At 61.6% G+C, this 57,671-nt stretch carries 47 protein-coding genes and 1 pseudogene (1 of these 48 running past the window's edge); 9 read left to right on the forward strand and 39 right to left on the reverse strand.

Translation table 11 applies throughout. The annotated features are described in order from the left end of the window. Positions 1-92 precede the first annotated feature (92 nt). Entirely contained in the window at positions 93-1,706 is a 1,614-nt protein-coding gene (locus RCH09_RS15595; protein WP_326942051.1) for an NAD+ synthase, read from the reverse strand. A 91-nt stretch (positions 1,707-1,797) separates the two neighbouring features. Here RCH09_RS15595 and RCH09_RS15600 point away from each other — a divergent pair, with 91 nt between their 5' ends. Next, complete coding sequence (locus RCH09_RS15600; RefSeq protein ID WP_326942052.1) at positions 1,798-2,976, forward strand: GNAT family N-acetyltransferase; 1,179 nt, start codon at positions 1,798-1,800, stop codon at positions 2,974-2,976. Positions 2,977-3,086: 110 nt separating this feature from the next. Continuing rightward, a complete protein-coding gene (locus RCH09_RS15605; protein WP_326942053.1) occupies positions 3,087-4,091 on the forward strand; it encodes a serine/threonine protein kinase in 1,005 nt (334 codons plus the stop codon). Between the two features lie 50 nt (positions 4,092-4,141). On the opposite strand, the gene RCH09_RS15610 is transcribed toward RCH09_RS15605, so the two are convergent. Then, entirely contained in the window at positions 4,142-5,707 is a 1,566-nt protein-coding gene (locus RCH09_RS15610; RefSeq protein WP_326942054.1) for an HDOD domain-containing protein, read from the reverse strand. A gap of 204 nt (positions 5,708-5,911) precedes the next feature. Here RCH09_RS15610 and RCH09_RS15615 point away from each other — a divergent pair, with 204 nt between their 5' ends. Both RCH09_RS15615 and RCH09_RS15620 read left to right on the forward strand, forming a co-directional pair. Beyond that, a complete protein-coding gene (locus tag RCH09_RS15615; RefSeq protein ID WP_326942055.1) occupies positions 5,912-6,805 on the forward strand; it encodes an EamA family transporter in 894 nt (297 codons plus the stop codon). A 375-nt stretch (positions 6,806-7,180) separates the two neighbouring features. After that, positions 7,181-9,460 (forward strand): hypothetical protein, encoded by a 2,280-nt coding sequence (locus RCH09_RS15620; protein WP_326942056.1) that lies wholly within the window; start codon positions 7,181-7,183, stop codon positions 9,458-9,460. 30 nt (positions 9,461-9,490) lie between these two features. Here RCH09_RS15620 and RCH09_RS15625 read toward each other — a convergent pair whose 3' ends face one another. The 26 genes and pseudogenes from RCH09_RS15625 to RCH09_RS19735 form a co-directional block, all read right to left on the reverse strand. After that, positions 9,491-10,879, reverse strand: coding sequence for an efflux transporter outer membrane subunit (locus tag RCH09_RS15625; protein ID WP_326942057.1), 1,389 nt, complete (start codon positions 10,877-10,879; stop codon positions 9,491-9,493). Beyond that, the gene (locus RCH09_RS15630) at positions 10,876-14,085 is read right to left on the reverse strand and encodes an efflux RND transporter permease subunit (protein WP_326942058.1); all 3,210 of its coding nucleotides are present in this window, start codon (positions 14,083-14,085) and stop codon (positions 10,876-10,878) included. The genes RCH09_RS15625 and RCH09_RS15630 overlap by 4 nt, the downstream gene beginning before the upstream one ends. Beyond that, positions 14,082-17,171: an efflux RND transporter permease subunit gene (locus RCH09_RS15635; RefSeq protein WP_326942059.1), complete on the reverse strand. Its 3,090-nt coding sequence runs from the start codon at positions 17,169-17,171 to the stop codon at positions 14,082-14,084. Before RCH09_RS15635 ends, RCH09_RS15630 begins: the two co-directional genes overlap by 4 nt. A 10-nt stretch (positions 17,172-17,181) precedes the next feature. Further along, positions 17,182-18,492: an efflux RND transporter periplasmic adaptor subunit gene (locus tag RCH09_RS15640; protein ID WP_326942060.1), complete on the reverse strand. Its 1,311-nt coding sequence runs from the start codon at positions 18,490-18,492 to the stop codon at positions 17,182-17,184. Between the two features lie 318 nt (positions 18,493-18,810). After that, complete coding sequence (locus tag RCH09_RS15645; protein WP_326942061.1) at positions 18,811-20,025, reverse strand: EAL and HDOD domain-containing protein; 1,215 nt, start codon at positions 20,023-20,025, stop codon at positions 18,811-18,813. Positions 20,026-20,122: 97 nt separating this feature from the next. Further along, entirely contained in the window at positions 20,123-20,836 is a 714-nt protein-coding gene (gene cheZ / locus RCH09_RS15650; protein ID WP_442785047.1) for a protein phosphatase CheZ, read from the reverse strand. Beyond that, entirely contained in the window at positions 20,787-21,185 is a 399-nt protein-coding gene (gene cheY, locus RCH09_RS15655) for a chemotaxis response regulator CheY (RefSeq protein WP_326942063.1), read from the reverse strand. Before cheY ends, cheZ begins: the two co-directional genes overlap by 50 nt. A 105-nt stretch (positions 21,186-21,290) precedes the next feature. Continuing rightward, on the reverse strand, positions 21,291-22,367 hold the full coding sequence (locus RCH09_RS15660; protein ID WP_326942064.1) for a protein-glutamate methylesterase/protein-glutamine glutaminase: 1,077 nt from the start codon (positions 22,365-22,367) through the stop codon (positions 21,291-21,293). 54 nt (positions 22,368-22,421) lie between these two features. Then, positions 22,422-23,030, reverse strand: coding sequence for a chemoreceptor glutamine deamidase CheD (cheD, locus tag RCH09_RS15665; RefSeq protein ID WP_326942065.1), 609 nt, complete (start codon positions 23,028-23,030; stop codon positions 22,422-22,424). 10 nt (positions 23,031-23,040) lie between these two features. Next, positions 23,041-23,922 carry a CheR family methyltransferase gene (locus RCH09_RS15670; protein ID WP_326942066.1) on the reverse strand — a complete coding sequence of 294 codons (882 nt, stop codon included), beginning with the start codon at positions 23,920-23,922 and terminating at the stop codon, positions 23,041-23,043. A 26-nt stretch (positions 23,923-23,948) separates the two neighbouring features. Beyond that, on the reverse strand, positions 23,949-25,514 hold the full coding sequence (locus RCH09_RS15675; protein ID WP_326942067.1) for a methyl-accepting chemotaxis protein: 1,566 nt from the start codon (positions 25,512-25,514) through the stop codon (positions 23,949-23,951). Further along, positions 25,511-27,286: a methyl-accepting chemotaxis protein gene (locus RCH09_RS15680; protein ID WP_326942068.1), complete on the reverse strand. Its 1,776-nt coding sequence runs from the start codon at positions 27,284-27,286 to the stop codon at positions 25,511-25,513. Before RCH09_RS15680 ends, RCH09_RS15675 begins: the two co-directional genes overlap by 4 nt. Before the next feature lie 83 nt (positions 27,287-27,369). Next, entirely contained in the window at positions 27,370-29,013 is a 1,644-nt protein-coding gene (locus RCH09_RS15685) for a methyl-accepting chemotaxis protein (protein WP_326942069.1), read from the reverse strand. A gap of 68 nt (positions 29,014-29,081) precedes the next feature. Then, positions 29,082-30,746: a methyl-accepting chemotaxis protein gene (locus tag RCH09_RS15690; protein WP_326942070.1), complete on the reverse strand. Its 1,665-nt coding sequence runs from the start codon at positions 30,744-30,746 to the stop codon at positions 29,082-29,084. Between the two features lie 54 nt (positions 30,747-30,800). Continuing rightward, entirely contained in the window at positions 30,801-32,492 is a 1,692-nt protein-coding gene (locus tag RCH09_RS15695) for a methyl-accepting chemotaxis protein (protein ID WP_326942071.1), read from the reverse strand. Between the two features lie 96 nt (positions 32,493-32,588). Next, a complete protein-coding gene (locus tag RCH09_RS15700; RefSeq protein WP_326942072.1) occupies positions 32,589-33,101 on the reverse strand; it encodes a chemotaxis protein CheW in 513 nt (170 codons plus the stop codon). Between the two features lie 10 nt (positions 33,102-33,111). Then, the gene (gene cheA, locus RCH09_RS15705; protein WP_326942074.1) at positions 33,112-35,292 is read right to left on the reverse strand and encodes a chemotaxis protein CheA; all 2,181 of its coding nucleotides are present in this window, start codon (positions 35,290-35,292) and stop codon (positions 33,112-33,114) included. Between the two features lie 85 nt (positions 35,293-35,377). Then, entirely contained in the window at positions 35,378-35,743 is a 366-nt protein-coding gene (locus RCH09_RS15710) for a response regulator (protein ID WP_326942075.1), read from the reverse strand. A gap of 76 nt (positions 35,744-35,819) precedes the next feature. Next, positions 35,820-36,368, reverse strand: a complete 549-nt coding sequence (locus RCH09_RS15715) for a chemotaxis protein (protein WP_326942076.1) — start codon at positions 36,366-36,368, stop codon at positions 35,820-35,822. Positions 36,369-36,411: 43 nt separating this feature from the next. Next, positions 36,412-37,389: a flagellar motor protein MotB gene (motB, locus tag RCH09_RS15720; RefSeq protein ID WP_326942077.1), complete on the reverse strand. Its 978-nt coding sequence runs from the start codon at positions 37,387-37,389 to the stop codon at positions 36,412-36,414. A gap of 37 nt (positions 37,390-37,426) precedes the next feature. Next, positions 37,427-38,287 carry a flagellar motor stator protein MotA gene (motA, locus tag RCH09_RS15725; RefSeq protein ID WP_326942078.1) on the reverse strand — a complete coding sequence of 287 codons (861 nt, stop codon included), beginning with the start codon at positions 38,285-38,287 and terminating at the stop codon, positions 37,427-37,429. Between the two features lie 253 nt (positions 38,288-38,540). Beyond that, on the reverse strand, positions 38,541-39,344 hold the full coding sequence (locus RCH09_RS15730) for a class I SAM-dependent methyltransferase (protein ID WP_326942079.1): 804 nt from the start codon (positions 39,342-39,344) through the stop codon (positions 38,541-38,543). A 100-nt stretch (positions 39,345-39,444) separates the two neighbouring features. Next, a complete protein-coding gene (gene flhC, locus RCH09_RS15735; RefSeq protein WP_326942080.1) occupies positions 39,445-39,999 on the reverse strand; it encodes a flagellar transcriptional regulator FlhC in 555 nt (184 codons plus the stop codon). 50 nt (positions 40,000-40,049) lie between these two features. After that, entirely contained in the window at positions 40,050-40,367 is a 318-nt protein-coding gene (flhD, locus tag RCH09_RS15740) for a flagellar transcriptional regulator FlhD (RefSeq protein WP_326942081.1), read from the reverse strand. A 606-nt stretch (positions 40,368-40,973) separates the two neighbouring features. Further along, positions 40,974-41,687, reverse strand: a complete 714-nt coding sequence (locus RCH09_RS15745) for a hypothetical protein (RefSeq protein WP_326942082.1) — start codon at positions 41,685-41,687, stop codon at positions 40,974-40,976. A gap of 60 nt (positions 41,688-41,747) precedes the next feature. Next, a pseudogene (locus tag RCH09_RS19735) lies at positions 41,748-41,816 on the reverse strand (zinc-ribbon domain-containing protein); the annotation flags it as partial. A gap of 177 nt (positions 41,817-41,993) precedes the next feature. Between RCH09_RS19735 and RCH09_RS15750 the strand changes: the two are divergent. Beyond that, on the forward strand, positions 41,994-42,224 hold the full coding sequence (locus tag RCH09_RS15750; RefSeq protein ID WP_326942083.1) for a hypothetical protein: 231 nt from the start codon (positions 41,994-41,996) through the stop codon (positions 42,222-42,224). Positions 42,225-42,226: 2 nt separating this feature from the next. Here RCH09_RS15750 and hemW read toward each other — a convergent pair whose 3' ends face one another. Genes hemW through RCH09_RS15775 form a run of 5 tightly spaced genes read right to left on the reverse strand, consistent with a single transcriptional unit; the run spans position 42,227 to position 46,790 of the window. Then, the gene (gene hemW / locus RCH09_RS15755; protein ID WP_326942084.1) at positions 42,227-43,468 is read right to left on the reverse strand and encodes a radical SAM family heme chaperone HemW; all 1,242 of its coding nucleotides are present in this window, start codon (positions 43,466-43,468) and stop codon (positions 42,227-42,229) included. Next, positions 43,465-44,058 (reverse strand): RdgB/HAM1 family non-canonical purine NTP pyrophosphatase, encoded by a 594-nt coding sequence (rdgB, locus tag RCH09_RS15760; protein WP_326942085.1) that lies wholly within the window; start codon positions 44,056-44,058, stop codon positions 43,465-43,467. Before rdgB ends, hemW begins: the two co-directional genes overlap by 4 nt. 2 nt (positions 44,059-44,060) lie before the next feature. Continuing rightward, the gene (gene rph / locus RCH09_RS15765) at positions 44,061-44,789 is read right to left on the reverse strand and encodes a ribonuclease PH (protein ID WP_326942086.1); all 729 of its coding nucleotides are present in this window, start codon (positions 44,787-44,789) and stop codon (positions 44,061-44,063) included. A 5-nt stretch (positions 44,790-44,794) separates the two neighbouring features. After that, positions 44,795-45,724 carry a PP2C family protein-serine/threonine phosphatase gene (locus RCH09_RS15770; RefSeq protein ID WP_326942087.1) on the reverse strand — a complete coding sequence of 310 codons (930 nt, stop codon included), beginning with the start codon at positions 45,722-45,724 and terminating at the stop codon, positions 44,795-44,797. A 58-nt stretch (positions 45,725-45,782) separates the two neighbouring features. Beyond that, complete coding sequence (locus tag RCH09_RS15775; protein ID WP_326942088.1) at positions 45,783-46,790, reverse strand: serine/threonine protein kinase; 1,008 nt, start codon at positions 46,788-46,790, stop codon at positions 45,783-45,785. Between the two features lie 164 nt (positions 46,791-46,954). Between RCH09_RS15775 and RCH09_RS15780 the strand changes: the two genes are divergently transcribed. Then, entirely contained in the window at positions 46,955-47,854 is a 900-nt protein-coding gene (locus RCH09_RS15780) for a YicC/YloC family endoribonuclease (protein WP_326942099.1), read from the forward strand. A 26-nt stretch (positions 47,855-47,880) separates the two neighbouring features. Here RCH09_RS15780 and RCH09_RS15785 read toward each other — a convergent pair whose 3' ends face one another. Then, positions 47,881-48,639: a COG4705 family protein gene (locus RCH09_RS15785; protein ID WP_326942089.1), complete on the reverse strand. Its 759-nt coding sequence runs from the start codon at positions 48,637-48,639 to the stop codon at positions 47,881-47,883. 194 nt (positions 48,640-48,833) lie between these two features. Here RCH09_RS15785 and msrA point away from each other — a divergent pair, with 194 nt between their 5' ends. Continuing rightward, positions 48,834-49,562 (forward strand): peptide-methionine (S)-S-oxide reductase MsrA, encoded by a 729-nt coding sequence (gene msrA, locus RCH09_RS15790; protein WP_326942090.1) that lies wholly within the window; start codon positions 48,834-48,836, stop codon positions 49,560-49,562. A gap of 243 nt (positions 49,563-49,805) precedes the next feature. Then, complete coding sequence (locus RCH09_RS15795; protein ID WP_326942091.1) at positions 49,806-50,408, forward strand: LysE/ArgO family amino acid transporter; 603 nt, start codon at positions 49,806-49,808, stop codon at positions 50,406-50,408. 33 nt (positions 50,409-50,441) lie between these two features. On the opposite strand, the gene RCH09_RS15800 is transcribed toward RCH09_RS15795, so the two are convergent. The 4 genes from RCH09_RS15800 to RCH09_RS15815 all read right to left on the reverse strand — a co-directional run bounded on the left by RCH09_RS15800 (position 50,442) and on the right by RCH09_RS15815 (position 55,178). After that, complete coding sequence (locus RCH09_RS15800; RefSeq protein WP_326942092.1) at positions 50,442-50,783, reverse strand: chaperone modulator CbpM; 342 nt, start codon at positions 50,781-50,783, stop codon at positions 50,442-50,444. Beyond that, a complete protein-coding gene (locus RCH09_RS15805) occupies positions 50,780-51,721 on the reverse strand; it encodes a DnaJ C-terminal domain-containing protein (RefSeq protein WP_326942093.1) in 942 nt (313 codons plus the stop codon). The genes RCH09_RS15800 and RCH09_RS15805 overlap by 4 nt, the downstream gene beginning before the upstream one ends. 125 nt (positions 51,722-51,846) lie before the next feature. Beyond that, entirely contained in the window at positions 51,847-53,943 is a 2,097-nt protein-coding gene (locus RCH09_RS15810) for a catalase (RefSeq protein WP_326942094.1), read from the reverse strand. 290 nt (positions 53,944-54,233) lie between these two features. Continuing rightward, positions 54,234-55,178 (reverse strand): hypothetical protein, encoded by a 945-nt coding sequence (locus RCH09_RS15815; protein WP_326942095.1) that lies wholly within the window; start codon positions 55,176-55,178, stop codon positions 54,234-54,236. Positions 55,179-55,450: 272 nt separating this feature from the next. Between RCH09_RS15815 and RCH09_RS15820 the strand changes: the two genes are divergently transcribed. Beyond that, on the forward strand, positions 55,451-55,885 hold the full coding sequence (locus RCH09_RS15820; RefSeq protein ID WP_326942100.1) for a hemerythrin domain-containing protein: 435 nt from the start codon (positions 55,451-55,453) through the stop codon (positions 55,883-55,885). Positions 55,886-55,905: 20 nt separating this feature from the next. On the opposite strand, the gene pbpC is transcribed toward RCH09_RS15820, so the two are convergent. Continuing rightward, positions 55,906-57,671, reverse strand: partial view of a penicillin-binding protein 1C gene (pbpC, locus tag RCH09_RS15825; protein WP_326942096.1) — the 3' portion only. 517 nt of this gene lie beyond the right edge of the window; 1,766 of the gene's 2,283 nt are visible here — the last part of the coding sequence; its start codon lies off the right edge, out of view; it ends in the stop codon at positions 55,906-55,908.

Raw genomic sequence — 57,671 nt, forward strand, 5'->3', positions numbered from 1 at the left:
CACAGGAAAAATCGCAAACGTTCGACGTAACGCGAACAAAAATCCCGCGCTACGCCGTCAAACAAGCGGAATTCGATTTGTTCCGCGTTTCCCTAGCTTCTGAACTTCGACGTAATCGGATAGCGCCAGTCGCGGCCGAAGGCACGGTGCGTTACCCGTATCCCGACCGGCGACTGGCGGCGCTTGTACTCGTTGATCTTGATCAGGTGCGTAATGCGGGTGACATCCTCGACCCGGAATCCGGCCGCCAGAATTTCATCGACACTGCGATTTTCTTCCATGAACAACTGCATGATGGCGTCGAGAATCTCGTACGGCGGCAGCGAATCCTGGTCGGTCTGGTCGGGGCGCAGTTCGGCCGACGGGGCGCGCGTCAGGATCCGTTGCGGGATCACTTCCGAGATCCCATTGCGATATGCGCAGAGGCGATACACCAGCGTCTTGGCGATGTCCTTGAGGACTGCGAAACCGCCCGCCATGTCGCCATACAGCGTGCAGTAGCCGACCGCCATCTCGCTCTTGTTACCGGTCGTTAGCACGATCGAACCGTGCTTGTTCGACAGCGCCATCAGGATGGTGCCGCGGATGCGCGCCTGGATGTTTTCTTCCGTGGTGTCCTCGGGCAGACCCTTGAACTCATCGGCCAGCGTGTGGCGAAATGCGGCGAAGCAGTCGGCGATCGGAATCTCGTCGTAACGCACCCCGGTGCGCTGCGCCATGTCGCGCGAATCGATCCAGGAAATCTCGGCGGTGTACGGCGATGGCATCATCACGGTGCGGACCTTGTCGGCGCCCAGCGCGTCGACCGCAACCGCCAGCGTCAGGGCAGAATCGACGCCGCCCGACAGCCCGATCAGCGCGCCCGGAAAACCATTCTTGCCGATGTAATCGCGCACGCCCAGCACCATCGCCTGATACACCTGCGCCTCGACCGACAGTTCGGCCGGCAGCGTAGCGGGGATCGGCGTGGCGCCGTCGAATTCAATGACCTGCAGGTCTTCTTCAAAGTGCTTGAGCTGGGCGGCGATGACACCGGCGGCGTCCATCACGAACGAATTGCCATCGAAGATCAACTCGTCCTGGCCGCCAACCAGATTGGCATACACCAGCGCCAGGCCCTGCGCGCTGACGTGCGCACGCATGACGTCGAAGCGCAGGTGCTGCTTGTTCATGTGGTACGGCGAGCCGTTCGGCACCAGCAACACCTGCGCCCCGGCGGCCCTGGCGCGCGCGGGGGGCTGGTTGAACCAGGTGTCTTCGCAGATATTGATGCCGAAACGCACGCCCTTGACCTCGAACACGCAGGCCTCGCTGCCTTCGGCAAAATAGCGCTTCTCGTCGAATACCGTGTCATTGGGCAATGCCGATTTGCGGTAGCTGGCAATCACCTTGCCATCGGCCAGCACCAGCGCGGCGTTGAAGCGCCGTCCGTTCTCCTGCAACGGCACGCCGACCACCACATGCAGTCCGGCAAACGCGGCCAGCTCGTCGGCCAGGTGCGAAACCGCCAACGCCGATTGTGCGTAGAATGATTCTCGCAACAACAAGTCTTCCGGTGGATAACCGACCAGTGACAATTCCGGCGTCAGCACGATATCGGTGCCCTGTGCCGCGGCACGCTGCGCGAACGCGACGATGCGCGCACTGTTGCCGGCCAGGTCGCCGACGGTCGGGTTGATTTGCGCGATGGCGACTTTCACTGTCATGGCAAATACTCTTTGATCTGTTACCGGGTGAATCAACTGACGCAACCAGCTGCGCGCCGGACATCACGATCAGTTGACAAAATGTAAATTAATGAAAATTTATTGTGAAACTATCTTGAATTATCGCACGCAAATCATCTCTTCTTTGACTGAGGTCGGGCAAGCCGCATGGGATGGCCTGCTGGCCTTGCAATCCGATGCCAATCCGTTCCTGTCCTATGCCTTTCTGCATGCCCTGCACGAGACAGGCTGTGCCTCGATCGAGTCAGGCTGGCAGCCCCAATTCCTGACGCTGTGGGACGGTGAGGAACTGGCGGCGGCCATGCCGTTGTACGCCAAGATGCACTCTTACGGCGAATATGTCTTCGACTGGGCCTGGGCCGATGCCTACCAGCGCCATGGGCTGGAGTATTACCCCAAGCTGCTGTCGTCGATTCCGTTCACGCCGGTCACCGGCACACGCCTGCTGGCACGCGATGACAGCGCGCGCGTCGCCTTGATCGAGACCCTCTGCGCGGTGCAGGTCAACAGCAAGGTATCGTCCACCCACGTGCTGTATCCACCCGAGCAACAGGCCAGCCAACTGAAGGAAGCCGGCTTCATGCTGCGCGCCGGTGTGCAGTTCCATTGGATCAATCCGGGTTACGCCAGTTTCGATGAATTCCTCGATACGCTGGAACGCAAGAAGCGCAAGAACATTCGCGCCGAACGACGCAAGGTGGCCGAACAAGGGATTGTCTTTCGCCAGGTCCAGGGCGCCGACGCCAGTGCAAACGACTGGCAGTTCTTCAATCGCTGCTACGCCCACACCTACGCCGCGCATCACTCGACGCCGTATTTGAACCTGGCTTTTTTCAAGCGCATCGGCGCAACCATGCCGCAGCACATACTGTTGATCATTGCCGAAAAGAATGGCGCGCCAATTGCGGCCTCGCTGGTCGTTCACGATAACAACACGTTGTATGGACGCTACTGGGGCGCGATCGAGGATGTGCCGTGCCTGCACTTTGAAACCGCCTACTACCAGCCACTCGAATTCTGCATCGCCCACCGGATCGGCTGCTTCGAGGGCGGCGCGCAGGGCGAACACAAGATGGCGCGCGGCTTCCTGCCGCAAAAAACCTGGTCCGCGCACTGGCTGGCGCACCCGTCGTTTGCCGATGCGATCGAGCGGTTTCTGGAGCGCGAGAGCGGTGGCATCGCCTCGTATATCGACGAACTCAACGACCGCAATCCGTTTCGCACGGCAACCGGTACTGTGAACAATTGAAAATTGGTGTTGACGCATACACCATGGCGCTTGTAGCGTGAGGCCTGTTCTTCACACACCTGCGCACAATGACCATCGGCCTTCGTCCAAATCCCACGGCTGCAGCTCCCATGCTGAGCCGGATCGGCCGCTTTCACATCACCGGTGAACTCGGCCGTGGCACGGTCGGCGCCGTCTACATCGGCCATGATCCGGTCATCGACCGCGATGTCGCCATCAAGATTTTCAATCCGAAGCTCACGCCACAGGAACGCCGCGCGCACGAACAGCAGCTGATCAATGAAGCGCGCGCCGCCGGCCGCCTGTCGCATCCGCACATCGTCACCATCTTCGAAGCCTCTAGCGAAGGACCGGAAACCTACATCGCCATGGAATTCCTGCGCGGTCGCGAACTGAGCAAGCTGCTCGACGAGGGCCACAAGTTCGAGCTCGACGACGTCGCCTCGATCATCTGGAAACTGTCCGATGCACTGCATTACGCGCACCAGCAGAACGTGGTGCATCGCGATATCAAACCGGCCAACATCTTTCTGGTGGCCGATCATCAGCCCAAGCTGGTGGATTTCGGGATTGCCCGCGCACCCAACCGGATCGCCGAAAATCTGGCCGGTGCCGAAGAGCCCTTCACGCTGTTTCGCAACAACCTGCTCGGCACCCCCAATTACATGTCGCCGGAACAGGCGACCGGCCGTGAAGTCGACTCCCGCACCGATATCTATTCGCTCGGTGCGGTGATGTTCGAGATGCTGACCGGACGCAAGCCGTTCGTCTCGCGCGACACCGACAAGCTGCTGCATCTGATCGCCTACAAGGCGCCCGACAAGCCGCACGAAGTCGATGCGTCGATTCCCATTGCCCTGTCAAAAATCGTCATGAAGGCGATGAGCAAGCAGCCCGAACGGCGCTACCAGAGCGCCGATGAAATGACCAACGAGATCAAGCGCTATCTGATCGACGGCAAACGCGCGCGGCGGCGCCTGAAGATGTCGATGCCGGTCGATGAGGTCGAGGACGGCGCCGATCAGCCGATCTATGCACGCCCGTCCTTCCTGATCGGGTGCATCGCGCTGGCCGGTGCGGTGGCGATGGTGGCGTGGCAGGTCTGGCATTTCTGAGCCACGCGCTGGCGGCGTTTCTTGCCAGCGCGGCAGCATGCCGGTTTGGTTTATCGCGGCGTCAGTGCCGCAATCACCTGCCCCTTCAACATCTTGATCAGCGCGGTCTCATCGGCCGGCACGCCTTCCGGCGCAGTGTTAATCCGGTCGCCATAAAACAGCCCGAACGGTTTGCCCTGAATTACCAGCGGCAGCACGATGAAGCTGCGCGCATCCGGCAGCAGCGCCCGATGCCAGGCCGGGATCAACGCGGCGATATTGGCCGCACTGGCGTCGGAGATCAGCAGGTCGGCGTCGTTTTTCAGGGCCAGCGAAAACAGGTCGCGCTCGACGCCGGCGGCGAACACGAACTCGGCCTGGCGCGCGTCATTTTTTTCACCCAGGGCGATGCGGGCGCGAAACTGGCCGGTGCGGGCGTCGCGCACGCAGATCGTGGCAAAGCGAAAGCCCATGCTGCGATATAGCGTCTCCAGCGCCAGCAGCACCAGATCATTCATCTTGCAGCGACCCGAGGCCATCATCTCGGTCACATCCTGCACACCCGCGAGCAGCAGCTCGCGCGCATTCAGCGGTTTGCCGCTGGGGTAACAGGTTTCGGCCGACATGCTGAGCTCGGGCTCAGCCGCCATCAAAATATCCAGCGGCAAGGCATCGGCAGCAAGCGTTGTGTCAGCCGTTTCCTGCTGCGCATCCGGCTCAGGCTCCATCGGCATCAGCTTGCTGGTGGTGGTCAGCACACGCGCCTGTTCGGCAACCGTGCGCAACAGCGCCACCATGGCGTCGTGATCAAGCTGAAACGCCGTACCGAAACGGGTCAGCAAGGCACGCGTGGCAAGGTCATCGGCCGGGTCCTTCATGTGCGGAATCAGCGCTGCGGCGGTGGTGCTGAAGGCGGCCACCTGCTGCATCCATTCCTGGCGGGTACGCGCCGGCTTGACCACGCCGGAGGGAATCGCCGCCAGCGCGTGGATGATGCTGTCGGGAATTTCCCATTCGCGCAGCACCGATTCGGCCAGCGATTCAAAGCTGCAGCCAATCACCCGCATCGCGGCGCGCTGCGGCGGCAGGCTTTCGGTTTCGATCAGGGCATCGATCTCCCGGTAGTACAGGTGACCATGCGCCGCCACCAGCAGCCGGCCCATGTTCTTGAACAGGGCAGCGACGGCGGCTTCTTCGGAATCCTTGAAATGACTGCGCCGCGCCAGTTCGCGTCCGACGATGCTGGCGCACAGCGCATGCGACAGCTCGGCGCGCACGTAATGCGCATGCTTGCCGGACATGCCATCGACCAGCAGCATCGCCAGTGCACTGGTTTTGACGGCGTCGAACCCCAGCACGAAAATGGCACGGGAGATGGTAGTGACCGCCGTGCCGGAGCTGGTGCGGTAGGCCACGGTATTGGCCAGCCGCAGGATTTTTTGCGTCAGCCCGGCATCCGACAGCACGAAGTGCGCCAGATTGCGCACCGCTTCGTCACTCGACGACGCCAGCTGCACCACCTGCGCAATCGAGCTGCCCAACGCCGGCAGGCTCGAATCATTGGCGATCTTGTGCAGCAGCTCGTTGCGCACCTGGGCGGGTTCATCGTCGTGCGCGGAAGAAAATACAGCAGTCATGGGCGCTCTTTGGTGAAACCTGGGTCGGAGGGATCGACGGCCGTATGGCGCCGTCGCCGAAGCGTTCGATGATGCCGCAAGCCTGCCGAATTGTCGATGTTGCGCTGCACTGCGCGCAGCCGCCCAGACATTTGCATCAAGCATCCCTACCTGATCGCCACGAACTCCGTACAATCGGGCCCTGACCATTTTCCCGCCGCTGCCATGCAAGCCACCGATATTCTGATCGCCCTCGCCGTTGTCATGATCTGGGGCTTTAATTTCGTCGTCATCAAACTCGGCCTGCAAGGCTTGCCGCCGATCCTGTTCACGGCGCTGCGTTTTCTGTTCGCCGCCCTGCCGCTGGCGTTTTTCATCAAGCGTCCGTCCATTGCCTTTCGCTACCTGGCCGGCTATGGCCTGTTCCAGTTTGCGTTTCAATTCACGCTGCTGTTTTCAGGCATGCATCTCGGCTTTCCGCCCGGGCTGGCGTCGCTGGTGATCCAGTTGCAGGCGTTTTTCACGATCGGTCTGGCGGTGCTGCTGCTGGGCGAGCGTCCGGTCGTCACGCAACTGATCGGTGCCTTGATCGCACTCGGCGGCATGGTGCTGGTGGCCTCGCAGATCACTGCCAAGCCGACCCTGATCGGTTTTGCGATGGTCATCGCCGGCGGCGTGTGCTGGGCGGTGGCGAACATCTTCACCAAGAAGATGGGCAAGGTCAATCCGGTCGAACTGGTGGTCTGGGGTTCGCTGCTGGCGACCCCGCCGCTGCTGCTGGCATCGCTGGCGTTCGAGGGCTTCGATGCCTGGACGACTGCCGCCGCCAACCTGAGCTGGCTGTCGGTCGGCGCCGTGTTCTTCCAGTCCTACCCGAACACCATCCTCGGCTTCGGCATCTGGTCGGTCCTGATGCGCAAGTATCCCACCGCGACCATCGCGCCCTTCACGCTGCTGGTACCGGTGACCGGCATGTTGAGTGCAGCGATCGTACTCGGCGAACCACTGCAATGGTGGAAGATCCTGGCCGGCGTGATGGTGCTCGGCGGGCTGGCGGTGAATGTGTTCGGCGGCCGCATCCTGCTGGCGCTGCGCACCCGCAGCGCACGCGCGAGCTGAGTCGGGCGAAAAAAACAGGCTGACGCAGGAACCGGATCGCACCACGCAACATTCAAGGGAGGTCGGCACGTGCCGATCCCAATTGAAACGGAGCGCCAGTGGGCCAGTGCATTCAACGGCAAGGCATGCCTTTGCCGCCGCAACGTCGTCCTCGACCAGTCCTTGTTGCACCCCCTCCTCTGCTGCCCCCGAAACAATTGATCGGGCGCCGCGCGCCGAGACTCGTCACGCCCGGCTGAACGGGCGCGACACGCTGCGGTGCGGCAAGCCAGTCATTTCACCTCCTATAGATCACGCGAGATAGTCATCATGCAATCCGTTTCTTCACGTCCGTCAAGTCCGCTTCCTCCGCCTCAGGCCGGCGCCGACATTCCCATGAAAGTCCTCAAACAGTGGGTGAAGCTCTGCAAGGAAACGCCCTTGTCCACCGTGCGAAACGACATTCCGGGCGCCGAGGCCAATGCAACCGGTATCGGCTGCGTGACTGCCTACCCGATCGTGGTTCAGCACGGACCGCCCGACAACAGGGACGTGCGCAGGCTGCACGCCAACGCGATTGAAATGGAAACCGGCCGGACGTATGCGGCAGGACAGTCGCCGATGGATTTTCCGAAGAGCAAGAATTTTTTGCAGCAGGGTATTGAAACGCGACAGGGCGTGGTCCAGTTTGTTTCAAGAACGGCGCACCGCACCTGGGCGTCGAAGGAGTATCCGATTCTCGACCAACTGAAGGACAAATTTGGCAGAAACCCCTGGGGCGTCGACATGGAACTGGGCGAGCGGTATGAGATCCGCGACGTGGTTGCCGTAGACGGCGCAGCCGCCGCTGCCGACCGATCGGATCACCGCCATGTTGAGCTGACAGTACATGACCGCGAAACCAAGGAAACGTTTACGGTGCCGGTGACGCAGATCGCGCTGGCGTTCAACGGCGGCAAGATGCTGAAGGAAGACGCCATCCTGCGTGCCAATCACATTGTAGATGCGCATCGTGCACTGGCGCGTGACAGCGACGGGTCGTCGCAACAAACCGACCCGCTGATGGTCAGCCAGGGTGGCATCGGTCGCAATGCCGCCCTGATTGTCTATCGCGAAATTTGCCGACAACTTGCGGACGGCGCGATCCAGACGGAAGCTGATCTTGATGGCGCACTGGAGGCGGCGGTTCTTCGAGGCCGGGAGCAGCGCGGGCCGAACTTCATCCACACGATTGAACAGTTTGATGCGCTGCGTACGACCTTGCTGGGTGAGCTGCGCAGCCCTCGCGCCATGCCGGCGCTGGGCACGCCAGCGTCGCCCAGTGACTCGGCGGGTCGGGCGCGAATCGAGCAGCAGCTCAAGGGCGCTGGCGACGATGAAGCGAAACGGAGTCAAGTGGACGAGCCCAGAATGCCGCCCGCCCCTCGTCGAGCGCCATCACCAACCTATCCAGCTCAGCCCATGTCGTCACTCCTGGAAGAAACTGGCGGAGCGAGATCTCCAGAACGTATATTGAAAGACGCTGGCGTTGGTGAAGAGAAAAACACACCACCGGACGCCTCCATCACGTCGCCCACGCCTGGTCCAACGACAACACCTGCCGCAAACGCAGCGCCACCCGCCGAACCTAAGTCCAAGTCGGCACGCGGTGAAACAATTGTCGGATCAATGTCTCCAAAAACCGGGACACCGAGCCCCGCGAAACGCAGGTTCAGCTTTTTCGGCAGGGAGAAAACACCGGACAGCCCTGTCACCGACAAAACAGGACGAAACCGGCCGCATCAAAAAGTTTCTGGCGATGAGGGAGCCCAGGCAGCGGAAAAGAGGTCAGCAAGCAAGCTCGTGGGCATGTTCAAAAAACGCGGGGGTCGGTCGCCATCTCCTCCAGCTTCACCCGGCGAGCCTGCCAGTCCACGAACACAGCGGGTAATCGATAAGCTCAGCAAACCGCATGCAGCCACAAGAAGCGACGCGCGAATTCCTTTCGACCGGCTTGCTTTCGAGCTGAAAGACTATGGCGGCGGCGGCGACTGCCTTTGGCATAGCCTGCGGCAGCAAAAGTTACCCGAGGCGGAGGTTGACAAGATACGAAAGCAGGTAGCGGACGTCCGCCGCGGTTCGCTTACAGGGGAAGATGTCAAACACAACTACCATCAAGTTGACAATGCGCTCGTACATGGTCAAGGCGGTCGTGGATTTAACCTTACTGAGTTGGAACGCGAAAAAGGTGAGGTCACCAACGAGCGCTACGCCGACTTCCAGGCCCTGCGCGGCAGCTTTGGTGGCGACGACGAAATCGAGCAATGGCTCAAGGTTTCTGATAACAGATGTAATTGCGTGGTGGTGGTCGACGGAGACGTGGGACACGAAAACACCAAGATTTTCAGTCGTGCCGCGGATGGGTCTGTCAGGGTGGAAACTACCCGGGCAACCGACAACCGGGCTGAAAATGCGGTTCACCTCAATCACGTAATCACGCAGGCGAGGACTAATCGCTCTGCCGTCGCCCTGTACCGCTCGTCAACGCATTTCCAGCGCATTCTCAACATACGAAAGGACGACGAAATCGATCAGGCCATGCAAGCCAACGCAGCCCGTCTTAATCTCGCGCGAGAGCGTGCAATGGCACGCCAATTTGACAAACTGGAAAAAAACGTCAAAAGCGGAGTTCGGTGAAACGACGTATTCGGAATCCATGCCTGCCTGTTACTGTTGCCAACCCCCGCCCAACGCCTGAATCAGCGCCACCGCCGTCACCTGCCGGCTGGCCGCCAGTTGCACCAGCGCGCGCCGCGCACTGAGTGCGCTGGCCTGGGCGGTGACGACTTCGGTATAACTGATCTGCCCGGCGCGGTAGCGGTTCAACGCCTGCGCTTCGGTGTCATCGGCGGCGCGCGAGGCCTGTTCGCGCAGGCTCTGCTGCTGCGCCAGCACGGTGGTGGCGTTGAGCTGGTCTTCGACACTGGCGAAGGCCTCCAGCACGGTCTGGCGATAGCGCGCCGCCGCCTGTTCCTGGCTGGCGCGGGCGGCATTGACCCGTTCGCGCGTGGCGCCGGCATCGAACAGCACCTGCGCGCTCGACAGGCCCAATGACCAGATGCTGGTCGAGGCGGCGAACAGGTCGGCCACCCGGCTGGCGCTGCTGCCACCGCTGGCGCTCAGATTCAGACTTGGGTAATACGCCGATTGCGCGATGCCGATTTGTGCGTTGGCGGATGCCACGCGGCGTTCGGCGGCAGCGATATCGGGACGGCGCTGCAACAGCGTCGACGGCACGCCAACCGGAATCTGCGGCAGCGTCGCACGCCACGGCGCCACGGCCAGCGCGAAATCGGCCGGCGCCTTGCCGGTCAGTACCGCCATCGCATGTTCGAACTGGGCGCGGGTGCGGGTCAGGCCGATCAGTTCGGCCTGGGCATTGGCCAGTTGGGTTTGCGCCTGCAGCAGGTCGGTCTTGGGCGCGATGCCGGCGTCATAGCGGTTCTGCGTAATCGTCAGCGCGCGCTGATAGCCAACAATGGTGGCTTGCAGCAGCGCGCTTTCGGCGTCGGCCTGGCGTACTGAAAAATAATCGCTCGCCAGTTCACCCTGGGCCGACAGCAAGGCTCCGGCCAGATCCGCGGCACTGGCTTGCGCGCTGGCGTCGGCACTGTCGACGCCGCGTCGCAAGCGGCCCCAGAGATCGGCTTCCCAGCTCGCGCCAACACTGGCCTGGAAGGTGTTGCCGACGTTGCTGTCGGTGCCGGCACGGCGGCCGCTGCCATCGAGCGACACGGCCGGATACAGGCTCGCGCGCTGCTGCCCCACCAGTGCGCGTGCCTGCGCATACGCGGCGGTGGCGGCGGCCACGTTCTGGTTCGACACCGCCACCTGTGCGACCAGCGCGTTGAGGTCGCTGTCGTTGAACAGCGTCCACCAGGTGCCACGATCAAGCGCATCGGCAGGCGTGGCGCGTTCCCATCCGGCCAGTTCCTTGTAGGCCGTCGGCGTCGCCATTACAGGCTGTTCATAGTTGGGACCAACCGCGCAACCACCTACCAGCAGGGCCAGCGCAATCAGGAAATGACGTGGTGTCAGGCGCATCGGAAGATTCATGGTGTAAGTGGTTCGGTAATCAGACGTGGATTCGGATTGCTGCGCCGGAAGCGGTCCAGCAGGATGTAGACCACCGGGGTGGTCAGCAAGGTCAGCAATTGACTGGCGATGAGTCCGCCGATGATGGCAACGCCGAGCGGCCGGCGCAGTTCCGAGCCTTCGCCGAAACCGATTGCCAGCGGCAAGGCGCCGAGCGCGGCCGCCACCGTGGTCATCAGGATCGGCCGGAAGCGCAGCAGGCAGGCTTCGCGCACCGCATCGAAGGCCGACAGGCCGCGCGAGCGCTGGGCTTCCAGCGCGAAATCGATGATCAGGATGGCATTCTTCTTGACGATGCCGATCAGCAGGAACACGCCAATGAGGGCGATCACCGAGAATTCCATGTTAAACAGCAGCAGCGCCAGAATCGCGCCGACGCCGGCCGAGGGCAGCGTCGACAGCACGGTGACCGGATGGATCAGGCTTTCGTACAGCATGCCGAGCACGATGTAGATGACCACCAGCGCGCCCAGGATCAGCAACGGTTGCTCGCCCTGCGAATCCTGCGCCGCACGCGCCGTGCCTTCGAAGCTGCCGCGCACGTTGATGGGCATGCCGATGTCGGCTTCGGCCTGCCTGACCGCGGCCTGCCCCTCGGGCAGCTTGCTGCCGTCGGCCAGATTGAACGACACGGTGGTGGCCAGTTCGGCATCCTGATGACTGATCGAGGTGGCCGTGGCACTGTCGGCAAAACTGGCAATCGCCGACAACGGCACCATGCGCACGGCGGTCGTGCTCAGGGCGGTGCCGCTGGACGGGTCGCGCAACGCCGGGTTGCTGACCACGTTGCTGGTGGTCGCAGTGGTCGCGGTGGTCGTGGGTGGCGCGATGGCGGTCGACACCACGCCCTTGGCCGGCACGTACACGTCGTTCAACGCCTCGGGACTGCGGGCGTAACGCGGCGCGACTTCCATCACCACGTGGTACTGGTTGAGCTCGGAATAGATGGTAGCGACCTGGCGCTGGCCGAAGCCGTTGTAGAGCGCATTGTCGACATCGCGCGACGTCAGGCCCAGCCGGGCAGCGCTCTCATGGTCGATCTTGACGAAGGTTTCGACACCGTTTTCCTGCTGGTCGGTGTCGACATCGATCAGGGCCGGTTGCAGCTTCATCGCGTCGGCCAGCTTGCCGGCCCACAGTTTCAGGTCGGCCACGTTGTCGCTCTTGAGCGTGTACTGATAGGTCGAATTGGTTTGCCGGCCGCCCATGCGCAGATCCTGCACCGGATTCAGGAACAGGCTCACGCCGGTTACTTGCGCCAGCTTCGGACGCAGGCGCGCGATCACGGCCTGGCCGCCTTCCTTGCGCTGTCCGACCGGCTTCAACGTAACGAACATGAAGCCGCCGCCGGCCCGTCCACCGCCGGTGAATCCCACCACGGTGTCCACCACCGGGTCGGCCTTGATGATGTCGACCAGTTGCCGCAATTTCTGTTGCGCGCCCTGGAATGAAATGCTCTGGTCGGTACGCAGGCCGCCGTTGAGCTGCCCCGTATCCTGGTCCGGAAAGAAGCCTTTGGGTGCAGCGATGAACAGATAGACATTCAGGCCAACCACCACCAGCAAAATCAGCATGACTTGCCAGACGCTGTGCATGGCCCAGTCGAGGCTGCGCTCGTAACTGCGGTGCAGGTGATCGAAGCCGCGTTCGAACCAGCGCGCAATCCGTCCGGGCGGCTTGCCGTTGCCAGCGGGCTTGAGCAGCCAGGCGCACATCATCGGCGTGGTGGTCAGAGAAATGACCAGCGAAATCATCACCGCCGCCGACAGCGTGACAGCGAATTCGCGAAACAGCCGCCCCAGCTGGCCACCCATGAACAGCAACGGAATGAACACCGCCACCAGCGAGACGCTGATCGACAGCACGGTGAAGCCGACCTCTTTCGCGCCCAGCAGCGCGGCCTGCATGCGCTCCATCCCGGCCTCGATATGTCGGCTGGTGTTTTCCAGCACAACGATGGCATCGTCAACCACGAATCCGGTCGCCACCGTCAGGGCCATCAGGCTCAGATTGTTGAGCGAAAAGCCGAGCAGATACATCACGCCGAAGGTGCCCAGCAACGACACCACGGTGGCCACGGCCGGGATGATGGTGGCGCGCACATTGCGCAGGAAGGCGCTGACCACCAGCACCACCAGCGCAATCGAAATCAGCAGCGTGACTTCGATTTCGTGCAGCGACGCGCGAATCGAATTGGTGCGGTCGGAGGCAATCTCGAGGCGCACATCGGCCGGCAATTGCGCCTGCAACGTCGGCAGCAAGGCGCGCACGCCGTCGACCGTTTCAATCACATTGGCGCCGGGCTGGCGCGTGATCAGCACCACCACTGCCGGCTCGCCGTTGAACAGCCCGAGCGTGTTGATGTTCTCGACACTGTTGATGACTTCGGCGACATCGCCCAGCCGGACCGCCGCGTTGTTGCGCCACGCCACCACCAGCCCGCGATAATCGGCGGCGTTGCGTCCACCCGGCGGCGTGTAAATTTGCAGCCGGCGTTCATCGCCTTCGATCGCGCCCTTGGGCCGATTCGCGGTGGAAGACTGGATCGCGGCGCGCACGTCTTCCATGCTCACGCCGTACTTGTTGAGCGCATACGGCAACAGCTCGACCCGCACCGCCGGCAGCGTGCTGCCACCCAGTTCGACATCGCCGACACCCTGCACCTGCGCCAGCTTCTGCTGCACCAGATTCGAGACCTGGTCGTAGATCTGGCCGGGCGTGCGCGTTTTGGAGGTCAGCGCCAGGATCATGATCGGCGCGTCGGATGGATTGATCTTGCGGTAGGTCGGGTTGCTGCGCAGCGTCGCCGGCAGATCGACGCGGGAGGCGTTGATGGCGGCCTGCACTTCGCGTGCGGCGGCGTCGATCTTGCGATTGAGATCGAACTGCAAATTGATCCGGGCCGAGCCGGTCCCGCTCGACGAGGTCATTTCATTGACCCCGGCGATCACCCCGAGGCGACGTTCCAGCGGCGTCGCGACACTGGTCGCCATCGTGCTCGGACTGGCGCCAGGCAACGAGGCGCTGACCGAGATCGCCGGAAAATCGATCTGCGGCAACGGAGACACCGGCAGGACGAAGAAGGCCGCGATGCCGGCCAGCGCCAGTCCGATCGTCAGCAGCGTGGTGGCGATCGGACGACGGACGAAGGGCGCCGACAGATTCACGTTGGCTCCGGCGCCGGCTTGCCAAAGCGCTGCGACCAGCTGCGACCGAGCCGGTCAAAGCCGAGATAGATCACCGGCGTGGTGAACAGCGTGAGCATCTGGCTGACGATCAGGCCACCGAAGATGGCCAGGCCAAGCGGCCGGCGCAATTCGGCACCGTCGCCCCAGCCCAGCATCAGCGGCACAGCGGCAAACAGAGCGGCCAGCGTGGTCATCAGGATCGGCCGGAAGCGCAACAGCGCGGCCTGGTGAATCGCCTGCTGCGCCGACATGCCCTGATGACGTTCGGCCTCGATGGCGAAGTCAATCATCATGATGGCGTTTTTCTTGACGATGCCGATCAGCAGGATGATGCCGATGATGCCGATCACGCCCAGGTCCTGACCACTGATCATCAATGCCAGCAGCGCACCGACGCCGGCCGACGGCAGCGTCGACAGGATCGTCAGCGGATGGATATAGCTTTCATACAGCACGCCCAGCACGATGTAGACGCACACCAGCGCGGCCAGGATCAGCCACAGCTGGCTGCTCAATGCAGTCTGGTAGGCGCCGGCCGCGCCGAGGAAGGTCAGCGACACCGACGGCGGCAGGTTGATGTCGAGCGCGGCCTGCTTGATCACGTCGACCGACTTGCCCAGCGATACGCCAGCCGCCGTATCGAAGCCCAGCGTGGTGGCCGGAAACTGCGCCACGTGCGTGACTTGCAGCGGCGCCGGCCGCTCGCTGATGGTGGCAATCGCCGACAACGGCGTGGCCTTGCCGGAACCGGTGCGCAGTTGCAGTTGCCCCAGTTGCGCCGGTGTGGTCAGCGAATTCGGTTGCGCTTCCAGGATCACGCGATACTGGTTGGTTTCGGTAAAGATGGTCGAGACGATGCGCTGTCCGAACGCGCTGTAGAGCGCGTCGTCGATCGATGCGGCGCTGATCGACAGGCGCGCGGCGCTGTCGCGGTCGATGTCGATGTAGACCGAGGTGCCGCTGGCATTCGCATCCGACACCACGTTGCGCAACTGCGGCAGTGTTTTCATCTGCTGCACCAGTTTGCCGGCCCACTGCACCACGGTGGCATTGTCGGCGCCTTCGAGCGAGACGCGATACTGGGTCGGGCCGGTTTCGGCGTCGATGGTCAGGTCCTGGGTCGGTTGCAGGTAGATCGTCACGCCGGCGATTTGCGCGACCCGGTCGCGCAGCCGGTTCATGGTCGCTTCCTGGGTGCCGATGCGGTCGCGCTTGAGATTGATCAGCATGCTGCCGGTGTGCAGCATGGTGTTGCGCGCGGCATCGACGCCGACCAGCGAACTCAGGCTGGCCACATCGCGATCGGCGAGGATGGTTTCGGCCGCAGCCTGCTGCAGGCTGGCCATGCGCGCATAGGAGACCGACTGGCTTGCCTCGACGCGGGCCTGCAACTGGCCCGTGTCCTGGGTTGGAAACAGGCCTTTCGGAATGATCAGATACAGCACCACCGTCAGCACCAGCGTGGCCAGCGCAATGAGCAAGGTCAGGGCCTGGCGCGCCAGCACCCATGACAGCCCGGCGTCGTAGCGTTCCATGACGCCGTCAAAAAACCGTTGCAGCCGGCCCGGCTCGGCGCTTTTTGGCGGCGACGGCTGGAGCCAGCGTGCCGACATCATCGGCACCAGCGTCAGCGACACCACCGCCGAGATCAGGATCGTGATCGCCAGCGTGACGGCAAACTCGCGAAACAGCCGCCCCACGACATCGCCCATGAACAGCAGCGGAATGAGCACGGCAATCAGCGACACGGTCAGCGAAATGATGGTGAAGCCGATCTGCGCGGCGCCCTTGAGCGCGGCGACCATCGGCGTTTCGCCTTCTTCGATGTGGCGCGCAATGTTCTCGATCATCACGATCGCATCATCGACCACGAAACCGGTGGCGATGGTGAGCGCCATCAGGCTCAGATTATTCAGGCTGTAGCCCAGCAGGTACATGACGCCACAACTGCCGATCAGCGAGATCGGCACGGCCAGACTGGCGATGACAGTCGCGCGGAGGCTGTGCAGGAAAGCAAAGATCACCAGCACCACCAGCAGCACGGCCAGGATCAGTTCGGTCTCGACATGTTCGACCGAGGCGCGGATACCGGTGGTGCGGTCGCTCAGGACGGTGACTTCCAGCGCGCTGGGCAGGCCGGCCTGCAATTCCGGCAGGCGCTTCTTGATCGCATCGACGGTGGCGATGACGTTCGCGCCCGGCTGGCGTTGGACGTTCAGGATGATGGCCGGGGTCAACCCGGACCAGGCGCCGAGCTTGACGTTTTCGGCGCTGTCGACGATTTGCGCGACGCTCGACAACTTGACCGGCGCGCCGTTCTTGTAGGCGACGATCAGGTTCTGGTAGTCCACCGCCGCCAGCAGCTGGTCATTGGCATTGATCGTGTACGACCGGGTCGGTCCGTCGAAACTGCCCTTGGCGCTATTGGCATTGGCGGCGGCAATCGCGGTGCGCAGCGTATCGAGTCCCAGGCCGTAGGACGCCAGCGCCTGGGTGTCGGCCTGAATCCGCACCGCCGGGCGCTGGCCGCCCGACAACGACACCAGACCGACGCCGGTGACCTGGCTGATCTTCAGCGCAAGGCGGGTGTTGACGATGTTCTGCACCTCGGTCAGCGGCAGTGTTTTCGAGGTGATCGCCAGCGTCAGCACCGGTGCGTCGGCCGGATTGATTTTGGCGTACACCGGTGGCGCCGGCAAATCGGCCGGCAGCAGCGAGCCACCGGCGTTGATGGCGGCCTGCACTTCCTGCTCGGCCACGTCGAGGCCAAGGCCAAGACCAAACTGCAGGGTCACGACCGATACGCCGGCCGCGCTGGTCGAGCTCATGCGCTGCAGCCCGGCCATCTGGCCGAACTGGCGTTCCAGCGGCGCCGTCACGGTCTGGCTCATGACGTCGGGACTGCCGCCGGGATACAGGGTCTGCACCTGGATGGTCGGGAAATCCACCTGCGGCAGCGCCGACAACGGCAGGAATTTGAAACCGACGATCCCGGCCAGCACGATGGCGACCATCAGCAGCGCTGTCGCTACCGGCCGCGCGATGAAAACTTGTGACGGATTCATGCCGCTATCCTCACTGGGCCGGTGCGGTGGCTGCCTGAGGACGGCGGCGTCGTTCGCCTTCCGGGGCTGGCGTGCCATCGGCCGCAGCGGGGCGTGCGCCACGACGGCCCTTGCCCGCGCCAGGCGCCATCGGCTTGTCGCCTGCCAGCGTGATTTTCGCGCCGTCGCTGAGACGGTCCGCGCCTTCGGTCACGACCTTTTCACCGACCTGCAATCCCTTGGTAATTTCGATCCGTTCAATGGTCCCCTGGCCGCGCGTGACCGGGCGCAATGCCACCGTGCGCTCGGCGGTATTGACCACGTACACGTAATCGCCCTTGTCGCTGTGCCGCAATGCCGCCACCGGCACCGCGGCGGCGCCCTTGATGGTGCGCAGCAGCAGTTGCACATTGACGAACTGGTTCGGAAACAGCGCCAGCTTGTCATTGGCGAAGCGCGCCTTGGCGCGCACGGTACCGGTCTGCAAATCGATTTGATTGTCGAGGGTCAGGAAGCGCCCAGTGCCCAGGGCGGTGGTGCGGGTCCGGTCGAGTGCAGTAACCGGCAACGCGGCGCCCTCGGCCGCACGCGCCATCACTTCGGCGACCTGATCCTGCGGCACCGTGAATTGCACATCGATCGGCGTCACCTGCGTGATCACTGCCACGCCGTTGGCGTCGCTGGCGCTGACCACATTGCCGACATCGACCACGCGCAACCCGACCCGTCCGCTGATGGGCGCGACGATCTTGCTGTAACCCAGATTGAGGCGCGCGGTACCCTCATTGGCACGATCGGACACCACCGTACCCTCGAGTTGCTTGACCAGCGCGGCCTGGGTATCGACATCCTGGCGCGCAATCGAATCCTGCGCGAGCAGGGTTTGATAACGTTGCAGGGTGACTTTGGCACTGGCCAGTTGCGCTTCGTCGCGCAGACGCTGGCCGGTGGTTTGCATCAAGGCCATCTCGAACTGGCGCGGATCGATGAGCGCCAGCAGCTGGCCGGCCTTGACCATCTCGCCTTCGCGGAACAGGATCTTTTGCAGCACACCGCCGACCTGCGGCCGCACCGTGACGGTGGCGGCGGCCTGGACGGTGCCGAGCGCATCAAGAATCACGGGCAGATCGAGCGGCTCCACCGTGGCGACACCAACCGTCGTATTGGGCCGACCGCCTCCGCCGCCACCCGGCCCGCCACCACCACCAGTCCGTGCCGCACCAGCAGCCGGCTCTCGATGCGTCAGATACCAGGCCAGCCCGCCCAGCGCAACCAGCGCGAGCAAGGCGACCAGCGTGCCAATGATGAGTGTGCGCCGCGCTGGCCGGGTGCGAGGAGTCATTTGGGGCGCAACTGGTAAATGCATCTTTTATCCTTTGGACCTGAACGGGTACTGCACCGGCATCGGCATCGGCACCGGCGAGATGATCGCACGTACTCCGCCGGTCGGCTGTGCGCGAACCGACGCAGCGGCAAACGATACCGGCGTGCGCTTGCAGTTGTGACAATTATGGCTAATAGTTACTACGAGAAACATCCCGACATGCGAGGACTACAGAAGAGAAACAGTTCGTCGGCGCGAATGGCCGAACGGCGGGGTGACGGCGACGCGCTGCGCCGACGGCGTCCTGAGCAACGAACGCGTCGGCGCCATGGGTAATTACAACTTCAGACTCTGCGCCCAGACCAGTGCGGCCATGTGCGCTTCGTTGACCTGGCTGGCGCTGATGAACAGCGATTCAGCCAGTGGCCCGGCAGCGCCGTTGTCTTTTTCGCAGGCTTCCGCCAGCGCCAGGAAGGGTCCGAAAATGCCTTCGCGCGACAGCAGTGCCTGTGCCACCGGCTCCGAGAGTTGAATGTTGTCGAGCACTTCTTCCATCGGAATGCCGAGCAACCGATCCAGCAGCGAGAACATGCCCGCGACGAAAAGATTTTCGGCCTCGCTTTTCGGCAGAAAGCTCTGCCCCAGCAATTCGGCAAAACGTCCGCGCACGATCGCCGTCTGCATCAGCACCGGCGATTGCGCACCGCTGCTGGCAGTGGCCAGCAGCACCGAGAGCCAGCGGTACAGCGGCGAATAACCGAGCATCGTCACCGCATGCCGCAGCGACTGGATTTCGGTGCCGAGACCAAACCCGGCCGAATTGATATAACGCAGCAATTTGTAGGACAGCGCCGCATCGCGCTTGAGCACGCCTTCGAGCTGACGCACGTCGGCGTTCTTGCGCACCATATCCATCAACTGCAGGATCATCGTCTGCGCGGCATTGAGGCCCTTCGAGGTCACGCCCGGACGCACCGTCAGGTACAGATTGCCGACAAAGGCATCCATTCCCAGCGTGGCGCAGGCCTCGAACGCCTGCCAGCTCTGCACGCCGCGACTGATCATGCGCACCGAGGAGTGCTTGATCGTTGCATACAGCTTGGCTTGCGCGGCAAAATCGGCACCGCCGAAACGGGTTTCGATATGGCTGACCAGCGGCAGCAGCGCCTTGTCCTGGTTGGCCAGATCGACATCGCGCAGCAACACGCCGAAACCGGCTGCCCGCGCGGCCTTGATATCGTCAATCGCGGAAGCGTCGCCGAGATCGGCGCGCTCGATGGTGAGTACGGTGCCCTTCGGCGACAGGCCGTCCAGCACGCCCGAGCGCAGGGTCTCGGGTGTTGCGCCCAGAAAGATCAGGGTGCCATCCATCTGATAGCCCTGCTCGGGATGCGTGAACCGCTCACCGACAAACGCGGCCATCGCCTGCAAATCGATTTCGCTGGGCTGCGACACGTAGCCGTCTTCGCCCTGCCAGGTAAGTTCGTAACCGAGAACCCGCAGTGTCGGGTCAAGCAGCGGCTCGCGTAAGATGAAATTGACGTCTTGCATGGTCGGGCTTTATTTGAATTGGAAAGAGAAGAAAAACAACACGAACCTGCTGTTTCGCGCGGTGCGGCCGCGCTTCAACTGGTCCGGCAACACTCGGTCAAAATCCGAGGCTATCCAGCAAATCGTCGACCTGCTCCTGATTGGCCACGACATCGATACTGCCCGCAGCATTGATCTGGGGACCGTTCATCAGTCCGGCATCGACCTCGCGACGTACTTCGGGCGGTGCATAATCCAGCAGCAACTGGATCATCTGTTGTTCCAGATTGTGCGCAAGCTCGGTGACCTTCTTGATTACCTGCCCGGTCAGATCCTGGAAATCCTGCGCCATCATGATGCTCATCAGATGTTCCCGGGTGCTGTCTGCAGCGACCCTGGTTGCGCTCAGATACGCCAGCGTCTGGGCAGCCTGCACACGGTACTGGGTTTCCGAAAATGGCGCGTCGAGCGTTGCCTGCCATTGCGCCTGCAACGTGCTGGCGCCGGATTCGATCTGCTTCTGCAGCGGATTGGCTTCCTCGGTCGCGTTGAGCACTTTTTGCGCCGCCTGTTCGGTCATGCGCGCGACGTAGTCAAGCCGGTCACGCGCGTTCGGAATATCGTGGGCGGCACGTTCGATGACCTTGTCAAAGCCGAGCCCGCGCAAACTGTCATGCAGGTTGCGCGTCATCTGACCGACGCGAACCAGCACTTCTTCGTTCTTGCCGGCAGCGTTGCGCGACTGCGTCAGATCCGGCGCAGGGGTGGCAGGCGTCTCCAAATCAGGCTCCGACTTTTTCGAGCTTTTCGAAAATCTTCGCCAGCTTCTCATCCAGCGTCGCCGCGGTGAATGGCTTGACGACATAGCCGTTGGCGCCGGCCTGCGCCGCAGCGATGATGTTTTCCTTTTTGGCTTCGGCGGTCACCATCAGGACCGGCAACTTGGCCAGGGCGGGATCGGCACGAATGTTTTGCAACATCGTCAGACCATCCATGACCGGCATGTTCCAGTCCGAAATAACGAAGTCAAAATGCTCGCTACGGAGTTTGGACAATGCCATCGAGCCATCTTCGGCTTCATCGACATTGGTGTAGCCGAGCTCCTTGAGCAAATTGCGAACGATCCGACGCATCGTGGAGAAATCGTCAACGACTAAAAACTTGGTATTGGGACCAGCCATGAATTACTCCATCGTTCTTCAAAAAAGTGGATACATCGAAAAGCCCTGAGGCACATTATGCACTGAAGTTCCCGGCCTGAATCAACGGATTCTCGATCGTTTCCATTAAACGCGCAGCGCCCGGCTGCTGTGCGCTGCCAGATATCCCAGGACTTTGCCCGGCAATTCCAGCAATGGCGCGACTTCATCGGTGGCGCCGACCGCGATGGCTTCACGCGGCATGCCGAAAACCACGCAACTGGCCTCATCCTGCGCGAAATTATGCGCGCCGGCCTGCTTCATTTCAAGCATGCCGAGCGCACCATCCTTGCCCATGCCGGTCAGAATGACGCCGACCGCATTCTTGCCGGCGCACAGCGCAGCCGAGCGAAACAACACATCCACCGACGGCCGGTGCCGATTGATCAGCTCGCCCTGGTCCAGCTGGGTCATGTAGTTGGCGCCACTGCGTGCCAGCAGCAGGTGCGAGTGGCCCGGCGCAATATAGGCGTGCCCCGGCAAAATCCGCTCGCCGCCGACGGCCTCGTTGACCGAAATCTTGCACAACCCGTCGAGTCGCTTGGCGAATGAGCGGGTGAACCCTTCCGGCATGTGCTGGGTAATCAGGATTCCCGGACAATCCGATGGCATTTGCAGCAGGAATTCCTTGATGGCTTCGGTGCCGCCGGTGGAGGCGCCGATGATGATGAGCTTTTCACTACTGGTAAAGGTGTTGCCGATTTTCGGCAAGGGCTGGCTGACATGCTCGGGCGAACCGGGCGCGGCCAGCACGCGTGTCCTGATGCGTGCCTTGGCGGCGGCACGAATCTTGTCGGCGATCATTTCGGTGTATTCGCGCATGCCGGACTGAATCGACAGCTTGGGCTTGGTCACGAAATCGACCGCGCCCAGCTCAAGGGCGCGCATGGTGATCTCCGACCCGCGCTCGGTCAGCGATGACACCATCAGCACCGGCATTGGTCGCAGGCGCATCAGTTTCTCAAGGAAATCGAGGCCGTCCATCTTTGGCATTTCGACATCCAGCGTCAGCACGTCCGGATTGGTTTGCTTGATCAGATCGCGCGCGACGATCGGATCAGGCGCCACGCCAACCACTTCCATGTCGGGCTGACTCATGATGATCTCTTTCATGACGCTGCGGATCAGCGCCGAATCATCGACGATCAGTACTTTGATTTTCATGCGATTGCCTTTCGGGACCAGCCCGCTATCTTGAATATTGTCGAACCAGCCATGTCAGAACAGATCGACATCGCCCGCCACCGGCGCAGCCTGCAGTCGCGTCGCGTAATCCTGTTCGCGGTTGACGAGGGTGTTGTTGTTGAGTTGCTTGAGCTTCTTGACCAGGACCTTGCCGCTGCGTGGGAAGTAGTACACCTTGCGCGGATGAATGTCGTTGAGGTCTTCAGCCACCACGCGGATGTTTTCCACGTGCAGGTAGTCGCGCACGAACTGGGCATTGCGTTCACCGACATTGATCGCAATGAAGCCGCGCAGCACATTGCCGCCGCCGAATACCTTCGCCTCGAGATTCTCGCGCCGGGCGCCGGCCTTGAGCAGTTCATTGATCAGCACCTCCATCGCATAGGTGCCGTAGCGCATCGACGCTGACACCGGACTGTCGATGTCGGTGCCGCCGTACGGCAGCATGAAATGATTCATGCCGCCGATGCCGGTCACGCGATCGCGAATGCAGGCCGATACGCACGAGCCGAGCACCGTCACGATCAGCATGTCCTTGGGCGTAAAAAAATACTCGCCCGGCAAAATCTTCGCCGCATCGCAATCGAACGTGCGATCGTAATAGACGTTGGTGGCGAATTGCTCTTCGTTGGATTTGGACATGGTATTTATGTCACGCGCCGCGGATGGCGGGGCGCCCTTTCAGTCCATGGTGAGAATCGAGTTCGTAGACCGTCTTGCCGCGCAACTTGAACGCATCGGACACGTACAGAAAATTTTCGGAGTGACCAGCAAACAGCAACGCGTCCGGTTTCATCAGCGGCGCAAAGCGGGCCAGTATCTTGCCCTGTGTCGGCTTGTCGAAATAGATCATCACATTGCGACAGAAAATTGCATCGAACGTACCGGACAGCGGCCACTCGTTGGCCAGCAGGTTGAGCTTCTTGAACGTCACCAGCCGGCGCAGTTCTTCGCGCACGCGCACCATGCCAGCCTGTTCGCCCTTGCCCTTCTGGAAAAACCGGCGCGCCCGCTCGGGTGACAGCTTGTCGAGCCGGTCGGCCGTGTAGACGCCGTTGGCGGCGGTAGCCAGTACATTGGTGTCGATGTCAGTGGCGATGATGTGCACCGGCGGCGTCAGCGTGTTGAACACTTCGCAGGCGATCATCGCCATCGAATACGGCTCTTCGCCGGTCGAACTTGCCGAGCACCAGAGCTCGATCGGACCGGCGCGACCCTTGAGGTGATCGGCCAGGATCGGAAAGTGATGCGCCTCGCGAAAGAACGACGTCAGATTAGTGGTCAATGCATTGGTAAAGGCTTCCCATTCGTCGGTGTCACGTCCGGCTTCGAGATCATCCAGGTAGGTGACGAACGAGGTGATGCCGGTCGCGCGCAGGCGCCGCGCCAGACGGCTGTAGACCATCTCCTGCTTGCTGTCGGCCAGCGAGATGCCGGCACGCTGGTAGATCAATCCGCGCACCCGTTCGAAATCCCTCTCGGTGAAATCGAATTCCTTGGTGGTTTCCTGTTTGGTGTTGGCGACAGTTTTCAACTATAGGTTCCTGGTGAATGCAGCGTTCAGATTGAGTGTGGCGGTGTATCGGAACGGTACCCGATGCGAAAGCCACCCCAGTGTTTGCCATCGACCTGAATCGGCACTGACATGTCGTGCATGACCTCACCGGTGTCGCGCTTGTAGGTCTGCAGCAGAAATGCCGCCGTGCTGGAACCGCAGCGCTTGCCGGTGCGATCGGTGAAGATGCGCTTGGTGCGGTTGTTGATCAGATCCTGGTCATAGTTGCCAGTCAGCGGCTGCGAAAACTTCTTGTTGTGGGTCGGGAAGTAGCCATTGCTGTCGACGGCGCCGGCATAGGCCAGCTCCGGCATGGAGCGCAGCAGCGCTTCCTGGATCGCCGGAAAGGCGCGATCGGTCCAGGCGTCGAACCGGGTGGTGTGCTTGACCGGATTGGTGTTCGGAATCGGCACGTAGGTGCGATCGAACAGCGCATCGCGCTGAATCTGCCCGCTGGCAATCGCCTGCGACATCAAGGCGCCAATCGCACTGGCGGCCCGCTGGGCGGCCGCGCGGACCGGATCGTGACGGGTCGCGCCGTTGGCCCGGGACAGCGCATCAAACATGTTTTCGGCACGCTCGGACAATTGCATGGCCGATGCCGACGCCTGCGGCAACTGCGCATCGGTGCTCGCCATGCTGTTGCGGATGGCCAGAATCGACTGGCTCATCAATGCACTGGCATCGACCTGGTCGCGCGACGCCGCCGCGATTTCACGCGATTCGGATTCGGACGCGATGGCCGCGCGCTCGATGCGCGTAAGGTAGGCATTGACGTTGTCGACATTGCCGGCGGCATGCGACACCCGCGTACTGAGCGTGGTCATGCCGCCGGCGGCACGTTCGGCCTGTTCGTTAATGTCGCGCACCATCGCGCCGATTTCATTGGTCGCCGCATGGGTGCGTTGTGCCAGCTGCCTGACTTCGCCCGCAACCACGGCAAAGCCGCGGCCATGCTCGCCGGCGCGCGCCGCCTCGATGGCCGCATTCAACGCCAGCAGGTTGGTGCGTGACGCGATTTCATTGATCGCTTCGGTGATGCTGGAAATCTGACCGGCTTTCTTCTTGAGCACTCCCATCAGTTCGGAGGTCGCCTCGGCTTCGGTCTGGGCACGCTGGATTTCGGCCAGCACCGCGTCGATGGCGCCACGCGCACTGACACTTTCACCGCGCACTTCTCCCGCCACTGCCAGCGCCCGCTGGGCGTTGGCGGCGATTTGCGTGGTCACGCTGGCGCCGTTTTCGGCGCTCGCCAGAATGCCCTCGGCACTGACCACGTCAAGGTCGATTTTCTTCTTGATCGAATCGATGAAGAAGGCAGTTTCAGCTGCACCGATCATGACGAAATCAATTTCTTTGCCGACCCGCAGCGCAAACTGGTCGGCCGCATTGGCGCGACCGGCCAGCACCGACGCGACTGCTACCCCGATGGCCGCCGCCAGGCCGGCCAGCACCACGCTGCCCAGCGCCGTCAGGAACAGTGCATGCAGCAGCCACGCTGCCAGCGTGGCGACCAGCACGGCGGCGGGCAGGATCACGGCATACAGGCGTGTTCGGGTTGATAGGGTCATGGGGTCGGCTGTCCGGGTGGATGGTGGCGCGCAGGAGTGCGCTTAAAACTCTTCCCAGTCATCGTTCGATCCGCCTTTTTTGGGGATCGACGACCGGCCTGCGGGGGCGTCAACCGCGCCGGTGCGGCGGGTCGCTTGGGCGCCGTCGCCACGGCGGTACTGGCCGGTTTGTGCGGGCGTCGCACCGGAGTTGGCGCCGCCACTGGCGCGGCCCACTGGCTGCCCTCTTCCAGCTTGAAGACCGAGACGGCTTGCGACAGCGCCGATGCCTGTCCCTGCATGCTCTCGGCAGCCGCTGCAGCCTCTTCGACCAGCGCGGCATTTTGCTGCGTCATCTCATCCATCTGGGTGACGGCCTGATTGACTTCCGCGATACCGGCGCTTTGCTCCTGGCTGGCGGCAGTGATCTCGCTCATGATGTCGGCGACATGCTTGACCGAGGTGACGATCTCATGCATCGTTTTTCCGGCTTCGTCGACCAGCTTGCTGCCAGTGTCGACCTTATCGACCGAGTCGCCAATCAGGCCCTTGATCTCCTTGGCCGCACCGGCCGAGCGTTGCGCCAGATTGCGCACTTCCGCGGCAACCACCGCAAAGCCACGGCCCTGCTCGCCGGCGCGGGCCGCTTCGACCGCCGCGTTCAGGGCCAGGATATTGGTCTGGAAGGCAATGCCGTCAATGACGCCAATGATGTCGACGATCTTGCGCGAGCTCTCGGTAATCGAGCTCATGGTTTGCACCACCTGGTCGACCACGTTGCCGCCCTTGACCGCGAAATCCGACGCCGAGATCACCAGCTGGTTGGCCTGCCGCGCATTTTCGGCATTTTGGCGCACGGTCTCGGTCAGGACACTCATCGACGCCGCCGTCTCTTCCAGCGAGCTGGCTTGCGACTCGGTGCGCGACGACAGGTCGGAATTGCCCGAGGCGATTTCCTTGGAGGCTTCCATGATGGTGTCGGTGCCGTTGCGCACGTTGCCCACGATCGTCAACAGACTGCTGCTCATATCCTGCAATGCGGTCAGCAGATCGCTGATTTCGTCCTGGCCGACAATCGCGCCGGTGCGCGAATTGAGCTCGCCATCGGCGACCTTGCGGGCAATCCCGACGGCCTGTTGCAGGGGATCGGTGATGCTGTGGGTGATGATCCACGCCAGCACGATGCCGAGCGCCAGTGCAATCGCACCGCTAATGATCTGCAACATCAACAGCCGGTCGTCGGCGGTTACCGAGCCGACCATCACCCGTTGCGACGCAGCCTGCTGGACGTCGACCAGCTTGCTGATTTCAACCAGCGCTTTCTGGTTGAGCGGATCGATGCGCGTGGAAATGACCTTGATCGCGCCTTCGGCATTGAACGCGAGGGCCTGGCCGACCGCTTCCTTGAGCAGCGGCGCAATCTCATTTTCCGTCGCGGCAATCTCGGCCAGGATTTTTTTCTCCACGTCCGACAGCCCGAACGAGGACAGTTTGTCGCGCGCCTCGGCGTAGCGTTTCTGGGTGAGCTTGACGGCCTGCTCTTCCTTTTGCATCAACGCGACGTCCGATTGCAAGCCAATGTTGCGCATCGCAATGCCGCCTTCGAGCAGCGCGATCTTCATCGAAATGGCCAGCGCCGATTTGCCATCGGCAGCCGCGAGTCCGCTGCTCAGGGTCTTTTTGTTATTGGCGTTGAGTACGCCGCCCGCCACCAGCGCCAGTACCAGTATCAACAGAATGATGCCGAATCCCAAACCAAGCCGGGTCCCAATACGCAATCTACGCAAATTCATTGTCTTCCTCCGTGTACATTCAAACCTCTGACCGATGTCGTCGGGTGTTAGACGACCTGCGCCGACCCGAATGGTTTTAATTGTTATCGACGCAGCATCGCGACGTCTTCCCTTTGCAAATCCTGAACACTTTCCAGACGCAGCGGCGCAAGCGGTATCGCTGCCTCGACCGATGGGCCGTTACCCAAATTGAATACCGCCACCGCCTGCACTAGCGCCGCTGCCTGATCCTGCAGGCTCTCGGCCGCGGCTGCCGCCTGCTCCACCAACGCTGCGTTCTGCTGCGTCATTTCATCCATCTGCGCGATGGCCTGGTTGACCTCGCTGATGCCGGCACTCTGTTCCTGGCTGGCCGCCGTGATTTCACTCATGATGTCGGCCACCTGCTTGACCGACTGCACGATCTGCTGCATCGTCTTGCCGGCCTCGTCGACCAGCTTGCTGCCGTTGCCGACCTTGTCGACCGAGTCGCCGATCAGGCCCTTGATCTCCCGCGCCGCGCCGGCCGAGCGTTGTGCCAGATTGCGCACTTCCGCTGCCACCACCGCAAATCCCCGTCCCTGCTCGCCGGCCCGCGCCGCTTCCACCGCCGCGTTCAGCGCCAGGATGTTGGTCTGGAACGCAATCGCATCGATCACGCCGATGATGTCGACAATCTTGCGTGAACTGTCGGTGATCGATCCCATCGTCTGCACCACCTGCCCCACCACCTGCCCACCCTTGGTGGCAAAATCCGACGCCGAGATCACCAGCTGGTTGGCCTGGCGCGCATTCTCCGCGTTCTGCCGCACCGTCTCGGTCAACTCTTCCATCGACGACGCAGTCTGCTCCAGCGAGCTGGCCTGCGACTCGGTGCGCGACGACAAATCGGCATTGCCCGACGCGATCTCGCGCGACGCCACACCGATGGTTTCGGTGCCCTGCCGGACGTTGCTGACAATGGTCAGCAAACTGCCGCTCATTGCATGCAGCGCCGCCAGCAGATCGCCGATTTCATCCTTGCCGACAATCACCGCGTTGCCCGCATTCAGTTCGCCGTCGGCGACGCTGCGGGCGATATCGACCGCCTGCTTCAGCGGATCGGTAATGCTGCGGGTAATAACCCACGCCAGCGCAAGACCCAGGGTCAGCGCAATCGCGCCGCAGGCCACCTGCAACTGCAACAGCCTGCCGTCGGCCGCCACTGATCCGGCCACCACCTGATGCGAGGCGGCCTGTTGAATGTCGACCAGCTGATTGATGTCGACCAGCGCCTTTTGATTCAAGGGATCGATCTGGCTGGCGATCAGGGCGATGGCCGCCTCGCCGTTGAATGCCATGGCCTGCCGCACCGCCTGTTTCAGCAACGGCGTAATGGCCTGGTCAATCGCCACGATATTGTTGAGGAGCTTTTTTTCGGTCTCCGACAGGCCATACGCAAGCAATTTTTCGCGCGCCACGTCGGAGCGTTTTTGTTGCTGCCTGACCGCCTGCTCTTCCTTTTGCATCAGCGCGACATCGGATTGCAGGCCGATGTTGCGCATCGCGATGCCGCCTTCAAGCAGCGCATTTTTCATCGTGGCAGCGAGGTCGGCCTTGCCCTCTGCCTGTGCGAGTCCGGCCACCAGCGCGGATTTGTTATTGGCATTGAGCACGCCCACTGCCACCAGCGCCAACAGCAGAATCAACAGAATCACACCAAAGCCGAGACCGAGCCGGCTGCCGATTCTCAAGCGTCGCAAATTCATTTTTTCCCCTTCCTTTCACATGTCAGCATCGGCACTCCGGCCCGATTGCGGCCTCGGCGGGAAAACAGTCAAAGCGTCTCCCATTCGTCCGCTTCGCTGCGGCTCTGTGAAATTTTTCGGGCCGGATTTGCCGACACCTGCAGTTGGCGCCGCACCACAGGCGCGGGCGTCGGCGCGCGCAAGATCGGGGCCATCGTGAAGACCGCCACCGCTTGCGCCAGCACTGCCGCCTGTTCCTGCATGCTCTCTGCCGCGGCCGCGGCCTGCTCGACCAGTGCGGCGTTCTGCTGCGTCATTTCATCCATTTGCGCAATGGCCTGGTTGACTTCGCCGATGCCGCCGCTCTGTTCCTGACTGGCGGCGGTGATCTCGCTCATGATGTCGGCCACCTGCTTGACCGAGGTGACGATGTCCTGCATCGTCTTGCCGGCCTCGTCGACCAGTTTGCTGCCAGCACTGACCTTGTCGACCGAGTCACCGATCAACCCCTTGATTTCCCTGGCCGCGCCAGCCGAGCGTTGCGCCAGATTGCGCACTTCGGCGGCAACCACTGCGAAGCCACGCCCCTGCTCGCCGGCGCGGGCCGCCTCGACCGCTGCGTTCAGGGCCAGGATATTGGTCTGAAAGGCAATCGCATCAATCACGCCGATGATGTCGACAATCTTGCGCGAGCTTTCGGTGATTGAATTCATGGTCTCGACCACCTGGCCCACCACCGCACCACCCTTGACGGCAAAGCCGGAGGCCGACAGCACCAGTTGATTGGCGTGACGGGCGTGATCGGCATTCTGCCGGACCGTTTCGGTCAGCTCTTCCATCGACGATGCGGTTTCTTCCAGCGAGCTGGCCTGCGATTCGGTGCGCTGCGACAGGTCGGCATTGCCCGAGGCGATCTCACCCGAGGCGACGGTAATCACATCGGTGCCCTGCTTGATCTGGTTCACGGTGCTGATCAGGTTGAGCTGCATCGCGCGCAGCGAATTGATCAACTGTCCGGCTTCGTCATGGGACCCGGGCTCGATGGCGCTGGTCAGGTCGCCACCGGCAATGGTGTCGGCGATACTGCCGGCGCGCCGCAGCGGTCCGGTGATGCTGCGCGTGATCAGGAAGGCCACGAACGCGCCCAGCGCCAGTGTCAGCACACCAATGACGATCATGCCTAGCCGGGTAGCGCGGTAGTTTTCCTGTGCCGAGGCGGCGCTATGGCGCATGTCGGCTTGCTCGACGTCGGCCAATGCAGCCAGGCTGGTCAGCCATTTTTCGTGTTGCGGCGAGAAATCGGTTTTGAGCAGCGATGCGCCGTCAAAGTAATTGCCGGCGGCGACGAATTCACGGATCTTCGCAATGATCGGCAGGGTAGCGTTCTTTTGTTCGGTGACGGCGCCCAGAGCCGCCTTGTCGTCGGCGCCGGACGCCATTTTCCTGAGATTGTCTTCGCTGGCCGCGTACGTCAGCAGAATTTCGCCGACCCGCTTGTTTTCACGCTCGCCTTCGCTGGCGTCAGTCGGCGTGGCCACCTTGCGTAACGCCAGCGCCAACGACACCCCGGATTCGCGCATCGCCATGGCGCTGGTCAAACTGATCGACTTGGCATTGGCCATCACATCCGCCTGGGTCTGCAATTGGCTCATGCGCCACAGGCCCAGCAGGAGCAGTGCCGCAGCACAGAATAAAACCATGCCGAAACCCAACGCAAGTCGGGTGCCAATTTTCAAGTTTGAAATTCCCAGCATGACTACTTTCCTTATCGCCGTTTCAGCATGAGCGCGGTGATCACATGACCAACGCTAAAATTCTTCCCAACTGTCATCACCGTGCTTTGCAGTGGCCTTCTTGTTTGAAACAACCGTACTCACCGTCGCAACCGCGTGCAGCGCCAACTTCACCGGCGCCGTCGAGCGGCGCGGCAGCGCGACCACTGGCGCCGCCTGCATCCGGTCGCCCAGATTGAACACCGCCACCGCCTGCACCAGCGCCGCTGCCTGATCCTGCAGGCTCTCGGCCGCTGCCGCCGCCTGCTCCACCAACGCTGCGTTCTGCTGCGTCATCTCATCCATCTGCGCGATGGCCTGGTTGACCTCGCTGATGCCGGCGCTCTGCTCCTGGCTGGCCGCCGTGATTTCACTCATGATGTCGGCCACCTGCTTGACCGACTGCACGATCTGCTGCATCGTCTTGCCGGCCTCGTCGACCAGCTTGCTGCCGTTGCCGACCTTGTCGACCGAGTCGCCGATCAGGCCCTTGATCTCCCGCGCCGCGCCGGCCGAGCGTTGCGCCAGGTTGCGCACTTCCGCTGCCACCACCGCAAATCCCCGTCCCTGCTCGCCGGCCCGCGCCGCTTCCACCGCCGCGTTCAGCGCCAGGATGTTGGTCTGGAACGCAATCGCATCGATCACGCCGATGATGTCGACAATCTTGCGTGAACTGTCGGTGATCGATCCCATCGTCTGCACCACCTGCCCCACCACCTGCCCACCCTTGGTGGCAAAATCCGACGCCGAGATCACCAGCTGGTTGGCCTGGCGCGCATTCTCCGCGTTCTGCCGCACCGTCTCGGTCAACTCTTCCATCGACGACGCAGTCTGCTCCAGCGAGCTGGCCTGCGACTCGGTGCGCGACGACAAATCGGCATTGCCCGACGCGATCTCGCGCGACGCCACACCGATGGTTTCGGTGCCCTGCCGAACCTGCCCGACGGTCACGATCAAACTCGCATTCATCTCTTTCAGCGCCTGCAACAACTGACCCGTCTCGTTGTTTGACTCGACCTCGATGTCGTGCGTCAAATCGCCTGCAGCCACACTGCGCGCCAGCGCCACCGCCCGATCAAGCGGCAGGCAAATCGCCCGAATCAACCACCAGCCCATGATCAGCGCCAGCGTGACACCGCCCAGAATCGCCGCCACCGAGGCCGAACGCACGATGGTGTAGCGCGCCTGCCCGCTTTCGAATTCGGCTTTTGCGCCATCCAGCTGCAGCCCGATCAAGGCATCAAAATCAGCCTGCAACGGCGCATACGTCTGGCTCATCGCGCCCTGCAGGATTTCTGTCGCCATCTGCGTGTTCTGCGAACGCATCGCTTCCACCGCCGGCTTGAGTCCGTCTTCCACAAACTTCTTCTGATGCACCCCCAATTGCTCGGCCAGCTTCCGTTCCTGCGCCCCCAGCGGCAAGGCAAGGAACGTAGTCCAGGCTGTCGCGATGGACGCCGTGCGCTTGTCGACTTCACCCATCTTTGCCGTTACCGCACCGGGTTCGCCATTCAGCGATTCGGCCACATCCATCCGGTTGCGATCGATCTGGCGCACGATCTGATCCAGCTGCCCCACCGGCACCATGCGTGACACATACAAATTGCGCGCCGCCTCGTTGGCCATGCTTAAACTGGTCAGACTGACCACCCCGCAACCAACCAGCAACAACGCCAGCGAACCGATGACAACCACCAGCAACGACTTGATCGTGATATTCCTGAACATCTTTGTCTCCTGAGGCGTATCCGCGGCAATACCACTGCGCGTCAGATCGCCCTTTTGGTTTTATTGTTACGTCCGGGTCAATTGCCCGTGCTTCGTTCAGGCAGCGATTTTTTCGATCAGGCCCATTTCGCTTGATGACATCAGTTTGTCGATGTCGATCAGGATCAACATGCGTTCGTCGAGCGTGCCCAGGCCGATCAGGTAATCGGTGTTGAAGGCAGTGCCCATTTCCGGCGCCGGCTTGATCTGCTCGGCCAGCAAGGTGATCACATCCGACACGCTGTCGACCACCATCCCCATCACGCGACCGCTGATGTTGAGGATGATGACGACCGTGAACTGGTCATAGGTCGGCTCGCCCAGATTGAACTTGATGCGCATGTCGACGATCGGCACGATGATGCCGCGCAGATTGACGACGCCCTTGACGAATTCCGGTGCGTTGGCGATACGGGTGACCGCCTCGTAACCACGGATCTCCTGCACTTTCAGGATGTCGATGCCGTATTCTTCCTTGCCCAGTGTGAAGGCCAGAAATTCATTCCCTGCGATTTCGCCCGTCGATTTTGCGCCGAGGACCTGGGCGTTGACTTGTGCTGTAGTTGACATTGTGTTGTCCTTAGTAAGAAAGCATGGATTCGTCGGTAAGCTGACGGCTGGAACGTAATAATGCGGCGACATCCACGATCAACGACACGCCGCCATCGCCCAAGATGGTCGCGCCTGAAATGCCGGCCACCTTGCGGTAATTCGATTCAAGATTTTTGACTACCACCTGCTGTTGCCCGACCAGGTCATCGACAAACAATCCGGCCTTGCGCCCTTCGGATTCGAGAATCACGACGATGCCTTCGGACGGATCGGTAAAACGCGGCGCGATGCCGAACATCTCATGCAGCGGAATCAAGGGAAGGTATTCGCCGCGCACCTTGATGACCCGACCCTGGCCGCTGATTTCCTTGACGTCGATCGGACGCGGCTGCAATGACTCGACCACGTAACCCAGCGGCAGGATGTAGACCTCTTCGCCGACCTTGATTGACATGCCGTCGAGGATCGCCAGCGTCAGCGGCAGCGAGATCGAAATCGTGGTGCCGAATCCCTTGGCCGAGCGGATGTCGACCACGCCGCCCATCGCGGTGATGTTGCGCTTGACCACATCCATGCCGACGCCGCGTCCGGACACATCGGTGACCGTCTCGGCGGTGGAAAAACCAGGTGCGAAAATCAGTTGCCAGACCTCGCCATCGGTCATCGAATCGGACACCGTCAAGCCGTTTTGCGCGGCCTTCTCAAGGATGCGTGCGCGGTTCAGACCACCGCCATCATCACTGACCTCGATGACGATATTGCCACCCTGATGTCCGGCGGACAGCGACAGGCGGCCGGTTTCATTCTTGCCGCTGGCGGCGCGGGCTGCCGGCAATTCGATCCCGTGATCGATACTGTTGCGCACCAGGTGCGTGAGTGGATCGACAATGCGCTCGATGAGACCCTTGTCGAGTTCCGTGGCGGCGCCATGCGTGACGAAATCGACTTTCTTGCCAAGCTTGTTGGCCAGATCGCGCACCATTCGCGGGAAACGCGAGAACACATAATCCATCGGCATCATGCGGATCGACATCACCGATTCCTGCAGATCGCGGGTATTGCGGGTGAGCTGCGAAACACTGTTGAGCAGACGCTCGTGCAACATCGGATCGAGCGATTCGGTGCGCTGCTCGATCATCGCCTGCGTGATCACCAGCTCGCCCACCAGGTTGATCAGCTGATCGACTTTTTCGATGCTGACCCGGATCGAGGTTGATTCAGCGCTGGCCGCCTTATCGGTTTCACGACGTTGATGGGTGCGCTTGTCGGCTTCGCCGGTGCTGGACGAAACCGGCTGGACTTCCGTAATGGGCAGCAGATTCTGTTCCGCTTCGCTCTTTGGCTCGGCCGGTGCCGCACTCTGCGCCAGTGGCACGAACGGCGCGAAGAAGCCATAGCCCTGCTGGGTTTCCTGCGCCAGCAAGGCCGCCTCGTCGTCCGGCGCAGCGCTGTTGCCGCCGCTCGGTGTGAGATTGCCGAAGCGGCTGTCGACCGGCTCGAAAAAGCCGTAACCCGGATCCTCCGGCTGAGCGGCGCCGGCCAGCCCAAGCTCGGTAATCCGGATGGTCTCCGGCTCCAGGATGAACGAGCAGATTGCAATGATGTCGTCCGTTCCTTCATTGGTCGAGAGTACGAACAGGGTGCGCTGGTCGGGCAGCGGCGAGCGCACGATCGCGCCCAGCAGGCCCAGTTCGGAGGCGAGCGCGTCAATGTCGCGCGCGCCGGCGGCGGGCAGTTCGATGCGAAAGCGATGCCGATAGTCGACCGGCTCTGCACTGGTCACTGGCGCCAGCGCGGCCACTACCTCATGGCGCGGCACGATGCGCTCGGACAGCGACTGCAGCAGCATCTGGATATCGCCGACCGCTTCCTGATCTACCGGTGTACCGAGCCGATGCCCATCGAGCTGCATCTTCAAGATATCCTTGGCGACCAGGAAGGCTTCGACGTGTTCCGCCGTCAGCGCCATTTCACCCTTGCGAATATGGTCGAGCAGGGTTTCCAGCACGTGCGTGACCTGGGACAGGTCAGTGATGCCGAACGTCGATGCGCCACCCTTGATGGAATGGGCGGCACGGAAAATCGCATTCAGATCTTCCGGATCGGGATCGGCAACATTCACTGCCAGCAGCAGTTTTTCCATCTCGGACAGCAGCTCTTCAGTCTCCTCGAAGAACACCTGAAAAAACTGACTCATGTCGATAGTCATTGTAGAGCTCCGTTACTTCGCGCTTCATGGTCGGGTCTGCTCTGCACGCGCGCCAGACTGGCCCGGCAGAGAAAAATTACCGAGGTTAGCCGATCACTTTTTTTACGACCTCGGTCAGACGTTGCGGGTCGAACGGCTTGACCAGCCAGCCGTTGGCCCCTGCTGCGCGCCCCTTGGCTTTCATCTCGTCGCTCGCTTCGGTGGTGAGCATCAGAATCGGTACCCGTTGATAGCTCGCCAATGCACGCAGCGAGCGGATCAGCGTCAGCCCGTCCATGCGCGGCATGTTCTGATCGGTCAGCACCAGATCGAAGGTTTGCTCCTTGGCCTTGTCGAGTCCGTCCTGGCCATCGACCGCCTCGGTGACCAGATACCCTGCCGCCTTCAGACTGAACACCACCATTTGTCGAAGTGAACCCGAATCGTCCACTGCCAGTATCGATTTTGCCATTTGCGCTCCGCGTTGATGTTGTAGTGCTCTTTGATTCCGGGTACTGCGCCACGGCCGGGCCAGCGCCGTTGACGACTCAAAACAGTTCGATGTCGCCACTTTCCATATGAGTCTGACTGACCGCCTTGCGCAATGCGCCACCGAGTCGCGCGCTGCGTTCCTCCATGGCGTCATTGATCGCGGCGAGCAATTCGGTCAGATCGTCGATGGTGTTCTCGGGCTGAATCTTCGTCGCGGTGCTGCCCAGGACGTCAAGCACTTCGCGCATGCCATTGATACGACTCAAGGTGCGATTGATCAGCTGGCTGGTCATGTCCTGAAACTGCAGGCCGGTGACCGCAGCATTCACATGACGACCGATGTCGTGCTGAATGGCCTTGAGTTGCACTGCATGCTCTGGCGTCGGCGCGCCACCGGCCATGATCAGATCCACCGCCTCCTGCTGCGCGCCAACGGCGGCATGAATGGCCATGAAACTGGCGCCCAGTTTTTCAATCGCTTCGGCCAACAGCAAGGCGGTTTGCGCAAGATCGGTTTCGACTTCCGACAGATGGTCGCCACCCTGACCGGCGACACCGCCCAGCAGACGCTTCAGGAACAGCCCGACCTGATTATTTTGTGTCATGAAGCCATCCTCTTTCATTCGGTTCAATCGGTGTTCTGGACCATCAATGCGCAGCAGCCGCAGCCGGGGCCGCCACTGGCGCAACAACCGGCGCCGCTGTTGGCGGCTCTGTCTGGGCGGCGTCGGCGCTGCCTGTACTGACATCGACCGTGCGCGATCCTTCATTGGCGGCGGCGTCTTCAGCTTTCTTGTTCATGACAATTATGCTGATGCGGCGATTGATCGGATTGAACGGGTTTTCCTTGTCGTAGAGTACTGCGGAAGCCAACCCGACCACACGCAAAACCTTGGTTTCATTCATGCCACCCACTATCAGTTCCTTGCGCGATGCGTTGGCCCGGTCTGACGACAGCTCCCAATTGCTGTAGCCCTTGTCACCACTGGAATAGGCCGACGCGTCGGTGTGGCCGGACAGGCTGATCTTGTTCGGCACGTCATTGAGCGAACGGCCGATCTCACGCAGGATCTCCTTTGTGTAAGGTTGCAATTCGGCCTTGGCGGAAGCAAACATGGGCCGGTTTTGCTCGTCGATGATCTGGATGCGCAGGCCTTCACTGGTGATGTCGAGCAGCAGCTGATTCTTGAATTTGTTGAGGAGCGGATTCGATTCGATCACCGCTTCGATTTTTTCTTTCAGCGCCTTGAGTTGCCCGGCTTCGGCTTTTTCGAGCGCTTCCTTGGCGGCCTTGATGTTGTAGGTTTTCTTCGGCGCTACCGTTTCACCGCGCTTGACCTGTCCATCCTTGCGGGTCAGATCCTTGCCGCCGCCCTGGATCACGCTGGAGCTGTCGCCACTGCCCGAACCACCCTGCATGGCCACCGTCAACGGGGTCTGGAAATACTCGGCAATCCCCTGCAGATTTCCCTTGGCGGTCGAACCCATCAGCCACATCAGCAGGAAGAACGCCATCATTGCTGTCACGAAGTCGGCATAGGCGATTTTCCAGGCGCCACCGTGCGCGCCACCGCTGACTTTCTTGATGCGCTTGACAATGATGGGGCGGGTGCCTTCGTCAGCCATGATCGCTCTCTGTGCCTGGTTTCATGACTGGGTCCCGTTATTTCGACTTGGCCAGCTTGATGTGTTCTTCCAGTTCGCCAAAGGATGGCCGCTCTGTCGAGAACAGCACCTTGCGTCCGAACTCCACCGCAAGTGCCGGCGCGTAACCATTCAAACTCGCCAATAACGTCACTTTGATGCATTGATAGATCTTCGACGATTCATGCAGCTTCTGTTCCAGCAAGCCCGACAGCGGACCGACAAATCCATAGGCCAGCAGGATGCCGAGGAAGGTGCCGACCAGCGCGTGGGCGATCAGGATGCCCAGCTCGGCGGGTGGCAAGCCCACCGACTCCATGGTGTGCACCACGCCCATCACCGCGGCGACGATACCGAATGCCGGCAGGCCGTCGCCCAGCTTGGCAACGCAATGCACCGGCACTTCGCCTTCGGCATGATGGGTTTCAATTTCGTTATCCATCAGGTTTTCGATCTGGAAGGCATCCATGTTCCCGGACACCATCAGGCGCAAATAGTCAGTGATGAATTCGACCACGTGATGGTCATGCAGAATCGATGGATACTTGCTGAAGATAGCGCTGTCTTCCGGCTTCTCGACATCGCCCTCGATCGACATCAGGCCTTCCTTGCGCACCTTGGTCAGAATCTCGAACAGCAATGACATCAGATCCATGTAGAGGGCCTTGGTGAATTTCGAGCCCTTGAACAGGGTCGGAATCGACTTCAGCGTGGCCTTCATCGCCTTGCCGTTGTTTCCGACCAAAAATGCGCCGACGGCTGCGCCGCCGATCATCAACAGTTCCAGCGGCTGAAACAGCGCCGGCAAATGGCCACCCGCCAACGCAAAGCCGCCGAACACCGACAGCATCACAACGACATATCCAATGATCACTAACAAGCAGATACTCCGGTCAATACTGAGGGCACAAGCCGCTCAAGGGTTGGCAATTCACTGCTTGGCAGATCACCGTTTGCGCACCATCCGTGGCGAACGTTTTCCAAAGAAGTGGCCGCAATGTTGTCACCTGTACCAATGTAAAAAGCTTGAGATAATTCCCGTTAAGAATTTACCACAGGTAACTGTTTACGAGCACATAAATCCCGAGTGTAAGACTATTTTGCGCAACGAAAATGGTGTGTTAAGGGATTTTTCAGGAAGTGCTGTTGGCGCGAGACACCATTTGCCACACGTGCAACTGCCGGTCGTCACCGGCCAAGGGATGGGTCCGGTCGGCCGGATGTCCAGGGATCGGAAAGGCATAACTGATCAACAATGCACCCGGTCGCATCTCGGCACACGCCTTCGTCCAGAGTGCCGGCATGGCTGCTGGCGACAGGTAGGCGAAGACGACGTCAAAGGCCTCAAGATCGAGCTTCTGATAGTCACCGCAGAGAAAACGGGCAGTGCTGCCGGAGAGACTGCCGCGCAGGCGGCTGATCAGCCACGGCAATGGCGCCAGCTCGATGCCGGTGAACTGACAGTCGGCGCGGGTACGCGCGAGCTCAAGCACCAGGCCACCGATTCCGCTACCGATATCGACGCCCTGCAACGCGCGCCCGGGCGGCAACAGGGCGGCCACGGCGCGCCACACCCGTGCACCGGACAAGTACAGTGGCACCTGGGTGCGCCAGGTACTCCAGTACAGACTGGTCATGAGCAAAAACGCCAGCAGGAAGATCCAGGGAGGCAACGCCGCCGCTTGCAACAGGATGGCAGCCGGGGCGAACAGGAGCTGAATCAGCAACCACCACCACGCCAGTCGGCGCCAGCGCGACAACAACGCCGCCACGACGCCCTGGGCCAGGGCGGCTGCCAGCGCCGGCACGGACACGCCGCTGCGGGCCAGCCACACATGAATGATCGAAACGACAATGAATGCGGAAAGTTGCAGCGCCAGCGCCTTGAGTGCGGGCGTGCGTAAGAGGGAAGGCAGATGTGCGGGGAACAGTGACAAAACGACATCCAGAAGGAAAACCGGGTGAAATGACAGGATCGACCGCCACCACCCGTTTCAGGATCGGCAGCCGCGGACGGCCACCATCATGCCGTCTGATTCAGGCGGTGGCAACTGCCACCCGGGCCGCTTCCTTTGCCTTGCGTGTTTTTCCTGCGCGCGACGGCATGTGGCACAAACCGCAGACATAGCCGCCGTTCAGATCGAGCTGGTGCACGACAAAGTGGCCGCTGCATTGCTTGCAGATGGCGGTTCCCAGCATTTTGCTGTCGAAGAACCGCACCAGCGTCCAGGCCCGGGTCAGCGACAAGACCGGCTCCTCGCCTGCTTCGGGCCCCATCTGCTCCAGATACAGCTTGTAAGCCTTGACAACGGCCTCGATCCCGCTGATATGGGCGTGTTCCTGCAGAAATTTATAGATGTTAATGAACAGCGAGGAATGGACATTCGGCTGCCAGGTGATGAACCAGTCGGTCGAAAATGGCAGCATGCCTTTTGGCGGCGAGACGCCTTTGAGTTCCTTGTACAGGTTTAGCAGGCGCTCGCGGGACAGGCGGGTCTCCGACTCCAGCAACTGCAGCCGCGCTCCCAGATGGATCAATTCCATGGCCAACTGGATTTCCTGCGACTCTGTTACGACACTTTTCCTGGCCATGATGTCACTCCGACGATGTGCTTGTTACGGCGGCGGCTGCCGGCCGCGAATCAGGAAATTTCTTCGACGGCCTGGCTGGCCATCAGAATCGCAGCGTGCGATTGCGACAACGCGCGGTCTTTGTTGTAGTTGGTAAGCATCCCAAGGATCGCACCATCGTCGAAGCGGAAGCGTGCCAGCATCATGTTGGTGCCGGACAACTTGAGAATCTGGGCATTGTTCAAACCGTGGATCAGATCAGCGATTTCGCTGCTGATGCCAAGCCGGTAGATCGCGGTCGCCTTATCGGATCGAATCATTTGCTGTGCCAGCATCAGATAGCCCAGATTTGCATCGCGGATTTCAGCCATCATCACGTTCGTGTCCATTGTCGTGCCCCTCACCGTTTGACCTGCCAAGCGGTTTTGCTTGGCCAGTGAATGCATTTTGCTTGGGCGCAACCAAGCCGGGAATAGGCACTAGGAGGTATTTCTTGACGGTAATTGGGCGGCAATAGACGACGGTGTTTGTCTTACAAACACAACGCGTACAGGCAAACACATCGCATGTTGCGATGTGGAAAATGAGGACAGTCGTGGCTTTCGGGCACATTCCGCCTCAACCAAAAAATAATTGATTCAGGCGATAAAGCGCGGTTTTTAACCTTTTCAGGCCACTATTTCTTTACAGTTGCAGACCCTAAATCGGGCTATTTCCCGCAGATTGTTGCGTTGCCGCAACCCTGCTTCTTTATTAACGGCAGCCGAAACGGGAACTTTAGGGTTTATTCAAAATAAATTTGAATTGATTTCGACAGCCTTCCCCGCTTCTTGCACAGGTAACGGCCAGCGAATCGGGAACTTTAGGGTTGCGAGAAGAAATATTTTCGAATCGGTCGCGATGCCGGCGCCGGCATGCGGGACCTGCAGGCAGAGACGCGCCAACCCGGCAACCTGCGCCACCCGAGCGGGATGGCGCAGAGTGCCGGGCCGGGCTTAGTTGGTGTAGTCCTTGGGTGCCCTGCGCTCGTGCATGTCGACGCAGAACGGCAGCGATGCGTATTCGGTCTTGTCGCATTGATGGGCTTCGCAGATGCCACGACTGATGAAGTTGGGGCGGTCTGCACACATCTGCTGCGGCGTCTTGCGTTCAACGACAGCCGCTTTCGCCTGGCGCGCCAATTCAGCCTGCCGCGCACGCGCATCTGCTTCGCGGCCACGCTCGGCCTCATCCGCCTTGGCCCGCAGTTCCTCATCCGACTTGCGCTGGGTATCGAGCTCAACCTTGCGGCGCGCCTCGGCCTCACGGCGGGCTTTGAGCCGGTCGGCCCGAAGCGCCTGCGCCGCCAGTTGTGCTGCAGCAGTGATCGGCACCGTCGCGGCAGGCTCCGGAGTACTTGGCAATGGCAATTCGGTAATCACGGGCGCACCAGGAGCAATTACCGGTGGCGCGGCGACCACGGCAACCGGCGCTGGCGCCGGCTGCACCGTCGCTACATGGCCCGGCCGGTTGGTCCACCAGCCGGCCACGGCGACGATCAGCACCAGCACGACCGCGCCGATCAACAACGTTGGCGGCTTGCGCGATGCCGGTTGCAGCTTGCGCATCGGGGCTGGTCGTGTGGCATCGGACGTGTCGATCGACTTCGGGGTTGCGCCGGCCGCCATCGCTGGCTTCTGGCGCACCGCAACTTGGGGGACCGATGACACCGGCTCAGAGGCCGCAACGTTCGCCTCCGCCGGGCCGGTTCCCGGCAGCGGCAACCTGAACGCACACTTCGCACAAAATTTGGCAGTTTCTGAATTCGCCGCGCCGCAGTGACCACACTTCAAGGGCATCTCCTTCGTTTATCCGGTTTCCGTACATGCGGTCACCGTCTTGCGTGGGATCGAACATGTTCACAGTGCGAGGATTATGCCTGTTGCATGCGGCAAATCCAACCGCTACCATCAGAAGCCGGGGCGGAAGCCTGCAAAGCGATGTCAACCATACCTGAATCGATCGGAAATCGCATTATGCCCAGCACAATTGTGCATCACACGATCAGCATCATTACGCTCGACGCTGGCGAGGTCATGCTGGACCATTGTCAGGACGGCGATATCGCGCTGGTGCAGCAGGACGACGGCTGGTGGGTCAATTTCATTGGCGAAGATGGCGCCGTCGATGGGTATGAGACGCCGTTCGACAGTTACAACAAGGCACTCGGGACTGCCAAGGCAGCGGCTGAATTTGCCGCCGAATAGGTTCAGTCGACCAGGAACAGTTGTTGCAGATCGTTCAGGAAGCGCTGCCCCAGCAGCGTGGGCCGGATCAATTTGTGGTCGCGATACAGCAACCCCTTTGCCTCCGCCGCATTGAGCGCTGCCTCGATCGCATTCAATCCCAACCCGGTCCGCTCGGAGAACAGGTTGGGTTCGAAGCCCGCCGTCAGCCGCAACGTGTTGAGCATGAATTCGAAGCCCAGATCCGAACGGCCAATCTCGACCTCCTCTTCGATCGCATGGCCGGCTGCCATCTGTTGCATGTACGCCTTGGGTTGCTTGAAGCGCGCCTGCCGCACGATCCGGTGCGGGAACGACAGCTTCGAATGCGCCCCTGCGCCGATGCCGAGATAGTCGCCAAACTGCCAGTAATTCAGATTGTGGCGGGCTTGCCGGCCCGGCTGCGCGTACGCCGATATCTCATAGTGCTGGTAGCCGGCCGCCGTGGTGGCGTCGCTGATCATGTCCTGCATCTCGGCGCTGAGGTCATCGTCCGGCACGCTCGGCGGAAACTTGGCAAAGTAGGTGTTCGGCTCCATCGTCAGGTGATACAGCGACAGATGCGGCGGCGCGAAGGCCAGTGCGGTGCGGATGTCCTCGGTTGCCTGCGCCATGGTCTGCGATGGCAGCGCGTACATCAGATCCAGATTGAAGTTATCAAATGTCGCATGCGCAATCTCGACCGCGCGGCGCGCCTCGTCATCATTGTGAATCCGCCCCAGCGCACGCAGGTGCTGTGCATTGAAGCTCTGGATCCCGATCGACAGCCGATTGATGCCACTGGCCCGATAGGAACGGAATTTCTCGACTTCGAAGGTGCCCGGATTGGCTTCCATGGTGATTTCCGCCGCGCCGTCGAGCGGCAACAGCGTGCGCACATCCGACATCAGGCGATCCAGACCGGCGGCAGACATCAGGCTGGGCGTGCCGCCGCCGATGAAAATCGTATAGATCTTGCGTCCCCAGATCAGCGGCAGCGCGCTCTCGAGGTCGGCGCGCAAGGCGTCGAGGTATTCCTCTTCCGGAAAACCACCCTGCGCTTCATGCGAATTGAAGTCGCAGTACGGGCACTTCTTCACGCACCACGGAAAGTGGATGTACAGAGCCAGCGGCGGCAGCGCGGACAAATTGATGATGCCCGGCTTGAGGTAGGCATTGGCGGCCGTTGCGGCATCGGCACGCGCAATCACAGGTCGGCTGTCACGCACGGGAATGATCGGGATCATCGCAATTTTTCAATCAGCGCACGCAGGGCCTGGCCGCGATGCGACAGCGCGTTTTTTTCGGCCGCGGACAGTTCGGCTGCGGTGCGCTGCAAGCCATCGACCATGAAATACGGGTCGTAGCCAAAGCCGCCGGCGCCGCGCGGGTCCGACACGATGACGCCATCCCAGCGGCCGTCGGCGATCACCGGTTGCGGATCGTCAGCATGCCGCACGTACACCAGCACGCAATAGTAATAGGCGCTCCGGTCGGCCTGATCGGCCAGGTCGGCGATCAGCTTGTCGCAATTGCGCGCATCCGATTTCGGTTCGCCGGCATAGCGCGCCGATTGCACGCCGGGCCGCCCCCCGAGCGCATTGACACACACACCCGAATCGTCGGCCAGCGCCGGCAAGCCGGTCAGGCGCGCCGCGTGGCGGGCTTTTTCCAGCGCATTTTCAACGAAGGTCAGATGTGGCTCGTCGGCTTCCGGCACAGCGAACTCGGCCTGGGACAGCACCTCCATGCCGATGGTGGCGAACAGCGCGCCGAACTCCTTGAGCTTGCCCGGGTTGTTCGATGCCAGTACCAGCTTGTTTTGTGCAGCGTGCATGACTACAGTCCGAGTTCGCGTTTCTGCAGAACGATCAGGTCGCGAATGCCGCCATCGGCCAGGTCAAGCAGCCGGTTCATCGTGGCACGGTCAAATGCAGCGCCTTCCGCGGTGCCCTGCACTTCGACAAAGTGACCGGCGTCGGTCATCACCACGTTCATGTCGGTGTCGCAGTTGGCGTCTTCGTCGTAGTCCAGGTCCAGCACCGGCATGCCCTGATATACGCCAACCGAAATCGCAGCGACGAAATGCTTCAGCGGCACCGCCTCCAGTTTGCCGGCGGTTACCAGCTTCGAAAATGCGTCGTAGGCGGCGACCATCGCACCGGTAATGGCTGCGGTGCGGGTGCCGCCATCGGCCTGAATCACGTCGCAATCGAGTTGCAGGGTGCGCTCGCCGAAACCCGACAGATCGAATGCGGCGCGCAACGAACGGCCAATCAGCCGCTGGATTTCCTGGGTGCGGCCGGATTGCTTGCCGCGCGCCGCTTCACGGTCCATGCGGGTGTGCGTCGAGCGCGGCAGCATGCCGTATTCGGCGGTCATCCAGCCCTGCCCTTTGCCCTTCAGGAAGCCCGGCACCTTGTCTTCGATACTGGCGGTGCAAATCACCTTGGTGTGACCGAATTCGATCAGTACCGAACCTTCGGCATGTTTGGTGTAATGACGGGTAAGGCGTACGGCACGCAGTGCATCAGCGGCGCGGCCGCTGGGACGGGATTGAAACGACATGGAGTTTAGTTCCTGGAAGTGATACGGGAGGATTTTTCGATGGCGCCGCGAATTTCTTCGATCGCCTTTTCGATTTCATTTTCATCAAAGCTGTCGCCAGGCTCCAGATCGGCCGCGCGCGGCGACTGGATCGTGGTGGTGATGGTGCCGACCGGCAGCACGTTGGTCGTGATGGTGTTGGGATCGGTGACGCTGCTGCCGCTTTCCCACATCATCGCCAGCGCAGTGACGTTGTCGCCATGCTTGCCGCCGATCCCGGTGGCGGTACTGATCAGCTCGGGCACCGCGCGCACGATGGTGTTGTTCTGCAAGCGCTGCGCCAGCACATGATCGGGCAGCACGCCCCACAAGCCGTCCGAGCACAACAACATCACGTCGCCCGCCTGCAGGCTGGCACGGCGCGAGATTTCGACGATCGGCATGTTGGGCGCACCGAGACAATTGAACAGCTTGTTGCGATCCGGGTGCGTGGCGCGCTCGGATGGATCGGCGCGTCCCTGTGCAATCAGTGTTTCGATGCGCGAATGGTCGCGCGTGCGCGCCAGGATCTGGCCATCGCGCAGCCAGTACAGGCGCGAGTCGCCGCAATGCGCCCAGAACGCGGTGTTGTGCTGGATCAGGCAGGCGACGATGGTGGTGCGCGGCGTCTCGGGCAAATTATTGATCGCGCGGTAGCGGTGGATTTCGCGGTGCGCGGCAAAAAAACTGTCCTCAAGAAAGCGCTCCGGCTTCTTCACATACGGATTCGCGCTTTGCTGAAACAGTGCACCCACCGTCTGCATCGCGATGGTGGCCGCGACTTCGCCCTGCAAGTGACCGCCCATGCCATCGGCCAGCAGCAGCAGCAGCGCGTCGCGCGTGAAGCTGTAGCCCATCCGGTCCTGATTGGTCTTGCGGCCGCCAATATGGCTTTCCTGGTAAACAGAGAATCGCATGAGTAGGTTGTGACATCCATGGTGAAACAATAAACGCAAACGCCGTCACGGCGACCAGTCAGGGCACGTTATCCTGAATGGTCGAGGCGCCAAACTTGTCCTTCTTGCCCTTGCCGCTGAAAATGCCGGCGACCTTGTGCATCGCATCGACCAGGGCATCGGTGACCTTCTTTTCCGGCACCGGTTCCAGCAACGCCTTCTGCAGCGCAAACACGCTCTGCGGCCGCTCCAGCGGATCGATCATCAGACTCCAGCGGATTACCTGAATCAATTCCGGCGAGTAGATGCCTTCCAGCTTGCGCAAATGACCTTCCATCTTGTCGTTGATCTTGCGCTGGTCGGCAGGCTGCGGCGGCGCGCCGACCATGCAGGCGAAGATCGATGCACCAATGCTGTAGATGTCGGTCCACGGCCCCAGGTTGCCATTCTTCGAATACAGCTCCGGCGGAGCAAAGCCGGGCGTGTACATCGGATACAGCTTCGGCAGATCGGCTTTCAATGTCTGTCGCGCCGCACCGAAGTCGAGCAGGATCGGCGTGCCGTCCACGCGCAAATAAATATTGGCCGGTTTCAGATCCAGATGCAGCAATTTGTTGGTGTGGACTTCGCGCAGGCCGTTCATGACCTGGCTGAACATCTTGCGAATGAAGCGCTCCGACACCAGCGGCTTTTCGCCCTTGTCGCGGCGGCGCAGGATGTGATCCTGCAGCGAGCGGCCGGACTCGTACGCCATTACCATGTAGACCGTATCGTTGGCGCGAAAAAAATTGACCACGCTGACCACGTTCGGATGCGAGATGCGCGCCAGCGCCCGTCCCTCTTCGAAAAAACACTTGAGGCCAATACGGAAGATAGGCAGGTTTTCCGGTGAAATCGCCGGCACCAGTTCGCCCGGTTCGCGCAGTGCCAGCGAGCTTGGCAGATATTCCTTGATCGCCACCGCATTGCCATCTTCGTCATAGGCCAGATAGACAATACTGAACCCGCCCGAGGCGATTTTCTTTACAATACGATAGCCGGAAATTTCAAGTCCGTCTGGCAGGGGTGCATTATTTTGTGCTGCCATGATTTCCTAATGCAGAGTGGGAAGCGGCGGCGCCATGTGCGCCAGATCAGCTTGTCAAAAATGCATGGCGACGATCCGCGCGCAACGCCATTTTGCTTGGATTGTGTGGATAAATCCCAGATTTGTAAAGAACAACCGAGGACGCAATTTTGACAATCAGCAGTATGACCGGTTACGCCGTGGTCACCCGGGAAAGCTCGGGCGGCACCCTGACAATCGAGATCAAAAGCGTTAACTCGCGCTTCCTCGACCTGCAATTTCGCATCAACGACGATCTGCGTGCACTCGAACCGATGCTGCGCGAAGCGATCGTCGCCCGCATCACGCGCGGCAAGGTCGAATGCCGCATCAGCTTCGGCCGCAAGGCCGCCAGCGGCGACACCCAGCGCGTCAACACCACGCTGCTCAAGTCGCTGGCCATGCTGCAGGCCGAGGTACGCGCGCAATTCTCAGCCGCAGCGCCGCTGACAGTGCATGAGCTGCTGCGCTGGCCCGGTGTCATCGAGGACGCCGAACTCGCCGAAGACAGCCTGCAGGCCGACGCGGCACTGGCCATCGCACAGGCACTGAATGCATTCGTCGAATCGCGCGAACGCGAAGGCGCTGCCCTGGCCGCGACGCTGATTACCCGCATCGACAGCATGGAAGCCATCGTGGTGCGCATCACGCCGCTGATCCCGCAGATGATCGCGCAATTCCAGCAGAAGTCGATCGACCGCCTCGAAGAAGCACTCGGACTGGCACTACAGAAACCAACCGGCGCGACCCCCACGTTGTCGCGCGACGAAGTGCTGGAACGGATTCGCCAGGAAGTGACCATGTATGGCATCCGCATCGACGTCGCCGAAGAATTGTCGCGCCTGACCGCCCACCTGGACGAAACCCGGCACATCCTCAAGAAAGGTGGTCAGGTTGGCAAGCGCCTCGACTTCATGATGCAGGAGCTCAATCGCGAAGCCAACACGGTCGGCTCCAAGGCCGCGCTGAAGGAACTGGCCGATGCATCGATGGAATTGAAACTGCTGATCGATCAGATGCGCGAGCAGGTGCAAAACCTCGAATGACGCCGGCTAGCGTCATCCACGGCGCATTAGTGCGCCGTCGTAGCGGCGCGCTGCCGAAACAACAGAATGCCGGCCAGGATGAACGCGAACAGTGCCGCTGAAGCGGTATACCGGCTCAACGCCAGCCCGCCAGCGCTGACAGGTTTATCCAGAAAATCGCCGACCACGGCACCGAGTGGACGGGTCAGAATGAATGCCGCCCAAAACAATGCCGTGCGGGAGATCCTGGTACAGCAGTAGCCGGCGACGACCAGCGCCAGCATGGCGCCGAACACCAGCGCTGCGCCGGTGTAGCCAAGGCCGGCGGTGTCAGCAGTCCAGTCGCCCAGCGCCGTCCCCAGCGTCTGGGAAAACATGATGGTCACCCAATAGAACATTTCCGCTCGCGACGTGCTGATCGTGCTGACCGAGACCGAACCGAGCAGGCGGTGCCACAGGAACAGCGAACCCATCAGTAACGTCAGCAGGACGATGGAGCCGCCCGCATAGCCAATCCCCAGCGAGCGGTCGGCAAAATCCGCCAATGTCGTGCCTACCGTCGTGGTCGCAATAATGGTGGCCCAGTACAGGATCGGGTGAAACAACTTGGCCTTGATCTGCGCCGTGACTGCCGCAAGGAAGATGACCATGAAAATCGCCGTGCTGATCAGATACCCCAGATTCATTGACATCGAAACCGCATCGCCCCCCGTTTCGCCCAACGTGGTGGCCGCGATCTTGATGATCCAGAAAATCAGGGTGACCTCCGGGACCTTGCTCAAGCTCGTTTGCGCTGCTGTGGACATAAGGAATCCGCCTTTGATAATAGTGTGCAGTTCTCGGCGGCCGGAGGCCGCGAAAGACCCAATCTTACGGGTACCGACATCGAGTGACGATCTACTGTAAGGTAATCCCTTGACGCACCGACTGACCGAGACGACCCTGTGACCACTGCGGCACAGTTGATCACTCACGTTAAAAATCCGAAACAGGAGGCACTATGCAATCCATCCAGCTTAACAGGCTCTCGCTGCGCAGCACCGCACTCACCATCGCGTTGACCGCTCTGCTCCTTGGTGCCAGCGCCGGTTGCACGGCTGCGGGCGAGGAGTACCGCGCGATTGCCGCATACAGCGGCAAGGTCACCGAACCTGCCACGGCAACAGAGGCCGTTGCCGTCTTTGCCGGAGGTTGCTTCTGGGGCGTGCAAGGCGTGTTCCAGCATGTACGCGGCGTCACCAACGCGGTGTCGGGCTATGCCGGCGGCGATAGCGCGACGGCCAAGTATGAGGACGTCGGCACGGGTTCGACCGGCCATGCCGAAGCCGTTCGCGTTACGTATGATCCGCACAAGGTCAGTTATGCGCAGCTGCTGCATATCTACTTTTCAGTCGCGCATGATCCGACCCAGCTCAATCGACAGGGGCCGGATTCCGGCACGCAGTACCGCTCTGCGATTTTCTCGCTCGACGCAGCGCAGGCCCGCGTGGCCGGCGACTACATTGCGCAACTGAACCAGTCGCATGTGTTCGGCGCACCGATCGCGACAAGGATCGAGCCGGGCCGTCAATTCTTCCCGGCCGAGGCATACCACCAGGATTTCCTGACGCAACATCCGACCCATCCGTACATCGTGATCAATGACTTGCCCAAGGTCGCCGCGTTGAAAAAACTGTTCCCGGCCGACTTTCGCGCTGATCCGGCGCTGGTGGCCACAGCGCACCGCTAACAGTGCCGGCTTGCCCCGCCGGTGCGCATGAACCGGCGCGCATGCCAGACACCGCGAGGTCGGTGCCAGCCATTAAAAACTCCAGCCCGATGCGCCAGATCCGAAAGGGGAAAGCCCCGGGCGCAGGCTGGCTGCCGACCGTGCTCAAGAATTGAACGTGCCAATGCATCGCTGTCCGGTTTCATTCGACTTAATGACGCGCGCAGGGTAGCCTTCGCCGGTTCCCCAGCCACAGGTCATGCCATGCCAACCGACTTCATCACCGGATTTTTTTCCGGCGCCGCGTTAATCATCGCCATCGGCGCGCAAAATGCCTTCGTGCTGCGCCAGGGGATTCGGCGCGAACATGTGCTGGCGGTGGTGCTGGTATGCGCCGGCGCCGACGCGTTGCTGATTGGCGCGGGCATCCTCGGGTTGGGTGCGCTGATCCAGTCCGCGCCGATGGCGATGAGCGTCGCGCGCTATGCCGGCGCGCTGTTTCTGATTGTGTACGGCGTTGCTGCCGCACGACGCGCGCTGAACCCGCACAGCCTTGCAGTAACCGGCTCGGCGGGATTGTCACTGACAGCGGCGCTGGCCGCGTGCCTGACCTTCACGTTTCTGAATCCGCATGTGTATCTCGACACCGTCATCCTGCTCGGCTCGCTGGCCAGCCAACGCGGCGAGAGCGGTCGCTGGGTGTTCGGGGCTGGTGCAATCTGCGCGAGTTTCGTCTGGTTCTTTTCGCTCGGATTCGGCGCACGTCTGCTCGCGCCATGGTTTCTCAAGCCAATCGCCTGGCGCGTGCTGGATATCCTGATCGCACTGATCATGTTCGCGCTCGGCGCAGCGCTGCTGGCCGGATAGCGCACCGCCCTGTTCGGCCGCAGGTGACGCGGCTTATCGGCATTCAGGTGCGTCGCTGCTGCCGGCGGCAATCGCCCGTGCCGCGCTCAACTCCGCCTCAAGCTGCTCGATTCGCCGCAGCAGGGTCATCGCCAACACCATGCCGTGCAAGTCCAGTTCAAAATCGTCGCGCAACTTGCGCGCAAGGTTGGCAGTATGCACATCCTGCAGATAGAACGCTGTTTGCTCAACCATGCCGCCAACCGGAACGATGACGCCATTGTCGATCAGGTCCTCGAGCTCCTGGCTGGTCAGGCCGGACACTTCGGTCAGGTGCAGGGCCGAGCAAATGGTCTGGTCGTTGAGCCAGACGGATTCGGAAATGTCGAGTTTCATTTCGTCTCCTTGGTGAAGTGGCTGCGCGGGGCAAAATCCGAAGCAGCGGCAAGTTGCTGGTACAGCTCCTGTTCCGCCTGGCTGGCCGTCGCGGGAACGACCACCTGCACGACTGCATACAAATCGCCGGGGCCACCTTTTGCCGCTGGCAGTCCGCGCCCGGCAAGCCGCAGTCGCTGTCCGGCCCGGGTTCCAGGCTTGACCTTGAGCTCAACCGCGCCGCCCGGCGTCGGCACCTTGACGGTCGCACCCAGCACCGCTTCCCACGGCGCCAGTGGCAGGTCGAGCACGAGGTCATTGCCATTTCGTCGAAACAGCGGATGCGCCGCAATGTCGAGCACCACATACAGGTCGCCGGCTTTCCCGCCATCGTGACCCGGGCCGCCCTTGCCGCCCAGTCGCAAACGCTGGCCGTCGGTGGCGCCCTTCGGAATGGCGACGCGAAAGGTGCGTTTGACCCGATGCGGCAAACCGTGCGCATCGACTTCCGGCAGCTCGACCGCGACATCGACTTCGCTACCGTGATACACATCCTCCAACGACACGCTGACCGGCACCGCGTAATCGTCCCCGGCCACCGGACGTGCCCGTGCCCGTCCTTGCGCCTGCCCCGAGGAGCGGAACGCACGCAGGATATCGGCGATATCGACGTCGTCGAACGCGGAAGCGCCAGCGCCATATTGCTGCTGCCACTCGGGCGGCGGCGCGAATTCCTCGCCGGCCGGGCGCTGCCCCAGTTTGTCGTATTCGTCACGTTTTTCCGGGTTCTTCAAGGTCGCGTAGGCTTCGGCGATCACCTTGAATTTCTCTTCCCCTTGCGGGTCCTTGGAAATGTCGGGGTGATACTGATGGGCAAGCTTGCGGTACGCCTTTTTGATCTCGTCAAGCGAGGCGGTGCGCTCGATACCCAGCGCCTGGTAATAATCTTTGTATTTCATCGCGATCCTGAATTGAAGGGAAGAAATCTGGCTGTCCGACGCCCCGATCGGCCTCTACAGGCTCGCAACCTTGGGCGGCACGCACAGCCAGTATGCACCCGTCGATCAGGCAACTTGCACTTTGCTCAACTCAGTGTGCGCACCGTCGTCTCGCGCTGCCACTGCCGCGTGCTGGCGGCTTGCACGAACAGCCCGGTTTCGGCCGCATCCTGCACACCGGCGTCCTTGACGACACCGGCCTTGTCGAGCAAGGCGCGCGCGCCGGCGTCGGCCGCAATCGCCTTCAGGTGACCGAACGCGTCGCGTACAAAATCGACCGCCGCCGCTTCCCTGATCAACGCCGTTGCTGCCTCGGCGCTGAGCACGATCGCCACGGCATCGAACAGCACCGATGGCGTGCCAGCCAGTTGACCGTCAACCGCCAGACGCGACTGGTCCGACAACGTGACTTCGCCGATGTGCGGCGCGATGATCTTGTGGCGCGCGCCGGCCTGCTTGATTGCCTTGGCCAGCGCGGCGATAGTGGCGCGATCGGAGCCATCGGCAACCAGCACGCCGACGCTGCGTCCTGCCAGCGTGTCCTTCATCTTGCCGATGATTTGCAGTGCCGGCGATGGCTCAAGGTCCTGCACCGTCGCGGCGATTGGCGGCGCCTCCGGCAAGCTGTCCATACCCAGCCCGCCCGCCACCCGCTTGGCCAGCTTGGCATCAATATGACGCAGGTGGCCGACCATCGCGGCGCGGATGTGCGGGTGCTCCACCTTGGACAATTCAAACACCAGCGCCGACGCCATGTGGGCCTGCTCATGAACGGTCTGGCTCAGGTAGAACTGGCGCGCCTGGCTGTAGTGATCGCTGAACGATTCGGCGCGGATGCGGCCCTTGGTCCCGTTTTCTTCACTGGCCATGCTACGAAACCCGCTGGCGCTTTCGCGCGGGCCGTCGGCCGAGAGCGAATTCGGCTCATAGGCAACGCGCCCCTTCGGCTGCTCCATTTGCATGTGGCCATCGCGCTGATGGTTGGCGAACGGGCATTTCGGCGCATTGATTGGCAGCTGATGAAAATTGGGCGAACCCAGTCGCGACAGCTGGGTGTCGAGATACGAGAACAGCCGGCCCTGCAGCAGCGGATCGTTGGAAAAGTCGATGCCCGGCACGATATGCGACGGGCAAAACGCCACCTGTTCGGTTTCGGCAAAGAAGTTGCCCGGCCAGCGATTGAGCACCATCCGGCCAATCACTTTCAGCGGAATGGTTTCTTCCGGAATCAGCTTGGTCGGGTCGAGGTGGTCGAACGGCAGTGCATCGGCCTGCTCTTGCGTAAACAGCTGGACCGCCAGCTCCCACTCGGGAAAGTCGCCATTACTGATGGCGTCGAACATGTCGCGCCGGTGGAAATCGGAATCGGCGCCGGCGATCTTGACGGCTTCATCCCAGATCGTCGATTGCAAGCCGAGCTTGGGACGCCAGTGAAACTTGACGAAGGTCGACTTGCCCTCGGCGTCGAGCAGGCGGAAGCTGTGAATCCCGAAGCCCTCCATCATCCGCAGCGAGCGCGGCAGGGTGCGGTCCGACATCGCCCACATCACCATGTGCATGGACTCCGGCGTCAGCGAAATGAAATCCCAGAACGTGTCATGCGCCGAAGCCGCCTGCGGAAAGCCGCGATCCGGTTCCATCTTGACGGCATGGATCAGGTCGGGAAACTTGATCGCGTCCTGGATGAAGAACACCGGGATGTTGTTGCCGACCAGATCCCAGTTGCCCTGCTGGGTGTACATCTTGACGGCGAAGCCGCGCACGTCGCGCGGCGTGTCGGCCGAGCCCGAGCCGCCAGCCACTGTCGAGAAGCGCGCGAACAACGGCGTCTGCTGGCCGACTTCGGTGAGGATGTTGGCGGTGGTGACATCGGCCAGCGATGCGGTCAGTTCGAAGAAACCATGCACGCCGGTGCCACGCGCGTGCACGATGCGTTCCGGAATGCGCTCATGGTCGAAATGGGTGATTTTTTCGCGCAGGATGAAATCTTCCAGCTGCGTTGGTCCGCGCGGGCTGGCACGCAACGAATTCTGGTTGTCGGAAATGGCCAGGCCCTGATTGGTGCTGAGGGTGTCGCCGTCGGCTTGCTGGTGCCATTCACCGCCGTTGCCGACCGTGGTTGAGGGCGCCGCCCTGGTCGATTTTCCGGCGCCGTTGGCGGCAGGGGTTTTCGTCTTTGGCATGGGAATGTTCTCCGGTATGGATGATGGAAATTGCGGGCGGATTCAGTCGCCGCCGTTGCGGGCTGCGCCGGACCGAAGGCATCGGCCGGCGCAGTCCCCGGGAAACCAGTCGGTTGCCGCCAGCGCAGCATCTGCGCTGCGCCGGCGGCGCACAGGACAACTCAATGCACGAACAGTGCAATCAAAATGATGATCGGAATTGGCACGCCAAGAAACAAGAGCAGTAGTGAACGCATGGTGAATCCTCCTTAAGATTTCCTGATGAATTGAACGGTATGGGCAGGCCCGCTTCAGAGCGGAACGTGCCGCACGCCATCGCGGGTGCGGCCGCCAAAAGTGGCCGCGAGACTGGCGACAAAGGCGCCCATGAGCAGCGCGACAAACATCCAGATCGAGGCGTAAACCGTCGCCTTGCGCGCGCTGTCGGCTGCCTGGCGGGCGGCCAGTTCAGCCTTGTTGATCGCCGCCATCGCGTTGTTGAAGGCGGTATCGACGCGCTTCTCTGCATCGCCCAGCGGAATGCCGGTGTTTTTTGCCACCACCTGGCTCAGATACTGGCGGTCCGCCGGTAATAGCACGCCGGTGCGCAGGTCTTGCACCAGGATCCTGCCTGCTTCAACGCGCAGGCGTGGATCGGAGGCGCCAGGAATCTCCGCAGCCGTCGGGTCGGTACGCAACATCGTGTCGACCGTATATCCAATCGCGCCGTCGTTGCCGGTCACGCCGGCCGTTCCGGACTGAGCTGTGGCGGCAGTCGACATGCCTTGGTGATTGCCGGCTGCCACGATCATTCCGGCCGCCGCCGTGCCACCACTGGCTGCAGCCTTGGCGCCGCCGGAGACCACGTCGCCAACCACCGAACCCAGCAGCATTGCGGTCGCCAGTGTCGCCACCGACCACGCAATGAAGCCATGGGCGGTATCGCGGAAATACACTTCATCGGTGTGCACGGTTGCCCATTTGGTGCGCAGACGGCCGGCCAGATAACCGCCGACGCCGGATGCCGCAATTTGCGTAAAGGTCAGCCAGACAATCGACGACACGCCGATTGCCGTTGCGCTCGCGCCCATGCTTGCCCATGGCGACATGGCTGAAAAACCCAGCCCCACCCCGAGGATCAGCAGGATCAGCGACAGCGACGCTGCCGCTGCGGCACCGCCGAAAATGGCGCCCCAGGAGATACCGCTGGAGACGGTGTCCACGGCAAGAATTGATGTACGTTCGATGGTTGTCATTGGTACCTCCGGTTATAAAAACTGCATTCTGCTGAATTTGGAAACGCGGATATGTACGGCATCGAACGAAACTGGAGAATTCCGCGAAGGGATCAACGCAAGCGCAAAAAGACCGCGAACTGTGGGTTAGCGAACAGTCTTCGTTAGCGGTCTATCGCAACTTCCCGTTAGCGCGCCGCTTCCACTGCGTGCTCTCGCTATCCATTTTTTTTTGAAAGAGAACCATGGCCCAACCACAGAAATCCCCGTAACCGATCGACGCCGTCGCGCTGCTGACGAGCGACCATAAGAAAGTCAAACAGGCCTTCGCACATTTTGAGACGTTGGGCGAGCGTGCCTTTGTCGCAAAGAAGAAATTGGCGGACGCAATCTGCGCCGCACTGACCGTCCATGCCACCGTCGAAGAAGAAATTTTTTATCCAGCGGTGCGCGCGTCGGTGCCGAACGGCAAACCCATGATTGACGAAGCCACCGTCGAGCACGCTGGCGCCAAGGACCTGATCGCGCAACTGCTGTCGATGGACGCCAACGAAGAGCTGTTCGATGCCAAGATCAAAGTGCTCTCGGAACAGATCGAGCACCACGTCAAAGAGGAAGAAAGCGAGATGTTTGTGCGCGCCAAAAAATCCGCGCTGGATCTGGTCGCGCTTGGCGAACAAATGGCCGCACGCAAAGAGGAATTGGGCGCCAAGCCGATCAGGCTGTAAGACGGAATTGCAGGGCGCCGTCAGCGCGTGAATTCAACCGTCACCGGTCGGCTGTCGACGCGGCCCTGGCGGTCAATCACGCGCAGTTGGTAGGTGCCGGGCACATTCGGGGCCCAGGCCAGCGTCTGGTTGGCTGCGCTCTGGCCGATCAGGCCGTCGTTGGCAAACCAGAACAGGCGCTGGTCCGGCCCGGTCGCGTTGGCGCGCAGGCTGATCGGTACTGGCGCCGACAGCCGCAGCGTGTAGATACTGCCGCGGTTGGGCGAGACAATCACCGGCGCATCGCCATCGACCAGCACGGTCCCGGCGCACTCCGGTGCGGTTGGCGGCGTGCGCCGCGGCATACCGGCATCACGGAACAGATTCTGCAAATCGCTGGGCCAGTATTCGTACACCGAGCTCGTGACGAAGGGACCGTCGGCGCAAGTCGGCTGGCCGGTGCGGCTATCGATCTTCAGGGCGCGATGCAAGGTGCTCACGCGGATCGGCGATTTGCCGGGAATGAACCAGGTGCTGCTGCGCTGCGGACAGGCCGGATTCGGCAAGTCGCCGCTGGCGCTGCAGACCTCGACGCGACTGACATTTTTCGGGATCGGCAAGCGCGGTTCGACGCCACCCAGTCCCTGGCTGCGCAGGCTGTCGATGATCCGGAAAAACAGTGGCGCAGCACTCTTGATGCCGACAAAGGCCGGATTGCCATCGCCGTTGAAATGACCGATCCACACCACCAGCACGCTGTTGCCAAACAAGCCGGCGGTCCACGCATCGCGAAAGCCCCACGAGGTACCGGTCTTCCACGCCACTGCGGGTGCGGCCGGCAGGCCGGTGTCGGGGCGCACATTCGTCAGCAGCATTTGCCCGGTAATGAAGGCGGCCTCCGGCGACAACAGTTGCGGCGTCTCGACCGCGACCGTGTCGGCCTGGTACCTGACCGGCAGCAGCTTGCCGCGATTGCCGAGCATCAGATACAGCCGCGCCAATTCTTCCGGCGTCAGCTCGCCGCCGCCGAGCGCCAGCGCCAGTCCGTAATGCCGTTCGGAAGACAGCTTGGCCACGCCGGCACTCTGCAGGAAATCGTACAGGCCGGGTTGCTTGAGCCGCGCCGCCAGCGCCACGGCCGGGATGTTCCGGCTGCGCACCAGCGCCTCCTGCGCACTGATCGGGCCGACAAAACGGCCATCGAAGTTTTCCGGACTGAACGGGCCGAAGGTGGTCGGGGCGTCCTTCAGGATCGTCAGCGGATGCAGCAATCCCTGGTCCAGCGCCAGGCCATAAATGAAGGGCTTCAGCGTCGAGCCGGGCGAGCGCTTGGCCTGTGTGCCATTGACCTGGCCATCGATGGCGGCATCGAAATAACTGGCCGAGCCGACCAGTGCGCGCACTTCGCCGCTGCTGCGGTCAAGCAGCATGACACTGGCGTTGTCGATGCCACTGCCGCGATTGGCGGCGATGAATTGGCTGACGCTGCGCTCGACCACGTGCTGCACCTGCAGGTCGAGGCTGGTCCGGATGGCGCCGCTCGGGCGCGCCGCCAGCAACAGGTCAGTCAGGTGCGGCGCCTCGAACGGCAACGCCGCCATCGCATACAGGGCATTGGCGCCGGCGATCTCGCTGCGATAGCGCAATGCCTCCGGATACCTCACGCTCCATTGCTGCCACAAGCGCAGCCGTGCCGCCAGCAAGGCCGGCGACACCGTCGCACCGCCGCCGCGCTTGCGCGGGTTTTGCGGAATCACCGCCAGCGTCAGCACTTCCGGCAAGGTCAGGCGCTGCGCCGGTTTATGAA

It is taken from the genome of Actimicrobium sp. GrIS 1.19 (assembly GCF_035984655.1).
Lineage (GTDB): Bacteria > Pseudomonadota > Gammaproteobacteria > Burkholderiales > Burkholderiaceae_D > Actimicrobium.

Excerpts from the sequence above, each read along its gene's own strand:
- RCH09_RS15595 (WP_326942051.1), bottom strand. The coding sequence starts at position 1,706 with ATGACAGTGAAAGTCGCCATCGCGCAAATCAACCCGACCGTCGGCGAC.
- RCH09_RS15600 (WP_326942052.1), top strand. The coding sequence starts at position 1,798 with ATGAAAATTTATTGTGAAACTATCTTGAATTATCGCACGCAAATCATC.
- RCH09_RS15605 (WP_326942053.1), top strand. The coding sequence starts at position 3,087 with ATGCTGAGCCGGATCGGCCGCTTTCACATCACCGGTGAACTCGGCCGT.
- RCH09_RS15610 (WP_326942054.1), bottom strand. The coding sequence starts at position 5,707 with ATGACTGCTGTATTTTCTTCCGCGCACGACGATGAACCCGCCCAGGTG.
- RCH09_RS15615 (WP_326942055.1), top strand. The coding sequence starts at position 5,912 with ATGCAAGCCACCGATATTCTGATCGCCCTCGCCGTTGTCATGATCTGG.
- RCH09_RS15620 (WP_326942056.1), top strand. The coding sequence starts at position 7,181 with ATGAAAGTCCTCAAACAGTGGGTGAAGCTCTGCAAGGAAACGCCCTTG.
- RCH09_RS15625 (WP_326942057.1), bottom strand. The coding sequence starts at position 10,879 with ATGAATCTTCCGATGCGCCTGACACCACGTCATTTCCTGATTGCGCTG.
- RCH09_RS15635 (WP_326942059.1), bottom strand. The coding sequence starts at position 17,171 with ATGAATCCGTCACAAGTTTTCATCGCGCGGCCGGTAGCGACAGCGCTG.
- RCH09_RS15640 (WP_326942060.1), bottom strand. The coding sequence starts at position 18,492 with ATGACTCCTCGCACCCGGCCAGCGCGGCGCACACTCATCATTGGCACG.
- RCH09_RS15645 (WP_326942061.1), bottom strand. The coding sequence starts at position 20,025 with ATGCAAGACGTCAATTTCATCTTACGCGAGCCGCTGCTTGACCCGACA.
- cheZ (WP_442785047.1), bottom strand. The coding sequence starts at position 20,836 with ATGAGAAGCTGGCGAAGATTTTCGAAAAGCTCGAAAAAGTCGGAGCCT.
- cheY (WP_326942063.1), bottom strand. The coding sequence starts at position 21,185 with ATGGCTGGTCCCAATACCAAGTTTTTAGTCGTTGACGATTTCTCCACG.
- RCH09_RS15660 (WP_326942064.1), bottom strand. The coding sequence starts at position 22,367 with ATGAAAATCAAAGTACTGATCGTCGATGATTCGGCGCTGATCCGCAGC.
- cheD (WP_326942065.1), bottom strand. The coding sequence starts at position 23,030 with ATGTCCAAATCCAACGAAGAGCAATTCGCCACCAACGTCTATTACGAT.
- RCH09_RS15675 (WP_326942067.1), bottom strand. The coding sequence starts at position 25,514 with ATGACCCTATCAACCCGAACACGCCTGTATGCCGTGATCCTGCCCGCC.
- RCH09_RS15680 (WP_326942068.1), bottom strand. The coding sequence starts at position 27,286 with ATGAATTTGCGTAGATTGCGTATTGGGACCCGGCTTGGTTTGGGATTC.
- RCH09_RS15685 (WP_326942069.1), bottom strand. The coding sequence starts at position 29,013 with ATGAATTTGCGACGCTTGAGAATCGGCAGCCGGCTCGGTCTCGGCTTT.
- RCH09_RS15690 (WP_326942070.1), bottom strand. The coding sequence starts at position 30,746 with ATGCTGGGAATTTCAAACTTGAAAATTGGCACCCGACTTGCGTTGGGT.
- RCH09_RS15695 (WP_326942071.1), bottom strand. The coding sequence starts at position 32,492 with ATGTTCAGGAATATCACGATCAAGTCGTTGCTGGTGGTTGTCATCGGT.
- RCH09_RS15700 (WP_326942072.1), bottom strand. The coding sequence starts at position 33,101 with ATGTCAACTACAGCACAAGTCAACGCCCAGGTCCTCGGCGCAAAATCG.
- cheA (WP_326942074.1), bottom strand. The coding sequence starts at position 35,292 with ATGACTATCGACATGAGTCAGTTTTTTCAGGTGTTCTTCGAGGAGACT.
- RCH09_RS15710 (WP_326942075.1), bottom strand. The coding sequence starts at position 35,743 with ATGGCAAAATCGATACTGGCAGTGGACGATTCGGGTTCACTTCGACAA.
- RCH09_RS15715 (WP_326942076.1), bottom strand. The coding sequence starts at position 36,368 with ATGACACAAAATAATCAGGTCGGGCTGTTCCTGAAGCGTCTGCTGGGC.
- motB (WP_326942077.1), bottom strand. The coding sequence starts at position 37,389 with ATGGCTGACGAAGGCACCCGCCCCATCATTGTCAAGCGCATCAAGAAA.
- flhC (WP_326942080.1), bottom strand. The coding sequence starts at position 39,999 with ATGGCCAGGAAAAGTGTCGTAACAGAGTCGCAGGAAATCCAGTTGGCC.
- flhD (WP_326942081.1), bottom strand. The coding sequence starts at position 40,367 with ATGGACACGAACGTGATGATGGCTGAAATCCGCGATGCAAATCTGGGC.
- RCH09_RS15750 (WP_326942083.1), top strand. The coding sequence starts at position 41,994 with ATGCCCAGCACAATTGTGCATCACACGATCAGCATCATTACGCTCGAC.
- hemW (WP_326942084.1), bottom strand. The coding sequence starts at position 43,468 with ATGATCCCGATCATTCCCGTGCGTGACAGCCGACCTGTGATTGCGCGT.
- rdgB (WP_326942085.1), bottom strand. The coding sequence starts at position 44,058 with ATGCACGCTGCACAAAACAAGCTGGTACTGGCATCGAACAACCCGGGC.
- rph (WP_326942086.1), bottom strand. The coding sequence starts at position 44,789 with ATGTCGTTTCAATCCCGTCCCAGCGGCCGCGCCGCTGATGCACTGCGT.
- RCH09_RS15770 (WP_326942087.1), bottom strand. The coding sequence starts at position 45,724 with ATGCGATTCTCTGTTTACCAGGAAAGCCATATTGGCGGCCGCAAGACC.
- RCH09_RS15775 (WP_326942088.1), bottom strand. The coding sequence starts at position 46,790 with ATGGCAGCACAAAATAATGCACCCCTGCCAGACGGACTTGAAATTTCC.
- RCH09_RS15780 (WP_326942099.1), top strand. The coding sequence starts at position 46,955 with ATGACCGGTTACGCCGTGGTCACCCGGGAAAGCTCGGGCGGCACCCTG.
- RCH09_RS15785 (WP_326942089.1), bottom strand. The coding sequence starts at position 48,639 with ATGTCCACAGCAGCGCAAACGAGCTTGAGCAAGGTCCCGGAGGTCACC.
- msrA (WP_326942090.1), top strand. The coding sequence starts at position 48,834 with ATGCAATCCATCCAGCTTAACAGGCTCTCGCTGCGCAGCACCGCACTC.
- RCH09_RS15795 (WP_326942091.1), top strand. The coding sequence starts at position 49,806 with ATGCCAACCGACTTCATCACCGGATTTTTTTCCGGCGCCGCGTTAATC.
- RCH09_RS15800 (WP_326942092.1), bottom strand. The coding sequence starts at position 50,783 with ATGAAACTCGACATTTCCGAATCCGTCTGGCTCAACGACCAGACCATT.
- RCH09_RS15805 (WP_326942093.1), bottom strand. The coding sequence starts at position 51,721 with ATGAAATACAAAGATTATTACCAGGCGCTGGGTATCGAGCGCACCGCC.
- RCH09_RS15810 (WP_326942094.1), bottom strand. The coding sequence starts at position 53,943 with ATGCCAAAGACGAAAACCCCTGCCGCCAACGGCGCCGGAAAATCGACC.
- RCH09_RS15815 (WP_326942095.1), bottom strand. The coding sequence starts at position 55,178 with ATGACAACCATCGAACGTACATCAATTCTTGCCGTGGACACCGTCTCC.